Raw genomic sequence first — 42,199 nt, forward strand, 5'->3', positions numbered from 1 at the left:
TATCTTTTATACGTAATTTAAGGGTTTTCATGTACTTATATTAACAATCAAAACTCAAGGAAAATAGTCCTTAGTTAAATCAAACGACACTTCATGTCGTGTCGCTTATATCTCTGACCTGAAGGACAGAGTTCTACGCTCCATTTGATAAAATTTAACGGTTGTCTTTAAAGAGAAAACTCCATAATATTTTTATAAAATTATTTTTATTTTTTTCAATTTTATAAAAACTTTTATTAAATCAATATTTATAAGACACTTTAAAGATGAAACAGATCTTCATCCTGCTCACTTTAGCCTTAAGCTCTCAGAGTTTTGCCCAACTGGTTCAACTCAATACCAGCCAATTTGAAATAGAATTTAACCTCTTACAGAAACAAAAAGGCTATAACAGCCAGATTAAGAGTAATGGCTACATCCACGAAAAATTTTTAGTCACTGGCAAATCGATCATTGATGAACGTGAGTCGTTCAAGATGACAGGCTATTACAAAGCAGATGATGGCCGTGATAACATGTATTCAATTTCAGAATATCGTGTGTATTGTGATGACCAAAGCTTTGGTTTTGCACTCATGGACTTTGAAGCAGACGGTCAAAGACTGTACTAACCAATGAGAGTGATTATGCCTTTGACTATGAAGATCCCACTCCACGAGACCGTGAGTTTAGTAAAGTCCTCAAAAATGCCTGCAAACACGCCTCACTTAAATGATCAGAGCCATGCAGCATTGGATCAGTTAAGCACTGCGAAACACGAAATAGACACATCCAAAAAGGCATAAACCTGCCCACAAATAGTCCAACTTAAAGGGTTGTTTAAAAAGGAAAATCATAAATGGAACGAAGACCAATAGCGTCACGACTTCTTGTGTGATTTTCATTTGACCCAAAGACCACCCATGTTTGGCCAACAGTCGCGTTGCTGGGATCATAAAACTATATTCGAGTAATGCTATAGCCCATCCAAATAAAATCGCTTGCCAGAGCGGCGCATCATGTAGAAATTTCAGATGTCCATACCAGGCCAAAGTCATAAAACAGTTGGAGATAATCAATAAAAATAGGGCAAGTGACATAAGCAATCAAGATCGCAAAAAATTGCGCTTATTGTACGTTTTTCATCATGATTTCGCGCCTATTTTCCGTGTTTTTATCCTCAAGAAAATTGCGTACATTTGATCAGTTACGTGCTCAATCTTTTTGCACGATCTCATACAAAAAAATCTATCTTTTCGCTAAGACCCTTGCTATGGTTGCTCTCAAATGAAATTAACCTTTTCAACCAAATCTATAATGACAACACCACAATAACAAAGTGATGTGTCGATAAAAGCAGTGGAGTTAGAACGAATGCATCTGCATATCTTGGGTATTTGTGGCACCTTTATGGGTTCATTGGCGCTCTTGGCGCGTGATTTAGGACATAAGGTGACGGGTTCAGACCAAAACGTTTACCCACCAATGTCTACCCAATTGGAAAATGCAGGCATTACCTTAATGCAAGGCTATGACCGTAGCCACCTTCAACCACACCCAGATCTCGTGATTGTCGGCAATGCAATGAAACGTGGCATTGATGCAGTGGAATACATGCTGAACGAAGGCCTGCCTTATATTTCTGGCCCACAGTTCCTTGCAGACCACGTGCTACAAGGTAAACATGTCTTAGGTGTTGCAGGCACCCATGGTAAAACGACAACAACGACCATGCTCGCTTGGGTCCTCGATCAAGCAGGTTTAAACCCAGGTTTCTTGATTGGCGGTGTGCCATTGGGTTTCACTGAGAGTGCACGTTTAGGCGGTGGAAAATACTTCTGTGTAGAAGCCGATGAATACGATTCTGCATTCTTCGACAAACGTTCGAAGTTCGTGCATTATCATCCAAAAACGGCGATTTTAAATAACCTTGAATTTGACCATGCCGATATCTTCGACAACTTGGCGGCGATTCAAAAACAATTCCATCATCTAGTGCGTACTATTCCAAGTGAAGGCCGTATCATTGCGCCCATCACAGAGACAAATATTGATGAAGTCTTGGAAATGGGCTGCTGGACACCTGTAGTGCGTACATCTTTAGATGCCAATGAAAAGTCTGAACTGTACGCAGAACAACTATCGAACGATGGTTCTCACTTCAAAGTATTACAACACGGTGTGGTAAAAGGCGAAGTCAAATGGAATATGACTGGGCAACACAGTGTAGCCAATGCTTTGGCAACCATTGCTGCGGCTGAACATGTCGGTGTTTCGATTGAAACGGCGTGCGAAGCACTTTCAAACTTTGGCGGTGTAAAACGTCGTATGGAGCTTTTGGGCACAATCCGTGGCATTGAAGTGTATGACGACTTTGCACATCACCCAACGGCGATTGATACCACGTTAGAAGGTGCGCGTAAGCGTCTGGGTCAACGTAAGCTTTGGGCGGTAATCGAACCACGTTCTAACACCATGCGCATGGGTAGCCATAAAGATGGCCTTGCACATTCTGCACGCTTAGCGGATGAAGTGATTTGGTATCAACCTGAAGGTTTGGATTGGGATCTACAGCCTGTGCTTGAAGCTGCTACGAATAAAGCTGTGGTGGCTCGTTCACTGGATGACATCATTCAAACCATCGTAAGCGAGGCAGGCGAGGGCGATGCTGTGGTGATTATGTCGAATGGCGGTTTTGGTGGTTTACATCAGAAGTTGATCAGTGCATTAAAAGCCTAAACCCACTAGATAAAATAAAAAAAAGCCCGCTGCGCGGGCTTTTTTTTTATTCACACTCAGCTTAAAAATAATGCTGATAGCCTCGGTTTTTATAGCCTAAATCCAGCTTAACCGGCTGTTCAACATTTTCTAATCTTAACAATGTCGTTAAAAACGCCTGAATTTGTTCCGTATTAAGCAGGTTTGGTTGAAAGCTTGAATGTCCAAAGCGCTGGAATAAACTGGCAATTTCACTATGTCGATTTACATATTTCATCGACCATTTTGAAAAATCGATTTGATCAATAGTTTGATCAGGATAACGCACAATATCCCGATGCCGCGTATCTTGCATAATATGCTGAAAAAGCTGTTCGAGTGCCGCTTGCTCACCTTGCAGGCATTGGAAGAACCGGCCTTCTGCATAGTACAGCACGCCAAAAATATTTTTTTCAGTATTAAAGCTGCGGGCTCTCACCAAAATATCACTTAAATCTTGTATTAAATCAAATTGTTGTTCTACACGTGTACTGGCATAACAGAGTTGTATCATTGTGTTTATTCTTAAAGTATTTGCACGATTTTAACGTAGAAATCGCTACAGAATGAGTAAAATATTTGTATATTTTTTAATCAAATGTGCTTTTTAACTTACAACACAAAACCAAGATCACGTATACCGATATCACCTTCATTTTTTTAAACTTATACATATTAAAACAATGAAATTATTTCCATTTGAAGATGAATAAAGAGGCCGACCATGCTTAAAAATTTACTCATTTTTTTATCGATCACTTGTGTATATTTTGCTGCCTTGATCATACTGAATAATTTTGGCGTTTCAGATTTTTTTAATGTCGTTATTTGCTCATTTATTTTAGGAATAACACTGCGCACCGTGATTCCTCACTATCTTATTTATTTACTAATGATGATGACCATTGGCAGTATTTATTTCGTGCTGAATGATTTTGCTTTATTAAATATCATGTGTTTAAGCTTGGTTTTAGGAATATTGATCTGCTCGATTTTGTTCCAATTGTGGCCACATATCGTCAAAACACCATCAACGCTGTTGAAACTCAAACTCAATTGAGCACCACTCATTTTTTAAACTTTCATACAGATAAAAACGCCCGCATCGCGGGCTTTTTTAGGCTTGAACATCGGCTAATGTCTGGTCTCGACGAAACATCACCTCTACATAAGAACAGGTTGGAATAATTTTTAAGTGTTTCTCACGAGCGAACTCCACCAAATGATCCAATAACACACGAGCAACCCCTTGCCCACGTAAGGAATCATCTACCCACGTGTGATTTGCCACAATAGTGTGTTCATCACGCCATAGATAACTCATTTCTGCAAGGCGTACACCCTCAGCATTTAACTGAAAAAATTCACCTTTTTGACCATTATCTTGATGTTGCATAGTCACTGTTTTTTCTTCCTTTTTATGAAAAAATACACCGTGTAACAAACGAGAAAGTGATTGGTACAGAACTTAAACGACCTATATTCAACTGTAGGTGATAATAAATCCGTACACCTTTCACATTAATTAAAAAACAATTAAATCACATTTGCCGGATATTTTTATTATGGACCTTTATATCATCGCCATCTTTGTATTACTGATTGCTGCAGCATGCTTGGTTGTATCGCTGTATAAATCACGATCTTAATTCAACTTCACAACTAGATTTCAAATAAAACAGCCTGATTGCAATACGATCAGGCTGTTTTTATTTATCCAAATGATTAATTCACATCACGCTATACAATTTAGCGTATTAGCGTAGAACATCACGAATCGATTCATCTTTATCAAATACAGATTTTGCAAAAGGGCAGAGCGGAATAATTTTCACGTTCTTTTCCCGAGCAAAATTCACTGCTGCATCGAGGAGATGTCGCCCAACACCTTGTCCTCGCAAGCTGTCACTGACATCGGTATGATCAATAATAAATTTATCATCGCCTGCCCATGAGTAAGTCATCTCTGCCAAACGGTCCCCATCTTGCTCAACAAAAAAAGCTCCTTTTTTTTGATCATCATCTTGTTGTACAAACATCTTAAATTTCCTCCATTTTTTTATAAATTGGCATGTAATGCAGGTCAACTCTGTTGTTTTTGTATTAATTTAAACCGCATGCACAGGGCTTAAATCGGTTCCTGCTTGTGTATAGAGCATAGTAAAATAAGCCACTTTATTTATTTGAAGACACTCATGTCTGCCTCTCCCTCCGAAACGGCTTCTTCTGGCTCTTGGACGGCTGTGATTGCTTTGGCTTTCGCAGCATTTATTTTTAATACCACTGAATTTGTACCTGTCGCTTTACTCAGCGATATTGGCAAAACCTTTAGCTTGGCCGCGACCGATGTCGGCATCATGATTACGCTCTATGCATGGGTGGTTGCGCCGATTTCTTTGCCAATCATGTTATTGACCAAAAATATTGAACGTCGTTCACTCCTGATTTGCTTATTTATGGTGTTTATTGTCAGCCATATTCTGTCGTATTTCGCATGGAGCTTTAATACTTTATTGCTCAGTCGCATTGGCATTGCCTTCTCGCATGCACTTTTTTGGTCAATTACTGCATCGCTGGCGGTACGTGTTGCGCCGAAAGGCAAAGAATTTCAAGCCTTAGGGCTTTTGGCCACAGGCACAGCTTTGGCGATGGTTCTCGGTATTCCGTTTGGGCGTATGGTCGGAGAAGCCTATGGTTGGCGAAATACCTTTGCTCTGATTGGCATTGGCGCCAGTATCGTTTGCCTGATTTTAGCCAAAACGCTGCCAATACTGCCGAGTTTGAACTCTGGCTCGCTAAGCAGCCTAAAACAGTTTATTCGCCGTCCAAGCTTAATGATGGTCTTTGCATTAACCATTATCGTAATTAGCGCGCAATTTACCGCATATAGCTATATCGAACCGTTCTCACTCAACATTGCTGCATTTAGCTCCATGCAAACCACCACGTTGTTATTAATCTTTGGTGCTGCAGGCTTTCTGGGATCTTATCTTTTTGGGAAATTTGGTGGGAAATATCCTAAAGTTGCGATTCCTTTGAGTACGGCCACACTGGCTTTATCCATGCTGCTGTTGCTTCCTGTTTCTTTAAGTTTTACAGGTGTGAGCGCGGTGTGCTTATTATGGGGCATGAGTATCATTGGATTTAGTCTCGCATTACAGTCAAAGACGCTGCATCTCGCATCCGACGCCACAGATGTCGCCATGGCTATTTATTCGGGACTTTATAATGTCGGGATTGGCGGTGGCGCACTCTTGGGCGGCATGGTCAGCGTACATTTCGGTTTGAGTTATATTGGCGTGATCGGAGGAATCATCGCCGTGATCGGCACACTTTTAGCCTTAGCGTTGGTACACCGTGGTGATTTTAATCCTCCCGTGACACATTAAATGAATTCGCAAATTGCCGATTGCACTTTGTACTAAAAACTGTCATGCTTTGCCGCATATTTGGACAGTGTCCAAAACAAAATTTGAACAAGGGGAGTAGCCTCCTCCAAACGTAAACCTTGTTTTACGTGTCAGAATATCGTCATTACACTTTGCAAAAAGTCGGTATCTGAGCATCGCTGCTGAAAATCATTACAGTACGATGTAGGCAAGACCTTGATCATGTTGTCTCAGGCGTTTTATTTCGTCTGGCAACTGGTCGAGGTTTTTTTATGGCTGGTTGTTAGATGTGGAGAATACACATGGAAACGATTGGCTCATTATGGCTATATCTGGCATTTTTCGGTTTAGTCACCATCATGCTACTCATCGACTTTTTAGGCTTTAAAAATAACAAAGGCCAAGAAATCAAAGTCAAAACCGCTGCCTATTGGAGTATTGCATGGGTCTCTGTGGCTACCTTATTCGGTGGTGCATTGTGGCTCTACTTACAGCAAACCGCTGGTGTCGCTGTTGCAAACACCAAAGTCATGGAATATTTCGCTGGTTATCTGCTCGAAAAATCACTCGCAATTGATAACGTTTTTGTCTGGCTCATGATCTTTGCTGCCTTTGCCATTCCACCGGCTTTGCAACGTAAACTGTTGCTCTACGGTGTCCTTGGTGCAATTGTACTGCGTACCATCTTTATTTTTATTGGGGCATGGTTCGTTCAAGAATTCTCTTGGGTGCTGTACATCTTCGGTGCATTCCTAGTGTATACCGGCTTTAAATTCCTTAAAGGCCAAGACGAAGAAGATAAAGATATCGAAGATATGGCGATTTTGAAGTGGCTACGTAAACACATGCGTATTACCCCTCAGATGCATGAAGATAAATTCTTTGTTCGTCAAAATGGTGTCTTATGGGCAACGCCGCTCTTTTTAGTGTTGATCTTGGTTGAAGCATCGGACGTCATTTTTGCGGTTGACTCAATCCCAGCGATCTTTGCGGTTACCTCTGACCCATTCATTGTACTGACGGCAAACTTAATGGCGATTTTAGGTCTACGTGCAATGTTCTTCCTCTTGTCAGGTGCTGCATCGAAAATGCATTACTTACCATATGGTCTGGGCATTATCCTGGTATTTATTGGCGCTAAGATGCTATTGCTCGATGTGTTCCACATGCCAATTTGGATTTCACTCGGTTTTATTGTGGTGACCTTAACCATTACTGCATGGTTATCAATCCGACACAGTAAGAAGTACCATCAAACCACGTTATAAAACGCTTAGATAAATAAAAGCCTTCTTTCGAGAAGGCTTTTTTATTCTGTAATAAAGCCATGAGCTAAGCTTCAGGCGTCATCAAGAGTTTGAGTTTCGGCCAGCGTTGTAAAAATTGTTTTTGCTGCACACGCTGCAAAAAAGTCGCCTGACTGACTAAACGTGGGTTCCAACGGACATTTAACTCAAATAAATCATCTAAACCCAAAGGAGCAATCAGCTGTATTTGTTGTTGATCATCCAATTTAACGGCGATGGCAGTGGCAGTTTCTGGCCACAAAGATAGCGCATGCTCAATCGACTTGAGCGCCTGTATCGGCTCGCCATTTTCCAAGCGATACCACTGGTGTACTGTCGCTTGGTTGGTGACATCCCAATGAATGTGAGGAAAATCCAACTGCATCTGCTGTTGAATCCTGTAACCCTGTGTTCCATCATCATGTTCCGCATAATAAATCACATCGACTTCTGTGCCTTCCAGTGCATAGTGTTGTTGATGTCGCTGTGACCAAATCAAATTACGAACCACGCCTGCAGCCAAATAAGCCTGTGTATCTATGGCATACAGGGCATGTAAAATCTGCATGATGCCTTGATGCTGCAATAGGTCATGTTTTAATTGGTCTGAATAACGCATGTACATTAAAGGGTTCATTGTCGTTTTTTAAAGGGCGCTCTTGAGATCAATATAGCAAGCGTTGCGACTCATGGTCTTTATTCATTCATCGATGCAATGTATACAGCTCAATGCTTTTGTATTATTCAAATCAAACACAATGAACAAAAAAACAGAATCACTCATAAACAGCTGTTCTATTTTTTAGAACACATTTTCACAATTACTCTAACGGTATTTTGAACCAAATTGGGCTACAATCAACCGAAAAAATTCTAAACTGCAGGTATGTCATGTCTTCTGTTATCGCATCTACAGCGATCCGTGGTCGCTTTCTAGATATTCAGAATACAGTTGCCCAAGCACGTGAAATTCACGACCAAGTGCGCTATTTCGAAGATGGTTTGCTGATTACGCAAGCCGGAAAAATTCAATGGTTCGGTCCATGGTCTGAGGGACAACACCATCTCCCAGATCAGGTTGAAGTACAGCATTATCCAGATCAATTGATTGTTCCGGGTTTCATCGATACCCACATCCATTATCCACAAACGGAAATGATGGGGGCTTATGGTGAACAGCTACTGGAATGGCTTGATACCTATACCTTTCCAACTGAAATCCAATTTGAAGATCCGGCTTATGCAGAGCAAATTGCACAGTTCTTTGTAAACGAGTTACTCAAAAACGGAACCACAACAGCTCTTGTTTTTTGTACCGTTCATCCACAATCGGTCGATGCTTTATTTAAAGCTGCAGAACAGCATCAGATGCGCTTAATTGCCGGTAAGGTCATGATGGATCGACATGCCCCTGAAGCATTATGTGACACAGCTGAGAGTGGCTACAACGACTCCAAAGTACTCATCGAAAAGTGGCATGGCAAGGGCCGTAACCTGTATGCCATCACGCCTCGTTTTGCCCCAACCTCAACGCCTGAACAATTGGCACGGGCAGGGGAGCTAAAAGCCGAGTATCCTGATGTTTATGTGCATACGCATTTGAGTGAAAATAAAAATGAAATTGCGTGGGTCAAATCATTATTCCCTGAGCAAAAAGGCTATTTAGACGTTTATCATCATTATGGTCTGACCGGATCACGTTCCGTGTTTGCGCACTGCGTGCATTTGGAAGATGCTGAATGGGACTGTATGCATCAGACCAACTCTGCCATTGCGTTTTGTCCAACCTCGAATTTGTTCTTAGGCAGTGGTTTATTTCCATTAAAGAAAACATGGGAAAAACAGGTGAAAGTCGGCTTAGGCACAGACATTGGTGCAGGCACCTCATTTAACCAACTACAAACCATCAATGAAGCCTACAAAGTTCAACAACTTCAAGGCGATAAACTGTCCGCATTTGAAGCGCTGTACCATGCCACGTTAGGGGGGGCAAAAGCCTTAGACCTAGAGGACAAACTTGGAAACTTTGATTTGGGCAAAGAAGCAGATTTTGTGGTGCTCGATTTAAAAGCCACGGCTCTACAAGCCCTACGTCAACAACGTGCCAAAAATCTGGAAGATGCTTTATTTGCCCTGATGCTGATGGGTGATGATCGTAATATCCATGCCACCTATGTGTTTGGACAATGTGCCTATGTCAAAGCATAAAACGGCTCGACCAAGACGAAAAACAGCGTTGAAAATTGGACTGATTGCCGTCGCTTGTCTGTGCTTACTCAAGCGTGACAGCACTTCCAAGAAAAACTGATTACATTTTCAACGGCAAAAAAGATGCATCTGCGAGCCAGATGTATTAAAATTGGTTCATCTTTAGAGGTGTTGCAAGTCAACACCTTTTTTATTTTTTTGATTTGCTTTTTTAGGTATCTACCCATGTCTGTTCAAATGAGCGTACTGATTTCCACTGAAGAAATTCAAGCTAAAGTGAAAGAGCTTGGCGCAAAAATTGATGCACACTATGCTAACAGCGACAAAGAGTTGGTGTTAATCGGTCTATTACGTGGTTCCGTTATTTTTATGGCTGACCTTTGCCGCGCGATTTCAAAACCGCATGAACTCGATTTCATGACCGTTTCAAGTTATGGCGGTGGGACCGTATCTACTCGTGATGTAAAAATCTTAAAAGATTTAGACGGAGACATTAAGGATAAAGATGTCTTAGTGGTTGAAGATATTATCGATTCAGGAAATACCTTAAGCAAAGTTTTAGAAATTTTACAGACGCGTAATCCAAACTCAATCGAGCTTTGTACTTTGGTCAGCAAGCCTTCACGTCGTGAAATTGACCTCGATGTAAAATTTTTAGGTTTTGAAGTCGAAGATAAATTTATCGTGGGTTATGGTTTGGACTATGATCAAAAATATCGTCATATTCCATTTATTGGCGAAATTGGTCTCTAAGCCAGATCAGATACTTAAGAGTGGCCGAAGGCCACTTTTTTTTTATTTTTTGGGCTATTTTTGAACAAAAAAACAACAGTTTTTTGCATGTTTAGGCTATAGCTCTGCGCAGTTTTGATTAAAGATAAAGATTGAACAAGTCGTAAAAAACAAATACATGATAACAAAAGGAGAGTTACTATGTGGTCACTCATTGTTGCGATTGTTGTTGGTTTTATTGCTGGTTTAATTGCACGTGCGATCCATCCTGGAGATGACAAAGCCGGTTTCATCATGACCACCATTCTCGGGATTGCAGGTTCCTTACTTGCGACCTATGGCGGACGTTTATTAGGTCTATATGGAGAAAATTCTGCTGCAGGATTTATCGCTTCCGTCATTGGTGCGATCATCGTGTTGTTTATCTATAACCTTGTAACGAAAAAAACCCGCGTCTAATTTTTATAGCGCCATTAAAATACCCGCCTGTAGACGGGTATTTTTTTATTTATATTTTATTCATGACGTACAGCTGAAATTATTTGATCTCTTTTAACATCGATTCTAATTCAGCAGCAGGGTAAGCACCGGTTAAGATCGAACCATTGGCAAATACGATTCCCGGTGTACCACTTAGTTTTAAGCTTTTAGCTAATTTTAAATTTCGATCAATGGGGTTTGCACAACTTTTCGCTGACTTCGGTTGAATTCCCTTATTGATTAAATTATCCCAGGCCATAACAGGGTTTGACTCACAAAAAATCTGCTTAGATGGCGCCAACGACTGCGGTTTTATCGCTGTGACAAAAGTATAAATGGTCACATCATTGAGTTTTGCCAGCTCTACTTCAAGCTTCTTACAATATGGGCAATTTGGGTCAGAAAAGATCGCGATTTGGCGCTTCCCATTCCCCCTGACTGTTTTAATCGCATCTTGTAATGGAAGTTTATTCCACTCAGTTTTTTGCTGACCGAGGATCAATTGTTTGGTCAGATTCTTTTGATCTTTTAAACGGATCATAGAACCTGCGATCACATAATCCGCATTTTCACTCAAATACAAAACTTGATCTTCAACAAAGCCGCTATATATGCCCGGCATTTCGGTACTTTGAATATTCTCAATTTTTAAACCGGGGTGCTTTTCTGCCAAGAGCTTTTGAACGTGTGCTGCATCTGCCAAAGCAAAAGTCGAAAGGGTGGTACTCAACGCCAACGCACATATTTTTTTCAACATAGACCAAACTTCAACATTTAATTGATTCAGCATTCTAAGCCTTAACACGTGAAAGTCTTGGGCTTTTTTCAGTTCATTACGCAATAGCTACATGCCGTTTCACGTGGAACATATTAAGCTGCATCAGGTGAATTAATTTCAACAGACACATGTACAATTTCTTCATGAATCGACAGCGCTTGACGCACTTCATCTGCGCTCAATGCCTGACTGGTTTCTAAGGCCACAATACACGAAAACTGACCTTTACCCACTTTCCACACATGTAAATCGGTCACATCGACGTCGACAGGCAATTGCATTAAAACTTCTCGAATCTCATCAACGACAGGGTGATCCATTTCCGCATCCAGTAATGTTTGTCCAGTTTCTTTCATCAAGCCAATGGCCCATTTGCCAACTAGAACTGCACCGACAATCCCCAATAGCGCATCTAAAAAACCCCAGCCCATCCATTTTCCGGCAAATAAAGCCACAATCGCCAACACAGAAGTCACCGCATCAGCAACCACATGCATGAAGGCTGCTTTCTGATTGAGGTCGTGATGATGATGGTGATGGTGATGGTGATGGTGATGGTGATGGTCATCATGCAATAACCAAGCACAGATCAAGTTCACCACCAGACCTAAAATCGCAATAGGGATTGCTTCGTTATAATGAATTTGGACCGGGTTGAATAAGCGTTCCACCGAATGAAAAGCCATAAATGCAGCAACGACCATCAATAATATCGCGCTGCTATAGCCCGCTAAAATTTCAATTTTCCAAGTTCCAAAGCTAAAACGAGCGTCTTGGGCATAGTGGCGTGCCGCACGATAGGCAAAATAGGCCAAGCCTAATGCCAACATATGTGAACTCATATGCCAACCATCAGCCAATAATGCCATCGAATTAAAAATCCATCCGCCAATAACTTCTAACAACATCATGACTGCCGTTAAAATAGTGGCAATTAAGATCCGTTTTTGTGCGAGTGGATTACCTTCATCAAATTGATGATGATGAATTCGGATGGATGGGGAAGTTTTCATTAGGTTCTATGCTTAAATATACTCCCCCATAGTATATTTATTTTCGGGAGAAAGTGTTGAGTCATTTACATCAGGACAAAAAGATTTTAAATCGGGTTAAACGTCTACAAGGTCAGGTCAATGCGGTCGAACTGGCTTTACAGCAACCCGAAGCAGGGTGTATCGAGGTTTTACAACAGGTTGCGGCCATCAAGGGTGCAGTGAATGGATTAATGAATGAATTAATCGAAGCACATTTACGCCATCATGTATTGCCTCAAGATGCTGAAATTAATGAAGCAGAACTGGAAGAATTTGTAAAACTGCTTAAACGCTATGGATAAAGTTACAACTGTGATTTGACCATAGAAAACAATCGGCATTAAACTGAGCCCATATTTCCTTCTTTCTCATGCAGCACAATATTGACCCTATTGACTGTACCTCTGCGACTTTAAAATGACCACATCTCCCTCTTGGCGACCATTTATCATGGTGAGCCTTGCACTCTGTATGGGCACTATTGGTACAGCGCTAGCTAGTCCTCTGTATCCCATTTATCAACAACTTTGGGGACTGCTGCCGAGTCATATCACCTATATCTTTGTTGCCTACATGTTTGGTTGCCTAGCGACCTTGCTGTTTTTAGGTCGTACCAGTAATAGTTTTGGTTTTTTAAGAACCCTGCAAATCGGTATGGCGTGCATCATCTTGGGTTTAAGCTTGTCGGTGTTTGCCAGTAATGCGCTGTGGTTATCTATCGGGCGCTTTATTATCGGCATTGCCTCGGGTTTAATTAGTACCTCAGCTATGCTTGGCATGGTCTATACCATTCCTGAACAGCATAAAAATAATGCTCCGCAGCTGAGTTCAATCATAACTGTGATTGGTTTTGGTCTTGGCCCATTTATTGGTGGGGTGATCGCTCAGTTCTCTGAACAGCCTTTAATTACCCCTTATATCCCTGTGATCTTTGGGGGTTTGGCGTGTTTAATAGGGTTATTTTTTATTCGCACACCGAATTTTGAGCCACAGCCTTTTTCAGTGGCACCACATTTGGAATTGCCTGAAAAGCGTGATCATTCACGATTTTATATCGCCGGACTAACTGCCTTTTGTGCCTTTGGCTCTTTTAGCTTATTTGCATCACTCGCACCCTCTTTCGTCAAAGATGCAATCCCATGGCATGGCCCTTTGGTCAGTGGTAGTGCCATTGCAAGTATCTTGCTGGTTTCCGCTGTCGTGCAATTTATGGCGAAATCGATTCCTTCTGCAAAATGTGTCAATGCCGGCTTAATAGTGTTAATACTGAGCTATGCGCTCCTTGCGCTATGTATGACCCAACATTGGAGCGCATTGTTTTTTATTAGCGATGTTTTAGTCGGTGTCGGGCATGGTCTGGGGCTTTTAGGCGCATTTGGCTTAGTTCATCAAATGACCAACAATCAAAACCGTGCTGCGGTGATCTCGACCTATTTATTTATCGGATATCTAGGCACCATTATTCCAATTATTGCAGCCGGCTATTTATCTGATCATTTCGGCTTGATGGTCGGTGTTTTAGGTTTTTGTATTGGCGTAGGCTTATTGTGTATCGGCTTATTGTTTTGGCACCGCAGTCTGAACACCAATTAACCACTGAACTTATTCAAGAAGCATCTTGTATTGGGTGCTTCTTAAACCCAAAAACAATTAAGAAACCCTATAAAAATCAATCAAATTAAATTAAGATCTTGTGTGATGTGATTCAAAAATTTAAAAAAATGCTAAAAATTCAATGTCAAATTAACACTGCGGAAAATCAAATCATCGCCAGCAGCGAATACGGGAATATTCACTATATTTTACCGTTTGAATCCTTACCGCAATTAGAAACCTATGATTTTATCGTTTGGGGCTTTTTACCCATTGCCATGCGCCTTGGCATCCCGCTGCATATAGAAGGACCTATTTCAATACAAACCCTCCACTCCGCACGGGAGGTTTCAACTGTCTGGGCCGCTTGGTTACCTGATTTATATCAACCAGTCATGCTCAGTGCTGCATCGATTATCCAAACACCACCGGCAAACCAAACCACTCAAAATTTAAGCTTTTTTAGCGGTGGAATTGACTCCACATATAGTACATACAAAGCTTTTCTTGAAAATGGGCAAGACTCTGATTGTCTCACTGTGCATGGAATGGATTATAAATTTGATGACCATGAAAAATTTCAGGCCTTAATGGATCAGACCCATGACTTTAGAAGCCAAGTTTTTAAGCAAAGTCGCGTGGTAAAAACTGATGCTTACGCGCTGTACAGTAAATATGGCTGTAACCCTAAAGGTTCGCATGTCACACATATCTTTTCGCTGTTTTCCTGCGCTTCGATTTTTGAACATTACCAGCAATATCGAATTTCAGCCGATTACCGTTTAGATCAACAATTATTCGTTCATCCCTATGGCTCAAATACGGCATCCAACCGATTGATGAAGAACCGATCTGGGGTCTTAATCACCCTCGACGATGATGTCACGCGATCACAAAAAACCGCATTTTTAAGCCAATCGAACTTAGATTTACAAACCCTGTCGATCTGTGTGAACTATACGGCTCGACCTAAAAATTGTGGTCAATGCAGCAAATGTATGCGCACCAAAGCCATGTTTTATGCCACTAGCCCCGAAATTCCCGATATCTTTTTAGATCGTCGCTTTGAAAAACAGTGGTATCAATCCATTCCATTAAGTTCAAAAATCAATCGTGCTTTTTTAATTGATATTTTGTCAGCGGTCGAAAAATCTTCGCAACAGCAACAATTTCCAGACTATGCAACACTCAAAGTCAAAGTTGAAGCCGCATCGAAAAGAGCAGCAATCAATCCTTTTTATGGGATGAAAATGAAAGATGTGCTGAGAACGATCTTTAAAATCATTTTGGGCTCAAACCCTCGCTAAACGATGTAAAAAAAGCACGATGTTTTCGAACATCGTGCTTTGGATGGATCTATCCATAGGTGAAATGAGGAGCTCAATCGTTTTATTACTTTCCGATACAGAACGATCCAAAAATCTTCCCGAGTAAATCATCTGCACTGAAATCACCCGTAATTTCACCTAAGGCATTTTGCGCCAAACGTAGAGACTCGGCTACCAACTCACCCGCATGATAAACCACCAACTGCTCACGTGCTTCTGCAAGATAGCGCTGAGTGCGCTTCATTGCATCTAAATGACGTGTTCGAGCAATAAAGGTATCTTCCTCTGGTTGAAAGCCTGCATGCGCTGTAATCGCATCAATAAGCGCTTGAACGCCGGTTTCTTGTTTAGCCGAAACACGAATATGTCGAAAACCGTTTAAATCGGTAATTTCTGCGGTAGATCCCGTCAAATCGCATTTATTACCAATCAGCATCAAACGCTTCGGTTCAATATGATCCGCGAAGTACGCTTGAGCCAATTGCAGTGGATCTTCGCCCTGACTTAAGTCATAGACCAAAAGTAACAAGTCAGCTTGCTCAATTTCTTTAATTGCGCGGCGAATCCCTTCTTTTTCGACGATATCACCGGTTTCACGTAAACCAGCGGTATCGGTCAAAGTAATCGGCAAACCATTGAGGCTTATTTTTTCATGTAAAACATCACGTGTCGTACCTGCAATATCCGTCACAATCGCACGTTCCACACCCGCCAAAGCATTGAGTAGAGATGACTTACCTGCATTAGGTTTACCGGCAATCACCACTTGTAAACCCTCACGTAGTAACTGACCTTGACGAGCAGACTGCTGTACAGCATGGACCGAGCTTGCCACTTCATCCAATAAGCCCAAAATCTTACCATCCGCCAAAAAGTCGATTTCTTCTTCAGGAAAATCAATCGCTGCTTCCACATGCAAACGCAAATGGATAAGTTTTTCTAGCACCGTATTAACCTTGCTCGAAAAGGCACCTTGTAATGAACGTACCGCAGAACGTGCCGCTGCTTGTGAGGTGGCATCAATCAGGTCGGCAATCGCCTCGGCTTGCACCAAGTCCATTTTGCCATTTTCAAAGGCGCGCATTGAAAATTCGCCCGCTTTTGCAGCAATAGCACCCAATTCAAGTAACCGTGCCAATAATGCATTTTGAATAACGGGGCCGCCATGACCTTGAAGCTCCACCACATCCTCGCCCGTAAAAGAGTGCGGATTTGGAAAGCAAATCACCAAACCTTCATCCATGATTTCATTCGATGCATCATAAAACTTACGGAAACCAGCAAAACGAGCTTGAGGTAGGGATTGCTGCGTTAATGCTTCTGCAATGGCATAAGATTTGGGACCAGACAGGCGAATCACGCCGACACCACCACGACCCGGCGGTGTGGCAATTGCTGCGATGGTGGTTCGGTTTAACATAAAATTCACCTAAAAATTTTCAAACGACAGATAAAGAAAAATCCGCCTAAGATTACCATCTTAAGCGGATTTATTCAGCCCATCAGCAATGCTTAGTTTGCTGAGTCAGCCGCTTCACGTTTTAAACGGTCTTTTTCAACTGATTTGTTAATCAAACCTTGTTGAAGAATAGTAATACTGTTGTTACAGATCCAGTAAAGCACAAGGCCCGCAGGGAAGAACAACATAAATACCGTAAAGATCACTGGCATGATTTTGAAGACTTTCGCCTGCATTGGATCAGCCGGTTGTGGGTTCAAACTTTGCTGAATGAACATGGTCAAGCCCATTAATAGCGGCAAAATAAACCATGGATCCATCGCAGATAAATCTTGAATCCAACCTAACCACGGCGCATGACGTAGTTCAACAGACTCCATCAATACCCAGTACAAAGCAAGGAAGATCGGCATTTGGAGCAATAACGGCAAGCAACCCGACAGTGGATTCACTTGTTCACGTTTATACAATGCCATCATTTCTTGCGAGAAGCGCATACGGTCTTCACCGAACTCTTCTTTCATGCGTTGCATTTCAGGTGCAATCACACGCATTTTCGCCATAGAGCGGTAGCTCTTCGACGACAATGGCCATAAGATCAGTTTCACCAGAATCGTCAATAGAATAATTGACCAACCCCAGTTACCCACTAAACCGTGGAAAAACTCAAGACCGACAAACAATAATTTCGCAATAGGCCACAACCAACCGTAGTCTACAGTTTGGTTTAAACCAACCGCCAATTCTTTTAATTCAGATTGGATTTTTGGACCTGAATAGAACGTTGCATCTACTTCTGCCACAGTTCCTGCAGGAACATTGATTGCAGGTGAAGTGAACTGAATAATGTTCATATCATCAGTAGATTTACGTGACTCAAGTTTCGCAGCATAAGGCTGACCATTGGCTTGCGTTAATTTGATCTGTCCAGGAATCCACGCACTCACGAAGTAATGCTGAACCATTGCAACCCAACCGCCAGTTGCTTCAACATTCAATTTTTCTTCATTGAAGTTGGCAAATTTAAGTTTGTTGTAATGTTCTTCAGGCGTACCCCATGCACCACCAAGGAATGTACCTAAAGTGAAAATACCTTGATCAGATTTACCTGGATCTTCAGAGTTGTCGCGTTTAAGCTGACCAAACATCTGACCTTGCCAGTTCTGAGCACTGCGGTTCACGATTTTATGATTCACAACAACAGGGTATTCACCTTCAGTGAAGTTAAAGGTTTTAATAACCTCTACACCATCTGCTGTTTTATAAACCATTGGTACTGACAAAACTTTTGCTGTTTGGCCATCTTTACCCTTCACAGCTTTTGCGTCATTTAACGTATATGAAGATTTTTCAATCTCATAGGTCGGACGTCCTTTCGGATTGCTGTCAGGGCCATTAAGACCAATTAAGCCAGACTGAGCAACATAAGTCCGTTTTGCATCGCTTTCAAGCATTACAAACGGTTCATCGCTGTCTTTATTTTTGTCATGATTGAGTAATTCAATACGAACAATATCGCCACCCTTTGGATTAATCCAAAGATGGTAAAGGTCAGTTTGTACTGAAATTAACTGTTGACTAACAGGTGCAGTGGCATCTGTTGTTTGTTGTGTAGCAGCATTATTTGCTTGCGGCACATCAGTAGCAGCCGTAGCTGTCTGGCCATTTGGTAAATCGGCAGATACTTCATGCGTTACCACCGCAGCATTTTGCTGAGGTTTTTGTTCCGCATTTCCATAATCTTTCTGCCAAGCCAAAATGAGCAAATATGCGACAACAAACATGGCCCCTAGAATTGCAATCCTGGCCCATTGTTGCATAGGTATTACCCCAAGTGGTTAGAGTGATTTTGGTTCAATAAACGTTCACGAAAGGGTACAGCAACGTGAAGCGTTTGAGAATCTATTTGCTGAAATGAAATAAAACGAATTGCTTTTGATGGAACAGGATCATAGCCTGAACCGCCCCAAGGATGACAACGGCAAATACGCTGAACAGCTAGACACACTCCACGTACAGCACCATGTTGATGGACTGCTTCCAAAGAATATTGAGAACATGTTGGAATATAACGACAGCGTGGTCCCAATAAAGGACTAATCGCAATCTGATAGAAACGAATGAGCCAATGCAGTAAACGAACCATTGGTCATCTCTACGCTTGTGGGGAGGTAGCTATTTTTTTATGCTTATTTGCAAGGCGCTGCAATTTTTGCCAAGCAAATTGTAATTGCTGATGCAACTCTGCATTCGGTACCGCCTCTATGCCCATTTTTGGCATAACGACAATATCTAATACATTAGACTGCTGTTGATGCAGGCGAAAACTTTCGCGTGCAAGTCGCTTTACTCGATTTCTTTCATGTGCGCGGCGCACTTTTTTCTTAGCAACAACAATACCCAAACGGCTATTCGGCTGTTCGGAGATTTTTGCTAGAAATAAGAAATGGGGTTGATGCACTTTAAAAAGCGCACCATCGAACACAGTTTTATAATCGGCAGCACAGTGTATTCGCACATCTGTGCTAAAGCCGTAAAGTGTTGTCATAACACCCAAGTCTTGACAGTCTTAACTGAAATTAAACAGTTAAGCTGTGACGACCTTTCGCACGACGACGCGCTAATACTTGACGGCCAGCTTTAGTAGCCATGCGAGCACGGAAACCATGAACGCGTTTACGTTTCAACTCAGAAGGTTGGAAAGTACGTTTCATATCGAAACTCCAAAAATGATCTTTCAGTAAAGGTTCGCGATTTTAGTGCTCATTGCTTGAGCTGTCAATGAAAAACACGCTTTCTTTCAAAATCTAGGCTGTGATATATCAAGATAATATAAGGATTAGAAATCAGTTATAAAGGTTTAAATTAAAATACTCACAAACTAAATCATTGTATATGTTAATTATTTAAGTTATCTTCAAGTTTACTCACAGATTTATCCACAATCCCAAATTTGTGAATTGGTTTTTATGAATTTAAATTTGAATTTAAACCAACCATCAAGTTATCCCCAGAATGGGTCGATCTTATAAATAAATTCAAATTTTAAAATTTAAATTTATTACTATTAGTGTTGATATTTTCTGTGGAAAACGCATTTTTAGATTTAAAAAACAAATAATTAAATTGTGGATAACGATGTTTTTATAATTTTGATAGTTTGTGGATAACTTTGTGCTACAATTTATCCACAGCTTGAGGATAAACTTATCCACACGTGATTTAAATTTAAATTTAAACTCAATTTGCGTTTTTTTGATCGATTTCGACTGATTTGTTCATGACAGATGTGGATAAGATGGTTAGAATGGCTGCCCGCTTAGGCGGGGTTGAATTATTTTTTTCGTACAATGGACTGAAATAGGGGTTTCACATGCTTTGGACAGACTGCTTAACTCGCTTGCGACAAGAGCTTTCAGGAAATGTCTATACAATGTGGATACGCCCACTAGTGGCAGAAGATGCAGGTGATACTTTAAAACTCTATGCACCGAATCCGTATTGGACACGCTATATTCAAGAGCACCATTTAGAACTGATCTCTATTTTAGCGGAACAGTTGTCTGAAGGTCGGGTACGTAAAGTCGAGATTTTGGTTGATTCACGGCCTGGTGCAATTTTATCTGCAGCTGAGCAACCAGCAACAACCACCGCAGCATTAGAGTCAACGCCACAAGTGTCGGCACCGACTCGTCCTAAAAAAGAAAAAGAAGAGACGTCTTCAAAAAATAACCGTAAGCGTCAGCTTAACCCATTATTTACCTTTTCCTTGTTTGTTGAAGGCCGTTCCAATCAGATGGCGGCAGAAACCTGTCGTAAAGTCTTGACGCAGCCCGGTGCTTCACAGCATAACCCCTTATTTTTGTATGGACCGACTGGTTTAGGTAAAACCCATTTGATGCAAGCTGTAGGTAATGCATTATTACAAGCGAAGCCGAATGCACGTGTGATGTACATGACGGCTGAAAGTTTTGTACAAGACTTTGTGAGCTCGTTACAGCAAGGTAAGGTTGAAGAATTTAAGAAAAATTGTCGTTCGCTAGATTTGTTATTGGTGGATGATATTCATTTGTTGGCGGGTAAAGAGGCCAGCTTGGTTGAGTTTTTCTATACCTTCAACGCGTTATTAGATGAATCTAAGCAAATCATTTTAACCTCAGATCGTTATCCAAAAGAACTGACTGAGCTAGATCCACGTTTAGTTTCACGTTTTTCGTGGGGCTTATCGGTGGGTGTTGAACCACCAGATATTGAAACCCGTATTGAAATTTTACTGAAAAAAGCGGAAAGCAATGGCGTGGAACTTCCACGTAATTGTGCGCTGTTTATTGCTCAACAAGTGGTTGCCAATGTTCGTGAACTAGAAGGTGCGCTGAATAAAGTTGTAGCCATTTCTCGTTTTAAAGGTACCGCTATCGACCTTGATGTGGTGCGTGAATCATTAAAAGATGTGTTGGCGATTCGTGCACGTACCATTAGTACTGAAAATATTCAGCGTGTGGTGAGTGAATATTTTCGTATTCCGCTGAAAGAATTGGTTGGCCCAAAACGTACACGTATTTATGCACGTCCACGTCAGTTGGCTATGGGGCTAGCACGTGAGCTAACAGGGGATAGTTTCCCTGAAATTGGTATGGCTTTTGGTAATCGTGACCACAGTACTGTGATGCATGCCTGTGAAAAAGTACAAAGCCTGCGTGAAGAAGATCCAATCTTCAATGAGGACTATAAAAACTTGCAACGTCTGCTGCAAAGTTAAGTCTTTTCGTTCAAATTCTGTTCTTGCAATGCGGTATGTTCTGCCGCATAGTACACTGCTAAAAAATTAATTTATTTTGTCTGTCTTCAGTTTTTAGAGGAATGTATCGTGCGTTTAAAAATCGCGAAAGAAAGCTTACTGAATGTTCTATCACATGTCGTAGGAGCGGTTGAGCGTCGCCATACCTTAAATATTTTATCCAATGTAAAAGTACAAGTAACAGAGCAAGCTTTGACCATTACTGGTTCAGATCTTGAAGTGGAACTGGTTGCAAGCACACCACTTACTGAAGGTGCATGTTTACAAGCAGGGGTGACGACTGTTCCTGCACGTAAATTGATGGATATCTGTAAATCATTACCGTCAGCGGCATTGATTGATTTGCAAATTACTGAAGATCAACGTTGTATTTTAAAATCTGGAAACAGTCGTTTTGTATTGGGTACTTTGCCTGCAGAAGACTATCCATTATTAACCACTGAAAATACTCAAGGCACTCAAGTCGGTGTGACTCAGCGTGAGTTAAAGCGTTTATTTGAGAAAACATCTTTTGCCATGGCGGTTCAAGATGTGCGTTTCTATTTGACAGGTACTTTGCTTGAAATTGATGAAAATCAATTGCGTGCAGTAACGACCGATGGTCATCGTTTAGCAATGTGTGAAACAGCTGCAAGCTCGAATGCGACACAAGCAATGCAAGCGATTGTTCCACGTAAAGCCGTAGGTGAATTGCAGCGTCTATTGAGTGTTGAAGACGAGCAATTATCGTTGTTGATTGGTCGTGAATTATTAAATGTAACGATTACCATTGCCAGCCGTGATAAAGAGCAGGGTGATATAACCGTACGTTTCACCACAAAATTGATCGATGGTAAATTCCCAGACTACCGCCGTGTGATTCCACGTGGTGGCGATAAAAACGTGCGCATTGCACATGATGTATTTAAACAATCACTGCAACGTGTAGCGATTTTAAGTAATGAAAAATTGCGCGGCGTATTCTTGAAGTTTGATGCGGATACTTTACAACTGCGTGCCAATAACCCTGAGCAGGATGAAGCTATCGAAGATCTCGCGATTCAATATGCTGATGCACCGATGGAAATGTCATTCAATGCACAATACTTATTGGAAGTTCTGAATGTATTGGATGGTGATGATGTTGCAATGACCATGACAGAAGCCAACCAGTCTGTATTGGTACAAGATCCACAACAACAAGATCAAACCTATGTTGTGATGCCAATGCGTGTTTAATTCGGACTGACGTCTCAATTATTATGCATATCACGCGTTTACATGTAGAACGTGTTCGAAATTTAAAGACGGTTGCACTCTCTGGGTTGCAGCCGTTTAATGTCTTTTATGGGCAAAATGGTTCAGGTAAAACTTCTGTATTAGAAGCAGTACATTTGCTGGCAACTGGACGTTCTTTTCGAACCCATATTCCGAAAAACTATATTCAAAATAATAGCCCTGACGCTGTCGTCTTTGCGCAGTCTGCAACAGACCGCATTGGTATGCAAAAAATGCAGTCGGGTGAGCAAGTGATTAAAGTTAATGGCGACCTTGTGGGGACACAAGGGCAGTTGGCCAAGATTTTACCGCTACAACTCATCGATCCACAAAGTACCGATATTATTGATCATGGTGCGAAGCCACGACGTCAACTTTTAGATTGGTTGATGTTCCACGTGGAACCGGAGTTTTACCATGCATGGCAATATTATGCACGGGCATTAAAACAGCGGAATAGTTTGCTGAAATCACGACGTCATTTGAGTCTTTCTGACTTAGAACCGTGGAACAAAATGCTCAGCGATTATGGTGAGATATTACATAGTCTGCGCAGTAATGTGGTGGAACAGTGGACTCGATATTTCCAACAAGATCTTAAAGCCTTATTGCCTCATTTAACAGTGACATTGGAATATAGTGCAGGCTTTCATGCTGAAACAGGACTGCTGAATGATCTGACCAATCAGCACTTTAAAGACTGCGAACGTGGCTATACCGAGTATGGTCCGCACCGTGCAGATTTAAGGTTAAAAACCGCTATGGGGGATGCAGATGTTGTGCTCTCTCGTGGGCAAAAAAAGTTATTGATCATGGCGTTAAAACTGTCACAGATTGCAATGCTACATGCTTGTAATAAGGAAACTGTGGTATTATTAGATGATCTGACAGCAGAATTAGATTTAACCGCACAACAGCGTTTAATTGAGCGTTTAAGCCATCTTGGTAGTCAAGTTTTTATTACCACTTTAGACCATGATTCAGTGCAAAAACACTTACATGATTTATCTATTTCTTATCAATTATTCAAAGTTGAAAATGGTACGGTGCAGGCTGTTGTGCAATGAAATACCACCTTTGGATAGACCTATTTTTCACTAGGGAGAAACCATGAGTTCAGAAGATCAAGCTGCTTCTCAAACAGAACAAACCATAGAAAAAGCTTATGATTCCTCTAGCATCAAAGTATTACGTGGTCTAGACGCTGTACGTAAGCGTCCGGGCATGTATATTGGTGATACTGACGATGGTACTGGCCTACACCACATGGTGTTTGAAGTTGTCGATAACTCAATTGATGAAGCGTTGGCAGGTCATTGTGACGAGATCAATGTAACCATTCATGAAGATGAATCTGTAAGCGTATCGGATAATGGCCGTGGTATTCCTACCGACATTCACCCAGAAGAAGGTGTTTCTGCAGCAGAAGTGATTTTGACGATTCTGCATGCGGGCGGTAAATTTGACGATAACAGCTATAAAGTTTCAGGCGGTCTACACGGTGTAGGTGTATCCGTGGTGAATGCGCTTTCAAGCAAGCTCGAATTAACCATTCATCGTGCGGGTCAAATTCACCAGCAAGAATATAAACACGGTGATGCCGTGTATCCACTAAAAGTGGTAGGTGAGACAGATCGTACAGGTACACGTGTACGTTTCTGGCCAAGTGCTGAAACCTTTAGTCAAACGATTTTTAATGTCGATATTTTGGCACGTCGTTTACGTGAATTATCGTTCCTGAATGCAGGTGTACGGATTGTTCTACGTGATGAACGTATCAATTTAGAGCACATTTATGACTATGAAGGTGGTTTGTCTGAGTTTGTGAAATATATCAACCAAGGCAAAACCCATCTGAACGAGATCTTCCATTTCACCACACAAGCGGATAATGGCATTGGTGTAGAAGTTGCATTGCAGTGGAATGATTCTTATCAGGAAAATGTTCGTTGCTTTACCAACAACATTCCACAAAAAGATGGTGGCACGCATTTAGCGGGTTTCCGTGCTGCATTAACCCGTGGCTTAAACAGCTACATGGAAAACGAAAACTTACTCAAAAAAGAGAAAGTGGCGGTTTCTGGTGATGATGCACGTGAAGGTTTAACTGCGATTGTTTCGGTGAAAGTGCCTGATCCAAAATTCTCTTCGCAAACCAAAGAAAAATTGGTGTCGAGCGAAGTGAAAACTGCGGTTGAACAAGCCATGAATAAATCGTTCTCTGAATATCTTTTAGAGAATCCACAAGCTGCTAAATCGATTGCAGGCAAAATTATTGATGCAGCACGTGCGCGTGATGCAGCGCGTAAAGCACGTGAAATGACTCGTCGTAAGAGTGCGCTTGATATTGCAGGCCTGCCAGGTAAATTGGCCGATTGTCAGGAAAAAGATCCTGCATTGTCTGAACTTTACTTAGTCGAAGGTGACTCTGCGGGCGGTTCTGCAAAACAGGGCCGTAACCGTAAGATGCAAGCGATTTTGCCGCTGAAAGGTAAAATCCTCAACGTGGAACGTGCACGTTTTGACAAGATGATTTCTTCACAAGAAGTGGGAACACTGATTACTGCTTTAGGTTGTGGTATTGGCCGTGAGGAATATAACCCAGACAAACTACGTTATCACAAAATCATCATCATGACCGATGCTGACGTCGATGGTTCGCACATTCGTACGCTACTGTTGACCTTCTTCTTCCGTCAAATGCCAGAACTTGTGGAACGTGGATATATTTATATTGCACAGCCACCGTTGTATAAGCTGAAAAAAGGCAAGCAAGAACAGTACATCAAAGATAATGATGCGCTTGAGACTTACCTGATTTCAAATGCAATTGATGAGCTTGAATTACACATCAGTGCAGAAGCACCAGCCATTCGTGGTGAGGCTTTAGCGGGTGTGATTGCGGATTATCAAACCTCTCAAAAGAGCTTGCATCGTCTGACTGTACGTTATCCTGCAAGTGTGTTGGATGGTTTATTGGCAGTAGAAGGCTTTAAGTTAGATCACGCAAATAACCAAGACTATGTACAGACTTGGGGTGAGCAACTACGTGCCAATATTGAGAAAACTCAACCTAGCTTACGTCCTGAATTAAGCTTAGAAACTTTTGAGCATGAAGATACCGAAGGCAATAAGTCAGCGACCTATTTCCCGCGTATTACCATCTATGTTCATAACTTACCGCACCAATACTTGTTAGATTCAGGTCTATTGGGTTCAGGTGAATATGCACGTTTACTCAAAAATTCGAAGAGTTGGTTCACCTTATTGGAAGAAGGTGCTTACCTACAAAAAGGTGAGCGCAAAATTCCAGTAAATAGCTTCCATCAGGTTTGGCAAAACATCCTACAAGACTCACGCCGTGGCATGATGATTCAGCGCTATAAAGGTTTGGGTGAGATGAATGCTGAACAGCTTTGGGAAACCACAATGGATCCTGAGAACCGTAACATGCTGCAAGTAACGGTACAGGATGCGATTGAAGCTGATCGTATGTTCTCTTGTTTGATGGGTGATGATGTGGAACCACGTCGTGCTTTCATTGAAGAAAATGCGTTAAATGCGGATATTGATGCCTAAATTCTGATTACAGAATCATTCAAAAAAGCACTCTTTGGAGTGCTTTTTTTTGTGCTATCTTAAATAAAATTGAATATTAAATCACCAATTTGTGTTTTATAAAATTGACTTATTCTGATGCTAAGCTCAAATCAAATTGAACTTAGCAGCTAAAAATAAGAGGTCTATATATGATGGACAATCAACTTGAACACATTCGTGACATCTGGGTAAATGCATTTTTTACCGGAAATTATACCGTTCTTGCCGAATACGAAGATGAGCACTTTAAGGTGGTTTATGAGCAAGACGGGCGTGTCGAAAGTAATTATATCCGCTATGAACGTATTGCACATGCAGTGAAAAATGGGGTTTGGAAACCACAAAAACCAGACGTAGAATTTGAAGAATATGAGTTTAATCGTGACCAAACTGAGTGCAAAATTTTAATTGGTTTAGCTGAAACACAGCAGCAAATACAGGAAATCTGGCATTTTGATCAAACCTGGAAAATACAAGAATTACGCTTTTTAAAGGCAAAAAAAGTCCATCCTTCTGCCTTATCTTAAACAATAAAAAGTTTAAATTGATGTAGTCAGTGGAGATAAAATGCATCCATCTTATAAATGTGGGTAAGTTTTGTGAATTTTCACATTTAATAGTGTTCAACATCAAAGTCATTTATAATTGTGGATAATATCATTTAAAAATATTTATCCACAAAAAAGGTGGTTCGATATTTTGAATTTAAAAAATAAAAATGAATTTAAAACCAAGATTTGAATTTAAAAATGGCTTTTATGGATAACTATGGCAATGAGTTTGATGTGAAGTATATTTTTTGAATTCATTTACAAAGTTAGGGTAAAAGCGATCGCTGAATTTTTAGATTCTTTCCGAATAGAAATGCCTTAACGATGCAATAACCAGTTGGATATGAACATTCGATTTTTTAAATATTTTTTAGATTTATAGTGTGATTATTATTGTGAAGTATAAATAAAAAATCGCCGTGGAACATTTAAATTTCACGGCGATTGATTTTTTGAGCTTAAGTTAGGTTTTCTTAATAATGCAAATCTAGGGTTTTGCTTTTTAAATTAAGCCTCAAAACTACTTTCCATTTCTTCTAATTCCATCATTAATTCAAGCATTTGCTCTTCGACAGATTCAAGTTTGGCTTTTAATTCTGTTTGCTCATTCATCAGTTTGAGTAAGTCATCTTTACGACTGGCTTCATATAAAGCACTGTCTGCTAATAATTCCTCGATTTCGTTTAAGCGTGGCTGAATTTTGCTGATTTGCGCTTCATTTTTTTCAATGTTTTTACGAATCGGGCGGGTCAATTCACGCTGACGTGCAGCTTCTTTACGTTGCGCTTCTTTATCGACTTTGGAAATCGTCGGTTTAGTTTCAACTTGAGATTTGATGGGAGTCGGGGCTTGTTGACTATTTTTCATCATGTCGATCCGTGCTTGACGCAGCCAATCGGCATAAGCCACGAGGTCACCATCAAATTCGCGACATTTCCCATGATGTACCAATAATAATTCGTCACAAACACTGGCAATCAATTGACGTTCATGCGAAACCAAAACCACAGCGCCTTCAAAGTCTTGTAATGCCATAGTTAGCGCATGACGCATATCAAGGTCTAAATGGTTGGTCGGTTCATCTAGAATTAAAACATTGGGGCGCTGCCAAACAATCAAAGCCAAAGCCAATCGTGCTCGTTCACCGCCTGAAAATCCTTCACTTGGCGTATCCATGCGTTCGCCACTAAAACCAAAGCTACCTAAGAATGAACGTAATGCCGCTTCACTGATTTTTTTGTCAGCGATTCGAGATAATTGCAACATTGGGCTGGCATTGCCATCTAGAGCATCCATTTGATGCTGTGCAAAATAGCCAATATTCAACAGTTCCGAGGCTTTGCGTGTCCCTTGTAATAAGGGAAGATCACCAACCAAGGATTTAATTAAGGTTGATTTACCAGCACCATTCATTCCCAGTAAACCAATACGACTGTTTGGGGTAATCTGTAAATTCACATTGGTGGCAATCAGTTTGTCACCATAGCCAATGTCGACATGTTCCATTTGTAACAGTGGTGAGCTCATTTTGGTTGGCTCACGGAAACTAAAGGTAAATGGCGTATCGACATGCGCGGCAGAAAGTTCCTGCATGCGTTCTAATTGTTTAATACGACTTTGCGCCTGCTTAGCTTTAGTCGCTTTAGCTTTAAAACGGTCAATAAATTTTTGGAGATGTGCACGGGTTTCAAGTTGTTTTTCATAGACTTGTTGTTGTTGTGCCAAGCGCTCAGAACGGGTGCGTTCAAAGGTTGAATAGTTGCCGGTGTAAAGCGTCAGCTCTTGATTTTCGATATGTAAAATATGATCAGTCACCGCATCTAAGAAATCACGGTCATGTGAAATCAAGATCAGTGTGCCTTCATAAGCTTTTAACCAATCTTCTAACCACAAAATCGCATCTAAGTCTAAGTGGTTGGTTGGTTCATCGAGTAATAATAGGTCAGAACGGCTCATCAGGGTACGCGCAAGGTTTAAACGCATACGCCAACCACCAGAAAAGCTTGAAACATTGAGTTGGGACTGATGTTCAAAGAAACCCAGGCCGGCCATCAGTTGTGAGGCTTTTGATGGAGCTGTATAGCCATGGATTTCATCAAATCGGCCATATAAGTGTGCCAGCGCTTCATTGTCTAATTGTTCTGGATGTTCAAGTTTATGTTGTATATCCCAATATTCTTCATCGCCTGATAGAACGAAATCAATCGCTTTCATATCCAACGCTTTGATTTCTTGCGCCATATGCGCGACGGTCCATACTGCAGGACGTGTTAATGAACCACCATCAGATTCCATTCCACCTAAAAGCGCAGAAAAAAGAGTCGATTTACCCGCACCATTTACACCAGTTAAGCCGATTTTCCAGCCTGGATGCAATTGCATAGATGCTTTTTGAAATAAAACACGCCCACCGCGACGAATGGAAAGTTGGTCTAACTGAATCATGGAACTAACTAAACAAGAAGAATGTGGGGCTATTCTAATGGATGGCTTTGCAAAAGAAAAAACAAAGCATCGCAACCATCTGAAAAAATGTGACAGATTCCACGTATTTAGGTATATTGAACGGGCTTTAGTATTAAAAAAATATTTCAAGTTGTTGTTTTAAATGGATTAATAAAACATATTGGAAATATAAGAAATGAGAAAAGGAATTTTAATTTTATCGCTTCTTTCAGGTGTGATGTCTGCACAAAGCTATGCCAATCAGAAGGTTTGTGTGTTCGATTTACTTGGAAAAGCGGGGGAATCTTATAAGCTAATGGAAGAGTGGTCTCTGGCCAGTAAGGCATGGGGAGCACAAGTTCAACTGATTTCATATCAAGATGAATCCAAAGTCGATAAAGATTTTAAAGAAGGGAAATGTGACGCATTTTATATGACCTCGATGCGGGCACGTGCGTATAACAAATTTGCTGGTTCGATTGATGCCATTGGCGGTGTACCGAACAATACCATCGCACAAAAAGCCATTACCTATGTCTTAGATAAGCGGAACAGTAAGCGACTGATTACCAATTCAGGTAAAGATAGTTATGAAGTGGCAGGGATTGGGCAAATTGGTTCAGCCTATATTTTTGTCCGTGATCGCAATATCAATAATTTAGAAAAAGCTGAAGGTAAAAAATTTGCCATTTTGCATTATGACTATGCGCAAAAAGAGATGGTCGACCGTGTCGGCGCTGTGCCAGTCATGTCGGAAATTTCCAATTTTATTCGCAAATTTAATCAGGCCGAAGTTGAAATTGTGGCTGCGCCGGCTTATGCCTTTAAGCCACTCGAAATTTCAAAAGGCTTAGGCACTACTGGGGCGATGGTTAATTTTCCTGTGGTGAATGTCACGGCAGACCTGATTATTCGTAACAATAAATTCCCAGATTGTTTTGCTGAACCCTCTCGGCAATGGTTCGTTAAACAATTACCGAAAAGTTTTGCCATGGTAAAACGCATGGAAGCTGAAATTCCTGCCAAATATAAGATGAATCTCAGCAAAGATGATCAGTTGAAATATCAGAAAATTTTGCGTGAAGGACGGATGGATTTAACCAAACAAGGAATCTACGACTCCACCATGATGACGGTACTGAAAAAAGCACGTTGTACGATTGAGCGAACCAATTTTGAGTGTTCAGTGGCGGGTGAATAAGCTTTTTTCTGTATTTCTTTGTAAAGTTTCATAAAAAGGCTGTAAATGCAAAAAGCCTTTTTTGCATACAACATGATGATTATATTTATAATTTTGCCTTAAATAAAAAAGTGATATTAATCACAAAAAAACAGAATGTGCCAAAATGACATAAATAAATGGAGTAAATGCTCTATTTTTTTTAAATTAACTTGCTTAATATCGGCGTTGTGTAAGGACACCTCTGAACCATAAAAAGATTTGAAAGGAAAATAGAATGAAAAAAACGCTCCTATCATTGGCTACATTTGCTGCAATTGGCTTTGCTGGTTCAGCTCAGGCAGCAAAAGTAGATATCTGTGTATTTGACTTACTGGGTAAGTCAGGTGAGTCATACCAAATGGCTCAGGAATGGGCGCTTGCAGCAAAAGGCTGGGGTGCTGAAATTAACTTAATTCCGCGTCAAGATGAAGCAGTAGCCGACAATGATTTTAAAGCGGGTAAATGTGATGGCGTATTTATGACGGCAATGCGTGCTCGTCAATACAATAAATTTGCAGGTTCGATTGATGCGCTTGGTGGCGCACCGAGCAATGCAATTGCGCAACGTGCGATTACCTTTGCATTAGACCAACGTAATGCTGCAAAAATGGTCAGCAACCTAGGTGGTAAGAAATACGAAGTGGCGGGTATTGCTCCACTGGGTTCAGCATTCATCTTTGTCAAAGACAAAAAAATTGACTCAATTGAAAAAGCAGCAGGTAAAAAGTTTGCAGTATTAGGCTATGACGAAGCACAAAAAATTATGGTGCAACGTGTCGGCGCTCAAGCTGTGGTTTCAGATGTATCTAACTTTGTGGCGAAGTTTAATAATGGTCAGGTCGATATGGTGGGTGCGCCTGCGTATGCCTACAAACCATTAGAGATTTATAAGGGTTTAGGTACCAATGGTGCGATGTTTAACTTCCCAGTTTTACAAGTGACCGCGGACTTTATTATTCGTCCTGATCAGTTCCCAGCAGGCTTTGGTCAAAAATCTCGTGATTGGTTTGTGAAACATTTACCGAAGAGTATTGCGATGATTAACCGTTTAGAGGCGGGTATTCCTGCGAAATATAAACTTAACTTAAGTGCAGAAGATAAAACCAAATATCAAAAATTATTGCGTGAAGGTCGTATGGATATGACGAAACGTGGCATTTATGATGCGGGCATGATGTCAGTATTGAAAAAGGCACGTTGTTCTGTCGATAAAGCCAATTTTGAATGTTCACTTAGCGGCGAATAAACTGATATTTAAAGAAAAAAGCCTGGATTTATCCGGGCTTTTTTTCGCAAATGCATAGGTCATTTTCGCCATTGAGTCAGCAAAATATTCAGGTAATCTAAATTGAAATCGAGGGCTGTGAGTATATTTAGTCATACTCCGCATGACCCAAAAATCAAAAAATGGTTAAAACAAAAACAGTAAAAAACAAGGAAAGTCAGTATGAAACAATGGACAAAGGCATTGAGTATTGCTGCTGCGTTAATGGCGGTGAATGGCGTAGCTCAAGCAAAGCAAGTGGTGTGTGTATTTGATTTGGTTGGTAAAAATGGTGATGTTTTTACCCTGATGAGAGATTACCAATTGGCGGCAAAAAACTGGGGCGCAGACATTGAGCTCCGCGTCGGTCAAAATGAAGCGGTGATTGCGGAAGACTTTAAAGCGGGGAAATGTGATGGGATCAGCGTCACCGGTATGCGTGGCCGCCAATTCAACAATTTTACCGGTTCTTTAGATGCCATTGGTGCAATTCCAGATTTAAAATTGGCCGTAAAAATTATGCAAGGCCTTGCGAGTCCAACGTTTGCTAAAAGCATGGTCAATAGTAAATATGAAGTGGCAGGTGTGATACCTGTTGGTGATGCCTACCTGTTGGTGAATGATCGTAGTATCAATACTGTCGCTAAAGCAGCAGGTAAAAAAATTGCGGTGCTTGATTATGATGAAGCGCAGAAAATTATGGTGCAGCAGGTCGGGGCTCAAGCGGTCAGTGCCGATGTAACCAATTTTGGCGCTAAATTTAACAATGGTCAGGTGGATATTATTGGTGCTCCTGCAGCTGTGTTCAAACCATTAGAATTACACAAAGGTTTAGGCAGCAAAGGCGCAATCGTCAATTATCCAATTTTACAAGTCACGGGAAATATCATTATTCGCCCAGATAAATTCCCAGCAGGTTATGGGCAAAAATCACGTGATTGGGTCAAAACACAATTACCTCGTGCATTCACGATTTTAGGCAAAATGAAGTCAGAAATTCCAGCTAAATATTGGATGGATGTTCCCACTGCAGACAAAGCTGGTTATCAAAAAATGATGCGTGAAGCGCGTATTGATTTGACTAAACGTGGTATCTACGACAAGCGAATGATGAAATTATTATGGCAATTCCGCTGTAAACAAGACCCGAAAAACTTCGAATGCGCATTACAGGAAGAAAACTATAAATAAGTTTTAAATGAATCTTGAGAAAAATACTCTGATTTAACTTTAAACTGTGAAGACTGACCATATATTGAGTATGTTATACTTGAAATATGGTCTTTTCTTTTTAAAGACACCCCAATGACTCAGAGGAATCCATCATGAATGCTCAAGCACTTGTGCTGACTGACAATGCTGCCAATAAAGTACGCCAATTGCGTGACAGTGAAGGTAATCAAGACCTCATGTTACGTGTATATGTGACTGGTGGTGGTTGTTCAGGTTTCTCATATGGATTTAATTTTGCAGAAAGCCAAAACGAAGATGATGCTGAATTTATCAATGAAGACGTGAAAATGTTGGTTGATTCACTTAGTTATCAATATTTAGTTGGTTCAACAGTCGATTATATTGAAGGTCTTGAAGGTTCTCGTTTTGTGGTACAAAACCCGAATGCGACAACCACGTGTGGATGTGGATCTTCATTCTCGATCTAATCACGATGATGAATTGAGCCATAAAAAAGCCCTCATTTTGAGGGCTTTTATAATGTTTAAAATCGATATTAGGCTTCAAATTTTAGCGCTTCTAACAGATCTAAAATCACTGTGGTCACGTCTTGACTCAATTGATAATTATTAAAAATTTCATAAGCCGTAATGGTGATATCGGTATCACTCGGAAGCAGGCGTTGTTCTTCTTCGATGAGGTCACGGATCGGCAATAGGGTTTGTTTGACTTGTAAATGCAAGACATCTTTAAACTCAAGATTTTCGTCTTCGAGTTCGATGAGTTGCTCATTAAAAAATGGTAAAAGTACTGCATGGAGATAAGGTTGAATTTCGGTAATATCAAAAAGTTCAATATCACGGGTTTGTTCAATCGTGCTGATGTGGTCATTCACTTCAATTAAGATATGGTAGTAACTCACATTGCTCTCCACGGAAGATGTCATTGATATAAGGAAATTATTGCATATCAACAATAACATGAAATGCTGATTTTTGTTGGTGAATCCTGCAATATCCTTATAAATTGTATGGTTTTTTATGATCAGGGCACACTAGCGATAATACAGTAAGCTTTGGTCTGCTGGCATCAGTTTAAAGTTTTCTAATTGTTGCGCGCCCAAGATTGGGTACATTAATGCAGTAGGGTCATTATGGTGAGATAAGCCGAGAGCATGTCCGAGTTCGTGGGCAAGGGTAAGGCGTAAATCATCTTCGGCATCAAATTGATAAATCTGAATCTGATCGCCCATAAAGACACCTTTATGAAACTCTCGAGCAGGAAAGCGCTGACTGGCTTGTATCACGCCTGCATTATATTGATCGATTTGCTGGTTATAGCTTAAGACTTGTTGGTTAAATTGATCATTTTGCTGATTAAATCGATCTATTTCTTGGTCTAATTGCATCGCTTGTGCTTTAACTTGCTCAAGTTCTCTTTCAACGCGTTGCATATTGGGGCCTTGTGCATGCTCTATTCGACTCCAATTCATACGTTCTTGCGACAGCTGTGCGATTTCCGCACGAATCATGGCTTGTTTTGATCGGAGCTGTTGCTCATTCATCTCCAGACCTTTTCTCGAATTTGCTAAGTTCTCGGCATATAAATCATTACGGGCTTTATCTGCGGCTAAGGTCTTTTGGACTTGCTTATAGGCATTGTATTGTTCTTGGCGATCATCATAAATTAGATGGATCGCCAGTTGTGCATTTGGGTCATAGATAAATAACGGTTTGAGTGTCCCTTTATGCCATATCTCTGCGGCTTCTTGGCTAAGTTGAATGACTTGTTGCTGGCTTAATCCAAAACGCGGATCTACATCAGCAACCCGATAACGCAGTCGGGTATCGAGAGGGTGTAAAAGTCGATCTGAAATTGAATTAAATTTCAGTTGAGGATGCTGCTTGGTTTGATAGATCCACCAAGTACTCAAAACGATGACAACAATAATTAAAATCAAACGCATAGCGTCGCAAAACTTGATTATTTTGCATTAATTTAACTGAAATTTAGCGCTATGCAAATCTAAGTTTAGATTGATAGTGAGTCGAGAAGAATGTGGCTGTTTGAACGTTTGCGTGTTATTTGAATATTGCCTGATGCAGATAAAATCATCCACAAAAAAAACCGCGCTTTCGCGCGGTCTTTTTGAGCTTTGAAAGACTCAGTTAAAGCGACAAATTATTTTTTGTCATCTTTCACTTCAGTGAACTCAGCATCTACAACGCCGTCATCTGCTTTTTGAGCTTGACCTTCAGCGCCTTGGAAAGCGTTAGGATCAAAACCTTCAGCACCGCCTTGACCTTGTGCAGCTTCATAAGCACGTTGAGTGATCGGCATAATGATGTTTTGAAGTGCTTCAGTTTTCGCTTTGATTGCATCTACATCGTTTTCTTTAGTTGCTGCTTCGAGCTCAGCTACAGCAGCATCGATTGCAGATTTCTCATCAGCAGTTACCTGTTCGCCAAGATCTTTTACTGCTTTTTGAGCAGAAGAAACAAGTGCATCAGCTTCGTTACGTGCTTTCGCTAATTCTTCAAATTTACGATCTTCTTCAGCATTCGCTTCAGCATCTTTGATCATCGCTTCAATTTCAGCATCGCTCAAACCAGAGTTAGCTTTAATTTGAATTGATTGCTCTTTACCTGTGCTCTTATCTTTTGCAGATACTTTCAAGATACCATCAGCGTTGATGTCAAATGATACTTCAATTTGTGGTACACCACGTGGAGCAGGTGGAATATCGCCCAATTGGAAGTTACCCAACAATTTGTTTTGTTGAGCCATTTTACGTTCACCTTGGTAAACTGAAATGTCTACAGCTGGTTGGTTGTCTGCAGCAGTTGAGAACACTTGAGATTTCTTCGCAGGAATCGTCGTGTTTTTCTCAATGATCGCTGTTAACACGCCACCCATTGTTTCAATACCAAGTGTAAGCGGAGTTACGTCAAGAAGAAGTACGTCAGTTTTATCACCTGAAAGTACTGCACCTTGAATCGCAGCACCCATCGCTACAGCTTCATCTGGGTTCACGTCTTTACGTGGCTCACGGCCGAAGAACTCTTGTACTTTTTGTTGTACAAGTGGCATACGAGACTGACCACCCACCAAGATTACGTCAGAGATGTCAGAGGTTGAAAGACCTGCATCTTTAAGTGCAATCTTACATGGCTCAATCGTACGAGCAACCAATTCAGCAACTAAACCTTCAAGTTTAGAGCGAGTCACGTTGATCACTAAGTGTTTAGGACCAGTCGCATCTGCTGTGATGTATGGAAGGTTGATTTCTGTTGCATTCGAAGAAGAAAGCTCGATTTTTGCTTTTTCAGCAGCTTCTTTTAAACGTTGAAGTGCAAGCGGATCTTGTTTCAAGTTTACGCTTTGTTCTTTCTTGAACTCTTCAACCAAGTATTCAATTAATGCATTATCGAAGTCTTCACCACCAAGGAATGTATCACCGTTTGTAGACAATACTTCGATTTGTTGGTCGCCATCAAGGTCAGCGATTTCAATGATTGATACGTCGAAAGTACCACCACCTAAGTCGTAAACCGCAACTTTACGGTCACCTTCTTTTTTGTCCATACCGAACGCAAGTGCAGCAGCCGTTGGTTCGTTGATGATACGTTTAACATCTAAACCAGCAATTTTACCTGCATCTTTAGTCGCTTGACGTTGAGCATCGTTAAAGTACGCAGGAACAGTAATTACCGCTTCAGTTACTGTTTCACCAAGGTAGTCTTCAGCTGTTTTTTTCATCTTTTTCAAGATTTCAGCAGAGATTTGTTGTGGTGCAAGTTTCTTGTCGTTTACATCAACCCAAGCATCGCCATTGTCAGCTTTGATGATTTTGTAAGGTACAAGACCGATATCTTTTTGCACAGCTTGGTCTTGGTACTTACGACCGATCAAACGTTTGATTGCAAATAAAGTGTTTTTAGGGTTAGTCACTGCTTGACGTTTAGCAGATTGACCGACAAGGATCTCGCCATCTTTATACGCAATAATAGATGGAGTTGTACGAGCGCCTTCAGCGTTGTCGATTACTTTTACTTTGTCGCCTTCAAGTACTGCTACGCAAGAGTTTGTAGTACCTAAGTCAATACCAATGATTTTCGCCATTTGGATGTTTCCTCTAAAATTCTTTTATTCCCAAACTCTTCCCTTTCTCAAAGGGAAATAAAAAGGGATTTACTTGTTATCCGATATGAGAGCCAATCAAAAATTTTCAAGTAATATTGGTTAAAATTTTTAATTCGTCTCAGAAAATTTGGGTTTATGCACCAACCATAACCATAGCTGGACGTAATAGACGACCGTTTAAGCTATAGCCTTTTTGCAATACTGTCCCGATTTCATTCGATTTGGCATTTGGATCGATGCCCACAGCTTGGTGAAGATCTGCATTGAAACCATTTGCAGTATCCACAGCAACCACACCAAATTTTTCTAAAGTGCTGAGCAATGATTTCAGTGTAAGTTCTACACCTTCAGATAAACCTGATTTTTCATCACCTGCCGCAGCAATCGCGCGTTCAAGGTTATCAACTGACTCAAGCAATTGTTTTGCAAATTTTTCCAGCACAGTATCTTTATGTTTTTCAGATTCGCGTTGAATACGCTCTACACTTTTTTGCGCTTCATATACGGCATTTGCAGTACGTGCTTTTTCAAGTTTTAAGCTTTCTTCTAAATTGGTGATTTGTGCTTGTAAATCTTCAACTGAAACTTCAGCTTGCTCGTTTTCAGCTTGAGTTTGCTGTTCTGCTTGCTCTTGTTGAAGATCTTGAGCGTCTTGGTTTTGCTCAGTCGCCATTGATTTACTCCGTTTAAATGGGTTCTTAAACATGTTCAGTCCTTATAGCTGTGCGTTCAAACGACATCGATGCGCAACTGCCATGCGTTTTGAATTCATGATTAATAGAAGAAATCGGGGCGGGGGATAAAAATTCAAGCGAAGTCAGCGATTAAATGCAGTTTTTTATTCAAAAAAACGGTTTTTCAGCCAAATATCGACTGCAAAATTATATTCTGTAAAAATATAAATTATTGATTTGAATGTATAATCATGTTTTGATCGGATTTATAGATTTTTATCATAAATTTTAACGGTTTCTCTTTGTACCTGAAAATTTGCATAATTTATCTATCGGAAGTGACCATATCCACTGGAGAGAGGGATATGGTGACTACCTCTAGATTTTAGAAACACTTTTCCATGCTGATTTCCCAAGAATCAGCATTTTTTTTGCCTCAAAAATGCTGGTTAATATTTATACATAAAAACTCTTAGTATCAGTTTTATTAAATATTTCACAAAAAATGATCAGCACAGTATTCTTTGTTTCAGATTCTATCGCTGTAGTTTCTTAATTTATTTCAAATGTGTTTTTCATGGCCTGCTTCTCTCATAAGCAGGCTTTTTTTTGCATGAAATTTATAAAAACAGCCACTTAAGTAACTGAGCTGCAAGTTTTGTTGGACTTTGTTGTATTAAAAATCTGAAATTAGGTCTTATTCAAAACGATTTATATTTATTTTATTAATAAAAAACAAAGGACTTGAGTTAAATAAATGATGTAAAGTCTAAAAATAAAAGAAAATTGCCTGATTAATAAAACATTTCATAAGCTGTACCGTGCCTCGTACAAAGTACAACTTAGAAGGTGGGAACTTCACAGAATTATTTTCCATTATGACTCGGGCAAAGTTGAGCTTTGCTTTTAATGATTCAATGAAGGAAATAATGAAGATGAAAAAAATTGGTTTATTCACTGTCGCAGTTTTAGGTTTTGGTTTAGCTGCGGTAGGTTGTACTTCTCAAGAAACTGTAGAATCTCCAGAAACTGCACAAGTAACATCTGCAACTGAAGCATCTGTTACGACAGAACAATCGGGTGCTGTGGTTCAAGCAGATCCATCAGCGCAAGGTGCTGAAGTTCAATCTGCACCTGCACCACAACCTACAGTTCAGCAATAAGATTGTTTAATGATTTCTGACCTGTAACAACAGGCTGTCAAGAATAGACAGAAGATAGGATGCCTCTTCTGTCTATTTTCATTTCTATTGCTTTTTTATTACCTTTTCTATTTTTAGCGAGCAAAAAAAAAGCCCATCATGTAGATGAGCTTTTTACTTTTAACTAATCTGCAAAAACATCAATTAACGGCGATTTTCCCATGCGCGACGACGTTCTTCAGCCGCTTTACGTTGTTGATCTGATACCTTTCTTAAATCTTGAATATTCTTTTTGCGCTCTTGCTCAGTTTGTTTTCTACGATCTTGACTGGCTTTACGGCGTTGTTCTTCTAAACGCTGACGCTCTTTGCTGACTTTTTGACGATCTTGTTCAGCACGTTTACGACGTTCAGCTTCAGAGTATTTACGCTGTTGTTCTAGACGTTGACGTTCGAGTTCGTTTTTACGACGATCCCACTCTTGTTGATTTTTACGATTCTGTTCCCAGTTACGCTGGTCAAGTTGCTGCTTTCTACGTTCGAGCTCTAAACGATTACGTTGTTGTTGCTGACGTTCCCATGTACGGCGGTCTTGTTCATAACGACTGTCATAACGGCGATCATAACGATTGTCATAGCGTCGATCATTATTATCATAACGGCGGTCATAACGTCCATCGTAGTAACCATCTTCAGGGAATGCTACGCAGCCTACAGCCAAAAAAGCAGTCGCAAAAGACAGAAGGATGATCTTTTTAGCCATGGTGAGTATCCTTTATCGAGAATGGGTTAGCATAATCAACCCATAAAACTTGGGTAAATTGTCAATGACAACTCTATAAAAGAAGATTAGCTTAACTAGGTCTGTACTATGTATGTCGATGTTGAGACTTATATGTGAATATGGTCACATTTGACCTAGATCATGTAGAAAGTATGAAGAGCATAATTCGAAGGATAGAGCATGTTTGCATTGAATGAATCACTTAAAAATATGAAAGATAAAGGCCAAGGTACGGCTGCTCGGTTACTTGATCGTCTTCCTAACTTTGCCAAAGAAAGCCTCGCAAAACGTCTCGATTATCCGTTTATTTTTCCAGAATTAGATCCGCTGGTGAAATGCATGATGGCGGCTCAACTCAAGCAAGGTAAGTCAGGCTTTGTGACCGAAGACTATGTGAAGTCTCGTAAATTATTTGATTTACAGATGGAGTCGATCAAGACCAAGCCGACCTTTGTGAAACAAGTGCAAGATATACGTCTACCTTTACAAAGTGCAACGCTGTTTGCGCGTCATTATCATCCTGCTCCAAATAAAAAATTACCGATGATCGTGTTTTATCATGGTGGTGGTTTTGTGGTGGGTGGTTTAGACACGCATGATGAAGTTTGTCGTTTATTGGCTGTGCATGCCAAAACACAAGTTTTAAGTATTGATTATCCTTTAACACCAGAAGCCAGCCCAGCTCAATTAATGCAAAGTTGTGAAGATGCATTGGCTTGGACTTATCAAAATAGTCGTCAGTTTAAAATTCTAAAAAATCGAATTGCGGTGGCAGGGGATAGTGCAGGCGGCAATATTGCTACTGCGGTTGCACAGCGCAGTGCTCAAAAAGTTTTTGCCCCGCAAGCTCAACTATTAATTTACCCAGTAGTGGATTTCAAGAGTCGCCACCCATCTTTCTATGCTTATAAAGATGGTCTAGTTCTGACTGAAAAAGATATTGATGTCGTAACGGCTTTATATGCAGAACAACATGCAGTGGCCTTAGATGATCCATTAATTTCACCAACCTATGGAAAATTGGCAGGTATCGCACCCGCGTATATCGTGACAGCAGGGCATGACGTTTTACATGACGAAGGTGAAATTTATTCGCATAAACTCCGTCAGCAAGGGGTGAAAGTGTTTTATCAAGAATATACCGATCAAACCCATGGCTTTATTAACTTAACCCCGGTTTCGCACCGAGCTAAAAAATACGTGATCGAGATCAGTACGAAGTTCCGTAAATTTTGGGATAAACGTAGCTAATCATTCCTTTATATAAAGTAAACCCAGTGTTTCACGTGAAACACTGGGTTTTTATTTATTGGGTTATTTATCTTGGATTTTTGCAGCAGGAAAAACGAGGCTAAATTCTGGGATATAAAAGCTTTGCAATAATCGTGCTTCAGAAAAATTTGGAAAAATGTCCTGTGTGTTGTGCCATTCTACCTGTTTCAGTTTAGAGAGCCGTCCACGAAACTTCGGTGAAAATTGATAACGCTTACCTTCCCACGCTTGTCTGATTTGCAACATCGCTGCAGGGATATGATGACTATTAATATAGAAAGAACGCTGTGAACGTGATTTTTTTAAACGGATCTGCATTTTGTGTTGTTCAACTTCTATAGTACAGACCACTTCATTGTCATGTTGTTGCCATTCAAACTTTGCCAACTCTTTAGGAATACCCCAGAGTTTTTGACCATGAATGACAGAGATATCTGTCGAAACATAAATCTTAGGAATCGAACTTAACCTTTTCTTACTCCATAAAGGGTGATCTAAAATTAGCAATTCGTCATAAGGGCCCACAGGTGAATCATGGTATCGGACCAATAACACCTGAACCACACGACCTAAAGGCGATGTCGCTAAACGGAACATCTGCGCTTGTTGGATAAAACTCGGAGAGATCCAATAATTCAAAATAAAAGCATCGCCACGCAGTTGCCAAGGCGGTAAATGTGTCAATGCAGTGTCCGACGGTATTATTTGCGTCATCATTGTTCTCGTTTTAACTAAATGTGCGGAATTCTCCATCTATAATCTGTGATTTAGATGGAGATGGATAGCACGCCTTTTCAGTCGGGTCTCTCTTGGTTTTGGATGTATTCTCGAATTACATCAATTGTCGCTCCA

Annotated in this window: 40 protein-coding genes; 21 read left to right on the plus strand and 19 right to left on the minus strand. The window is 40.6% G+C overall.

The genetic code is table 11. The features are described 5' to 3' along the window. The first annotated feature begins 266 nt into the window (after positions 1-266). Positions 267-611 (plus strand): hypothetical protein, encoded by a 345-nt coding sequence (locus FTT88_RS11900; protein WP_228157220.1) that lies wholly within the window; start codon positions 267-269, stop codon positions 609-611. Positions 612-740: 129 nt separating this feature from the next. Here the strand turns inward: FTT88_RS11900 and FTT88_RS11905 are convergent, their stop codons facing one another. After that, positions 741-1,079, minus strand: coding sequence for a DMT family protein (locus tag FTT88_RS11905; protein WP_078189529.1), 339 nt, complete (start codon positions 1,077-1,079; stop codon positions 741-743). A gap of 274 nt (positions 1,080-1,353) precedes the next feature. On the opposite strand from FTT88_RS11905, the gene mpl reads away from it, so the two are divergent. Next, positions 1,354-2,718 carry a UDP-N-acetylmuramate:L-alanyl-gamma-D-glutamyl-meso-diaminopimelate ligase gene (mpl, locus tag FTT88_RS11910; RefSeq protein WP_180173938.1) on the plus strand — a complete coding sequence of 455 codons (1,365 nt, stop codon included), beginning with the start codon at positions 1,354-1,356 and terminating at the stop codon, positions 2,716-2,718. A 61-nt stretch (positions 2,719-2,779) separates the two neighbouring features. Here the strand turns inward: mpl and FTT88_RS11915 are convergent, their stop codons facing one another. From FTT88_RS11915 to FTT88_RS11925, 3 genes are all read right to left on the minus strand, one after another. Continuing rightward, a complete protein-coding gene (locus FTT88_RS11915; protein ID WP_180036062.1) occupies positions 2,780-3,250 on the minus strand; it encodes a BLUF domain-containing protein in 471 nt (156 codons plus the stop codon). A 603-nt stretch (positions 3,251-3,853) separates the two neighbouring features. Further along, positions 3,854-4,180, minus strand: coding sequence for a GNAT family N-acetyltransferase (locus FTT88_RS11920; protein WP_257222695.1), 327 nt, complete (start codon positions 4,178-4,180; stop codon positions 3,854-3,856). A gap of 313 nt (positions 4,181-4,493) precedes the next feature. Then, the gene (locus FTT88_RS11925; protein WP_373684168.1) at positions 4,494-4,799 is read right to left on the minus strand and encodes a GNAT family N-acetyltransferase; all 306 of its coding nucleotides are present in this window, start codon (positions 4,797-4,799) and stop codon (positions 4,494-4,496) included. A gap of 132 nt (positions 4,800-4,931) precedes the next feature. Between FTT88_RS11925 and FTT88_RS11930 the strand changes: the two genes are divergently transcribed. Both FTT88_RS11930 and FTT88_RS11935 read left to right on the plus strand, forming a co-directional pair. Then, the gene (locus FTT88_RS11930) at positions 4,932-6,125 is read left to right on the plus strand and encodes a sugar transporter (protein WP_168379507.1); all 1,194 of its coding nucleotides are present in this window, start codon (positions 4,932-4,934) and stop codon (positions 6,123-6,125) included. Between the two features lie 302 nt (positions 6,126-6,427). Next, complete coding sequence (locus FTT88_RS11935; RefSeq protein WP_078194460.1) at positions 6,428-7,393, plus strand: TerC family protein; 966 nt, start codon at positions 6,428-6,430, stop codon at positions 7,391-7,393. Positions 7,394-7,457: 64 nt separating this feature from the next. Here the strand turns inward: FTT88_RS11935 and FTT88_RS11940 are convergent, their stop codons facing one another. Continuing rightward, the gene (locus FTT88_RS11940) at positions 7,458-8,036 is read right to left on the minus strand and encodes a nucleotidyltransferase family protein (protein WP_180022824.1); all 579 of its coding nucleotides are present in this window, start codon (positions 8,034-8,036) and stop codon (positions 7,458-7,460) included. Between the two features lie 266 nt (positions 8,037-8,302). Between FTT88_RS11940 and guaD the strand changes: the two genes are divergently transcribed. From guaD to FTT88_RS11955, 3 genes are all read left to right on the plus strand, one after another. Next, on the plus strand, positions 8,303-9,619 hold the full coding sequence (gene guaD / locus FTT88_RS11945; RefSeq protein ID WP_180173939.1) for a guanine deaminase: 1,317 nt from the start codon (positions 8,303-8,305) through the stop codon (positions 9,617-9,619). A 225-nt stretch (positions 9,620-9,844) separates the two neighbouring features. After that, positions 9,845-10,372 carry a hypoxanthine phosphoribosyltransferase gene (hpt, locus tag FTT88_RS11950; protein ID WP_078189517.1) on the plus strand — a complete coding sequence of 176 codons (528 nt, stop codon included), beginning with the start codon at positions 9,845-9,847 and terminating at the stop codon, positions 10,370-10,372. 180 nt (positions 10,373-10,552) lie between these two features. Then, the gene (locus tag FTT88_RS11955; protein WP_078189516.1) at positions 10,553-10,810 is read left to right on the plus strand and encodes a GlsB/YeaQ/YmgE family stress response membrane protein; all 258 of its coding nucleotides are present in this window, start codon (positions 10,553-10,555) and stop codon (positions 10,808-10,810) included. A gap of 79 nt (positions 10,811-10,889) precedes the next feature. Here FTT88_RS11955 and FTT88_RS11960 read toward each other — a convergent pair whose 3' ends face one another. Both FTT88_RS11960 and dmeF read right to left on the minus strand, forming a co-directional pair. Then, positions 10,890-11,588, minus strand: a complete 699-nt coding sequence (locus tag FTT88_RS11960; RefSeq protein WP_168379532.1) for a DsbC family protein — start codon at positions 11,586-11,588, stop codon at positions 10,890-10,892. 113 nt (positions 11,589-11,701) lie between these two features. Beyond that, on the minus strand, positions 11,702-12,622 hold the full coding sequence (gene dmeF / locus FTT88_RS11965; RefSeq protein ID WP_180173940.1) for a CDF family Co(II)/Ni(II) efflux transporter DmeF: 921 nt from the start codon (positions 12,620-12,622) through the stop codon (positions 11,702-11,704). A 56-nt stretch (positions 12,623-12,678) separates the two neighbouring features. Here dmeF and FTT88_RS11970 point away from each other — a divergent pair, with 56 nt between their 5' ends. From FTT88_RS11970 to FTT88_RS11980, 3 genes are all read left to right on the plus strand, one after another. Then, positions 12,679-12,945, plus strand: a complete 267-nt coding sequence (locus tag FTT88_RS11970; protein WP_078194474.1) for a metal/formaldehyde-sensitive transcriptional repressor — start codon at positions 12,679-12,681, stop codon at positions 12,943-12,945. A 115-nt stretch (positions 12,946-13,060) separates the two neighbouring features. Next, positions 13,061-14,236 (plus strand): MFS transporter, encoded by a 1,176-nt coding sequence (locus tag FTT88_RS11975; RefSeq protein ID WP_257224326.1) that lies wholly within the window; start codon positions 13,061-13,063, stop codon positions 14,234-14,236. Between the two features lie 128 nt (positions 14,237-14,364). Beyond that, entirely contained in the window at positions 14,365-15,543 is a 1,179-nt protein-coding gene (locus FTT88_RS11980) for a hypothetical protein (RefSeq protein ID WP_180173941.1), read from the plus strand. Between the two features lie 85 nt (positions 15,544-15,628). Here the strand turns inward: FTT88_RS11980 and mnmE are convergent, their stop codons facing one another. The 5 genes from mnmE to rpmH all read right to left on the minus strand — a co-directional run bounded on the left by mnmE (position 15,629) and on the right by rpmH (position 19,737). Further along, positions 15,629-16,984 (minus strand): tRNA uridine-5-carboxymethylaminomethyl(34) synthesis GTPase MnmE, encoded by a 1,356-nt coding sequence (gene mnmE / locus FTT88_RS11985; RefSeq protein WP_180009134.1) that lies wholly within the window; start codon positions 16,982-16,984, stop codon positions 15,629-15,631. 92 nt (positions 16,985-17,076) lie between these two features. Continuing rightward, a complete protein-coding gene (yidC, locus tag FTT88_RS11990; RefSeq protein ID WP_180005505.1) occupies positions 17,077-18,843 on the minus strand; it encodes a membrane protein insertase YidC in 1,767 nt (588 codons plus the stop codon). A 5-nt stretch (positions 18,844-18,848) separates the two neighbouring features. After that, complete coding sequence (yidD, locus tag FTT88_RS11995; protein WP_078189510.1) at positions 18,849-19,169, minus strand: membrane protein insertion efficiency factor YidD; 321 nt, start codon at positions 19,167-19,169, stop codon at positions 18,849-18,851. A gap of 9 nt (positions 19,170-19,178) precedes the next feature. Further along, on the minus strand, positions 19,179-19,571 hold the full coding sequence (gene rnpA / locus FTT88_RS12000) for a ribonuclease P protein component (protein ID WP_180173942.1): 393 nt from the start codon (positions 19,569-19,571) through the stop codon (positions 19,179-19,181). Between the two features lie 31 nt (positions 19,572-19,602). Further along, positions 19,603-19,737: a 50S ribosomal protein L34 gene (gene rpmH / locus FTT88_RS12005; protein ID WP_000831329.1), complete on the minus strand. Its 135-nt coding sequence runs from the start codon at positions 19,735-19,737 to the stop codon at positions 19,603-19,605. 659 nt (positions 19,738-20,396) lie between these two features. Here rpmH and dnaA point away from each other — a divergent pair. The 5 genes from dnaA to FTT88_RS12030 all read left to right on the plus strand — a co-directional run bounded on the left by dnaA (position 20,397) and on the right by FTT88_RS12030 (position 27,205). Beyond that, positions 20,397-21,782 (plus strand): chromosomal replication initiator protein DnaA, encoded by a 1,386-nt coding sequence (gene dnaA, locus FTT88_RS12010; RefSeq protein ID WP_180173943.1) that lies wholly within the window; start codon positions 20,397-20,399, stop codon positions 21,780-21,782. Positions 21,783-21,890: 108 nt separating this feature from the next. Next, a complete protein-coding gene (gene dnaN / locus FTT88_RS12015; RefSeq protein ID WP_078189507.1) occupies positions 21,891-23,039 on the plus strand; it encodes a DNA polymerase III subunit beta in 1,149 nt (382 codons plus the stop codon). A 23-nt stretch (positions 23,040-23,062) separates the two neighbouring features. Then, on the plus strand, positions 23,063-24,145 hold the full coding sequence (recF, locus tag FTT88_RS12020; protein WP_180173944.1) for a DNA replication/repair protein RecF: 1,083 nt from the start codon (positions 23,063-23,065) through the stop codon (positions 24,143-24,145). 43 nt (positions 24,146-24,188) lie between these two features. Next, positions 24,189-26,657, plus strand: a complete 2,469-nt coding sequence (gene gyrB, locus FTT88_RS12025; protein ID WP_180173945.1) for a DNA topoisomerase (ATP-hydrolyzing) subunit B — start codon at positions 24,189-24,191, stop codon at positions 26,655-26,657. Positions 26,658-26,827: 170 nt separating this feature from the next. After that, positions 26,828-27,205 (plus strand): hypothetical protein, encoded by a 378-nt coding sequence (locus tag FTT88_RS12030; protein ID WP_180064144.1) that lies wholly within the window; start codon positions 26,828-26,830, stop codon positions 27,203-27,205. Positions 27,206-27,736: 531 nt separating this feature from the next. Here FTT88_RS12030 and FTT88_RS12035 read toward each other — a convergent pair. Further along, positions 27,737-29,674, minus strand: coding sequence for an ATP-binding cassette domain-containing protein (locus FTT88_RS12035; RefSeq protein WP_180173946.1), 1,938 nt, complete (start codon positions 29,672-29,674; stop codon positions 27,737-27,739). Between the two features lie 196 nt (positions 29,675-29,870). Between FTT88_RS12035 and FTT88_RS12040 the strand changes: the two genes are divergently transcribed. The 4 genes from FTT88_RS12040 (at position 29,871) to erpA (ending at position 33,821) form a co-directional block, all read left to right on the plus strand. Continuing rightward, on the plus strand, positions 29,871-30,875 hold the full coding sequence (locus FTT88_RS12040) for a putative solute-binding protein (protein ID WP_180173947.1): 1,005 nt from the start codon (positions 29,871-29,873) through the stop codon (positions 30,873-30,875). Between the two features lie 256 nt (positions 30,876-31,131). Next, complete coding sequence (locus tag FTT88_RS12045) at positions 31,132-32,142, plus strand: putative solute-binding protein (RefSeq protein ID WP_180005536.1); 1,011 nt, start codon at positions 31,132-31,134, stop codon at positions 32,140-32,142. Positions 32,143-32,343: 201 nt separating this feature from the next. Further along, positions 32,344-33,351, plus strand: a complete 1,008-nt coding sequence (locus FTT88_RS12050; RefSeq protein WP_180173948.1) for a putative solute-binding protein — start codon at positions 32,344-32,346, stop codon at positions 33,349-33,351. Between the two features lie 134 nt (positions 33,352-33,485). Further along, positions 33,486-33,821 carry an iron-sulfur cluster insertion protein ErpA gene (gene erpA / locus FTT88_RS12055; protein WP_078189499.1) on the plus strand — a complete coding sequence of 112 codons (336 nt, stop codon included), beginning with the start codon at positions 33,486-33,488 and terminating at the stop codon, positions 33,819-33,821. 68 nt (positions 33,822-33,889) lie between these two features. On the opposite strand, the gene FTT88_RS12060 is transcribed toward erpA, so the two are convergent. The 4 genes from FTT88_RS12060 to grpE all read right to left on the minus strand — a co-directional run bounded on the left by FTT88_RS12060 (position 33,890) and on the right by grpE (position 38,149). Beyond that, a complete protein-coding gene (locus tag FTT88_RS12060) occupies positions 33,890-34,267 on the minus strand; it encodes a hypothetical protein (protein ID WP_180005534.1) in 378 nt (125 codons plus the stop codon). A gap of 120 nt (positions 34,268-34,387) precedes the next feature. Further along, on the minus strand, positions 34,388-35,299 hold the full coding sequence (locus FTT88_RS12065) for a matrixin family metalloprotease (protein WP_180173949.1): 912 nt from the start codon (positions 35,297-35,299) through the stop codon (positions 34,388-34,390). Positions 35,300-35,514: 215 nt separating this feature from the next. Beyond that, positions 35,515-37,455 carry a molecular chaperone DnaK gene (gene dnaK / locus FTT88_RS12070; protein ID WP_078194438.1) on the minus strand — a complete coding sequence of 647 codons (1,941 nt, stop codon included), beginning with the start codon at positions 37,453-37,455 and terminating at the stop codon, positions 35,515-35,517. Positions 37,456-37,609: 154 nt separating this feature from the next. Next, on the minus strand, positions 37,610-38,149 hold the full coding sequence (gene grpE / locus FTT88_RS12075; RefSeq protein WP_111885723.1) for a nucleotide exchange factor GrpE: 540 nt from the start codon (positions 38,147-38,149) through the stop codon (positions 37,610-37,612). A 936-nt stretch (positions 38,150-39,085) separates the two neighbouring features. On the opposite strand from grpE, the gene FTT88_RS12080 reads away from it, so the two are divergent. Beyond that, complete coding sequence (locus FTT88_RS12080; protein ID WP_257233061.1) at positions 39,086-39,313, plus strand: hypothetical protein; 228 nt, start codon at positions 39,086-39,088, stop codon at positions 39,311-39,313. A 183-nt stretch (positions 39,314-39,496) separates the two neighbouring features. On the opposite strand, the gene FTT88_RS12085 is transcribed toward FTT88_RS12080, so the two are convergent. Next, the gene (locus FTT88_RS12085; protein ID WP_180173951.1) at positions 39,497-40,054 is read right to left on the minus strand and encodes a hypothetical protein; all 558 of its coding nucleotides are present in this window, start codon (positions 40,052-40,054) and stop codon (positions 39,497-39,499) included. Between the two features lie 201 nt (positions 40,055-40,255). Here FTT88_RS12085 and FTT88_RS12090 point away from each other — a divergent pair, with 201 nt between their 5' ends. Then, the gene (locus FTT88_RS12090; protein ID WP_180027164.1) at positions 40,256-41,326 is read left to right on the plus strand and encodes an alpha/beta hydrolase; all 1,071 of its coding nucleotides are present in this window, start codon (positions 40,256-40,258) and stop codon (positions 41,324-41,326) included. Positions 41,327-41,389: 63 nt separating this feature from the next. Here FTT88_RS12090 and FTT88_RS12095 read toward each other — a convergent pair whose 3' ends face one another. Next, positions 41,390-42,061: an acetoacetate decarboxylase family protein gene (locus FTT88_RS12095; RefSeq protein WP_180027167.1), complete on the minus strand. Its 672-nt coding sequence runs from the start codon at positions 42,059-42,061 to the stop codon at positions 41,390-41,392. Positions 42,062-42,199: the final 138 nt, after the last annotated feature.

Origin of the sequence: Acinetobacter sp. YH01024 (assembly GCF_013420195.1) — a bacterium.
Lineage (GTDB): Bacteria > Pseudomonadota > Gammaproteobacteria > Pseudomonadales > Moraxellaceae > Acinetobacter > Acinetobacter amyesii.

Bases quoted from the DNA above. Each gene is read 5' to 3' on its own strand.
- FTT88_RS12090 (WP_180027164.1), top strand. From the start codon at position 40,256: ATGTTTGCATTGAATGAATCACTTAAAAATATGAAAGATAAAGGCCAA.
- yidC (WP_180005505.1), bottom strand. From the start codon at position 18,843: ATGCAACAATGGGCCAGGATTGCAATTCTAGGGGCCATGTTTGTTGTC.
- FTT88_RS11980 (WP_180173941.1), top strand. From the start codon at position 14,365: ATGCTAAAAATTCAATGTCAAATTAACACTGCGGAAAATCAAATCATC.
- dmeF (WP_180173940.1), bottom strand. From the start codon at position 12,622: ATGAAAACTTCCCCATCCATCCGAATTCATCATCATCAATTTGATGAA.
- rnpA (WP_180173942.1), bottom strand. From the start codon at position 19,571: ATGACAACACTTTACGGCTTTAGCACAGATGTGCGAATACACTGTGCT.
- FTT88_RS12040 (WP_180173947.1), top strand. From the start codon at position 29,871: ATGAGAAAAGGAATTTTAATTTTATCGCTTCTTTCAGGTGTGATGTCT.
- FTT88_RS12030 (WP_180064144.1), top strand. From the start codon at position 26,828: ATGATGGACAATCAACTTGAACACATTCGTGACATCTGGGTAAATGCA.
- FTT88_RS12065 (WP_180173949.1), bottom strand. From the start codon at position 35,299: ATGCGTTTGATTTTAATTATTGTTGTCATCGTTTTGAGTACTTGGTGG.
- FTT88_RS12050 (WP_180173948.1), top strand. From the start codon at position 32,344: ATGAAACAATGGACAAAGGCATTGAGTATTGCTGCTGCGTTAATGGCG.
- hpt (WP_078189517.1), top strand. From the start codon at position 9,845: ATGTCTGTTCAAATGAGCGTACTGATTTCCACTGAAGAAATTCAAGCT.
- gyrB (WP_180173945.1), top strand. From the start codon at position 24,189: ATGAGTTCAGAAGATCAAGCTGCTTCTCAAACAGAACAAACCATAGAA.
- mpl (WP_180173938.1), top strand. From the start codon at position 1,354: ATGCATCTGCATATCTTGGGTATTTGTGGCACCTTTATGGGTTCATTG.
- grpE (WP_111885723.1), bottom strand. From the start codon at position 38,149: ATGGCGACTGAGCAAAACCAAGACGCTCAAGATCTTCAACAAGAGCAA.
- yidD (WP_078189510.1), bottom strand. From the start codon at position 19,169: ATGGTTCGTTTACTGCATTGGCTCATTCGTTTCTATCAGATTGCGATT.
- FTT88_RS11930 (WP_168379507.1), top strand. From the start codon at position 4,932: ATGTCTGCCTCTCCCTCCGAAACGGCTTCTTCTGGCTCTTGGACGGCT.
- FTT88_RS11915 (WP_180036062.1), bottom strand. From the start codon at position 3,250: ATGATACAACTCTGTTATGCCAGTACACGTGTAGAACAACAATTTGAT.
- FTT88_RS11960 (WP_168379532.1), bottom strand. From the start codon at position 11,588: ATGTTGAAAAAAATATGTGCGTTGGCGTTGAGTACCACCCTTTCGACT.
- FTT88_RS11935 (WP_078194460.1), top strand. From the start codon at position 6,428: ATGGAAACGATTGGCTCATTATGGCTATATCTGGCATTTTTCGGTTTA.
- recF (WP_180173944.1), top strand. From the start codon at position 23,063: ATGCATATCACGCGTTTACATGTAGAACGTGTTCGAAATTTAAAGACG.
- FTT88_RS11905 (WP_078189529.1), bottom strand. From the start codon at position 1,079: ATGTCACTTGCCCTATTTTTATTGATTATCTCCAACTGTTTTATGACT.
- FTT88_RS12045 (WP_180005536.1), top strand. From the start codon at position 31,132: ATGAAAAAAACGCTCCTATCATTGGCTACATTTGCTGCAATTGGCTTT.
- FTT88_RS12035 (WP_180173946.1), bottom strand. From the start codon at position 29,674: ATGATTCAGTTAGACCAACTTTCCATTCGTCGCGGTGGGCGTGTTTTA.
- FTT88_RS11955 (WP_078189516.1), top strand. From the start codon at position 10,553: ATGTGGTCACTCATTGTTGCGATTGTTGTTGGTTTTATTGCTGGTTTA.
- FTT88_RS11940 (WP_180022824.1), bottom strand. From the start codon at position 8,036: ATGTACATGCGTTATTCAGACCAATTAAAACATGACCTATTGCAGCAT.
- FTT88_RS11900 (WP_228157220.1), top strand. From the start codon at position 267: ATGAAACAGATCTTCATCCTGCTCACTTTAGCCTTAAGCTCTCAGAGT.
- mnmE (WP_180009134.1), bottom strand. From the start codon at position 16,984: ATGTTAAACCGAACCACCATCGCAGCAATTGCCACACCGCCGGGTCGT.
- dnaA (WP_180173943.1), top strand. From the start codon at position 20,397: ATGCTTTGGACAGACTGCTTAACTCGCTTGCGACAAGAGCTTTCAGGA.
- FTT88_RS12095 (WP_180027167.1), bottom strand. From the start codon at position 42,061: ATGACGCAAATAATACCGTCGGACACTGCATTGACACATTTACCGCCT.
- erpA (WP_078189499.1), top strand. From the start codon at position 33,486: ATGAATGCTCAAGCACTTGTGCTGACTGACAATGCTGCCAATAAAGTA.
- dnaK (WP_078194438.1), bottom strand. From the start codon at position 37,455: ATGGCGAAAATCATTGGTATTGACTTAGGTACTACAAACTCTTGCGTA.
- guaD (WP_180173939.1), top strand. From the start codon at position 8,303: ATGTCTTCTGTTATCGCATCTACAGCGATCCGTGGTCGCTTTCTAGAT.
- FTT88_RS12085 (WP_180173951.1), bottom strand. From the start codon at position 40,054: ATGGCTAAAAAGATCATCCTTCTGTCTTTTGCGACTGCTTTTTTGGCT.
- rpmH (WP_000831329.1), bottom strand. From the start codon at position 19,737: ATGAAACGTACTTTCCAACCTTCTGAGTTGAAACGTAAACGCGTTCAT.
- FTT88_RS11975 (WP_257224326.1), top strand. From the start codon at position 13,061: ATGACCACATCTCCCTCTTGGCGACCATTTATCATGGTGAGCCTTGCA.
- FTT88_RS12080 (WP_257233061.1), top strand. From the start codon at position 39,086: ATGAAAAAAATTGGTTTATTCACTGTCGCAGTTTTAGGTTTTGGTTTA.